Source organism: Symplocastrum torsivum (assembly GCF_059505465.1).
In genome coordinates this window covers 66,571-113,680 of sequence record NZ_JCACKQ010000012.1, presented here as the reverse complement: position 1 = coordinate 113,680, position 47,110 = coordinate 66,571, and the positions used below count along the sequence as shown (strand labels likewise).

33 protein-coding genes are annotated in these 47,110 nt (G+C 45.8%); 16 read left to right on the top strand and 17 right to left on the bottom strand.

Annotation, left to right across the window (positions count from 1 at the left end; genetic code table 11):
* Positions 1 to 113 precede the first annotated feature (113 nt).
* Together AC5JL3_RS04245 and AC5JL3_RS04240 are read right to left on the bottom strand one after the other, a co-directional pair.
* The gene (locus AC5JL3_RS04245; RefSeq protein WP_496073286.1) at positions 114 to 1,247 is read right to left on the bottom strand and encodes a carboxylate-amine ligase; all 1,134 of its coding nucleotides are present in this window, start codon (positions 1,245 to 1,247) and stop codon (positions 114 to 116) included.
* A 42-nt stretch (positions 1,248 to 1,289) separates the two neighbouring features.
* The gene (locus AC5JL3_RS04240; protein ID WP_496073285.1) at positions 1,290 to 1,433 is read right to left on the bottom strand and encodes a hypothetical protein; all 144 of its coding nucleotides are present in this window, start codon (positions 1,431 to 1,433) and stop codon (positions 1,290 to 1,292) included.
* A gap of 31 nt (positions 1,434 to 1,464) precedes the next feature.
* Here AC5JL3_RS04240 and AC5JL3_RS04235 point away from each other — a divergent pair, with 31 nt between their 5' ends.
* Positions 1,465 to 3,321 (top strand): WD40 domain-containing protein, encoded by a 1,857-nt coding sequence (locus tag AC5JL3_RS04235; RefSeq protein WP_496073284.1) that lies wholly within the window; start codon positions 1,465 to 1,467, stop codon positions 3,319 to 3,321.
* A 412-nt stretch (positions 3,322 to 3,733) separates the two neighbouring features.
* Here the strand turns inward: AC5JL3_RS04235 and AC5JL3_RS04230 are convergent, their stop codons facing one another.
* The 5 genes from AC5JL3_RS04230 to AC5JL3_RS04210 form a co-directional block, all read right to left on the bottom strand.
* On the bottom strand, positions 3,734 to 5,923 hold the full coding sequence (locus AC5JL3_RS04230) for a tetratricopeptide repeat protein (protein WP_496073283.1): 2,190 nt from the start codon (positions 5,921 to 5,923) through the stop codon (positions 3,734 to 3,736).
* A 331-nt stretch (positions 5,924 to 6,254) separates the two neighbouring features.
* On the bottom strand, positions 6,255 to 6,446 hold the full coding sequence (locus tag AC5JL3_RS04225; protein WP_496073282.1) for a hypothetical protein: 192 nt from the start codon (positions 6,444 to 6,446) through the stop codon (positions 6,255 to 6,257).
* A gap of 36 nt (positions 6,447 to 6,482) precedes the next feature.
* On the bottom strand, positions 6,483 to 9,668 hold the full coding sequence (locus AC5JL3_RS04220) for an efflux RND transporter permease subunit (protein ID WP_496073281.1): 3,186 nt from the start codon (positions 9,666 to 9,668) through the stop codon (positions 6,483 to 6,485).
* Positions 9,669 to 9,967: 299 nt separating this feature from the next.
* Positions 9,968 to 11,269 (bottom strand): efflux RND transporter periplasmic adaptor subunit, encoded by a 1,302-nt coding sequence (locus AC5JL3_RS04215; RefSeq protein ID WP_496073280.1) that lies wholly within the window; start codon positions 11,267 to 11,269, stop codon positions 9,968 to 9,970.
* A gap of 155 nt (positions 11,270 to 11,424) precedes the next feature.
* Positions 11,425 to 11,679 (bottom strand): hypothetical protein, encoded by a 255-nt coding sequence (locus AC5JL3_RS04210; RefSeq protein ID WP_496073279.1) that lies wholly within the window; start codon positions 11,677 to 11,679, stop codon positions 11,425 to 11,427.
* 48 nt (positions 11,680 to 11,727) lie between these two features.
* On the opposite strand from AC5JL3_RS04210, the gene AC5JL3_RS04205 reads away from it, so the two are divergent.
* Both AC5JL3_RS04205 and AC5JL3_RS04200 read left to right on the top strand, forming a co-directional pair.
* On the top strand, positions 11,728 to 12,414 hold the full coding sequence (locus AC5JL3_RS04205) for a helix-turn-helix transcriptional regulator (RefSeq protein WP_496073278.1): 687 nt from the start codon (positions 11,728 to 11,730) through the stop codon (positions 12,412 to 12,414).
* A 145-nt stretch (positions 12,415 to 12,559) separates the two neighbouring features.
* On the top strand, positions 12,560 to 14,305 hold the full coding sequence (locus tag AC5JL3_RS04200) for an NAD+ synthase (protein ID WP_496073277.1): 1,746 nt from the start codon (positions 12,560 to 12,562) through the stop codon (positions 14,303 to 14,305).
* Between the two features lie 146 nt (positions 14,306 to 14,451).
* Here the strand turns inward: AC5JL3_RS04200 and AC5JL3_RS04195 are convergent, their stop codons facing one another.
* Positions 14,452 to 15,315 (bottom strand): arginase family protein, encoded by an 864-nt coding sequence (locus AC5JL3_RS04195; RefSeq protein WP_496073276.1) that lies wholly within the window; start codon positions 15,313 to 15,315, stop codon positions 14,452 to 14,454.
* 296 nt (positions 15,316 to 15,611) lie between these two features.
* On the opposite strand from AC5JL3_RS04195, the gene AC5JL3_RS04190 reads away from it, so the two are divergent.
* Together AC5JL3_RS04190 and AC5JL3_RS04185 are read left to right on the top strand one after the other, a co-directional pair.
* A complete protein-coding gene (locus AC5JL3_RS04190) occupies positions 15,612 to 18,470 on the top strand; it encodes a PAS domain S-box protein (RefSeq protein ID WP_496073275.1) in 2,859 nt (952 codons plus the stop codon).
* Positions 18,471 to 18,579: 109 nt separating this feature from the next.
* The gene (locus AC5JL3_RS04185; protein WP_496073274.1) at positions 18,580 to 20,451 is read left to right on the top strand and encodes a sensor histidine kinase; all 1,872 of its coding nucleotides are present in this window, start codon (positions 18,580 to 18,582) and stop codon (positions 20,449 to 20,451) included.
* Positions 20,452 to 20,521: 70 nt separating this feature from the next.
* Here AC5JL3_RS04185 and AC5JL3_RS04180 read toward each other — a convergent pair whose 3' ends face one another.
* Positions 20,522 to 21,313, bottom strand: coding sequence for a DUF928 domain-containing protein (locus AC5JL3_RS04180; RefSeq protein ID WP_496073273.1), 792 nt, complete (start codon positions 21,311 to 21,313; stop codon positions 20,522 to 20,524).
* Between the two features lie 474 nt (positions 21,314 to 21,787).
* Here AC5JL3_RS04180 and AC5JL3_RS04175 point away from each other — a divergent pair, with 474 nt between their 5' ends.
* Positions 21,788 to 24,892 (top strand): CHAT domain-containing protein, encoded by a 3,105-nt coding sequence (locus tag AC5JL3_RS04175; protein ID WP_496073272.1) that lies wholly within the window; start codon positions 21,788 to 21,790, stop codon positions 24,890 to 24,892.
* 92 nt (positions 24,893 to 24,984) lie between these two features.
* On the opposite strand, the gene AC5JL3_RS04170 is transcribed toward AC5JL3_RS04175, so the two are convergent.
* Entirely contained in the window at positions 24,985 to 28,341 is a 3,357-nt protein-coding gene (locus AC5JL3_RS04170; protein ID WP_496073271.1) for a PAS domain S-box protein, read from the bottom strand.
* 680 nt (positions 28,342 to 29,021) lie between these two features.
* Here AC5JL3_RS04170 and AC5JL3_RS04165 point away from each other — a divergent pair.
* Positions 29,022 to 29,942 carry a carbohydrate ABC transporter permease gene (locus tag AC5JL3_RS04165; RefSeq protein WP_496073270.1) on the top strand — a complete coding sequence of 307 codons (921 nt, stop codon included), beginning with the start codon at positions 29,022 to 29,024 and terminating at the stop codon, positions 29,940 to 29,942.
* A 68-nt stretch (positions 29,943 to 30,010) separates the two neighbouring features.
* Here AC5JL3_RS04165 and AC5JL3_RS04160 read toward each other — a convergent pair whose 3' ends face one another.
* Together AC5JL3_RS04160 and eno are read right to left on the bottom strand one after the other, a co-directional pair.
* Complete coding sequence (locus AC5JL3_RS04160; protein ID WP_496073269.1) at positions 30,011 to 30,355, bottom strand: hypothetical protein; 345 nt, start codon at positions 30,353 to 30,355, stop codon at positions 30,011 to 30,013.
* 227 nt (positions 30,356 to 30,582) lie between these two features.
* The gene (gene eno, locus AC5JL3_RS04155; protein ID WP_496073268.1) at positions 30,583 to 31,872 is read right to left on the bottom strand and encodes a phosphopyruvate hydratase; all 1,290 of its coding nucleotides are present in this window, start codon (positions 31,870 to 31,872) and stop codon (positions 30,583 to 30,585) included.
* Between the two features lie 307 nt (positions 31,873 to 32,179).
* Between eno and gloA the strand changes: the two genes are divergently transcribed.
* Together gloA and AC5JL3_RS04145 are read left to right on the top strand one after the other, a co-directional pair.
* Entirely contained in the window at positions 32,180 to 32,611 is a 432-nt protein-coding gene (gene gloA / locus AC5JL3_RS04150) for a lactoylglutathione lyase (protein WP_192218311.1), read from the top strand.
* A 436-nt stretch (positions 32,612 to 33,047) separates the two neighbouring features.
* Positions 33,048 to 34,481 (top strand): carotenoid oxygenase family protein, encoded by a 1,434-nt coding sequence (locus AC5JL3_RS04145; RefSeq protein WP_496073267.1) that lies wholly within the window; start codon positions 33,048 to 33,050, stop codon positions 34,479 to 34,481.
* Positions 34,482 to 34,614: 133 nt separating this feature from the next.
* On the opposite strand, the gene AC5JL3_RS04140 is transcribed toward AC5JL3_RS04145, so the two are convergent.
* Entirely contained in the window at positions 34,615 to 34,821 is a 207-nt protein-coding gene (locus AC5JL3_RS04140; protein WP_192218287.1) for a hypothetical protein, read from the bottom strand.
* A 475-nt stretch (positions 34,822 to 35,296) separates the two neighbouring features.
* On the opposite strand from AC5JL3_RS04140, the gene AC5JL3_RS04135 reads away from it, so the two are divergent.
* Together AC5JL3_RS04135 and AC5JL3_RS04130 are read left to right on the top strand one after the other, a co-directional pair.
* Positions 35,297 to 36,082, top strand: coding sequence for a gamma-glutamyl-gamma-aminobutyrate hydrolase family protein (locus tag AC5JL3_RS04135; RefSeq protein WP_496073266.1), 786 nt, complete (start codon positions 35,297 to 35,299; stop codon positions 36,080 to 36,082).
* 274 nt (positions 36,083 to 36,356) lie between these two features.
* Positions 36,357 to 36,902 (top strand): hypothetical protein, encoded by a 546-nt coding sequence (locus AC5JL3_RS04130; RefSeq protein WP_496073265.1) that lies wholly within the window; start codon positions 36,357 to 36,359, stop codon positions 36,900 to 36,902.
* A 130-nt stretch (positions 36,903 to 37,032) separates the two neighbouring features.
* Here the strand turns inward: AC5JL3_RS04130 and AC5JL3_RS04125 are convergent, their stop codons facing one another.
* The gene (locus AC5JL3_RS04125; RefSeq protein ID WP_496073264.1) at positions 37,033 to 37,557 is read right to left on the bottom strand and encodes a VUT family protein; all 525 of its coding nucleotides are present in this window, start codon (positions 37,555 to 37,557) and stop codon (positions 37,033 to 37,035) included.
* Between the two features lie 191 nt (positions 37,558 to 37,748).
* Here AC5JL3_RS04125 and gcvT point away from each other — a divergent pair, with 191 nt between their 5' ends.
* The 3 genes from gcvT to AC5JL3_RS04110 all read left to right on the top strand — a co-directional run bounded on the left by gcvT (position 37,749) and on the right by AC5JL3_RS04110 (position 41,247).
* Positions 37,749 to 38,894 carry a glycine cleavage system aminomethyltransferase GcvT gene (gene gcvT / locus AC5JL3_RS04120; RefSeq protein WP_496073263.1) on the top strand — a complete coding sequence of 382 codons (1,146 nt, stop codon included), beginning with the start codon at positions 37,749 to 37,751 and terminating at the stop codon, positions 38,892 to 38,894.
* A 206-nt stretch (positions 38,895 to 39,100) separates the two neighbouring features.
* The gene (locus AC5JL3_RS04115; RefSeq protein ID WP_496073289.1) at positions 39,101 to 39,763 is read left to right on the top strand and encodes a type II restriction-modification system restriction endonuclease; all 663 of its coding nucleotides are present in this window, start codon (positions 39,101 to 39,103) and stop codon (positions 39,761 to 39,763) included.
* Positions 39,760 to 41,247 carry a class I SAM-dependent methyltransferase gene (locus AC5JL3_RS04110; protein WP_496073262.1) on the top strand — a complete coding sequence of 496 codons (1,488 nt, stop codon included), beginning with the start codon at positions 39,760 to 39,762 and terminating at the stop codon, positions 41,245 to 41,247. The genes AC5JL3_RS04115 and AC5JL3_RS04110 overlap by 4 nt, the downstream gene beginning before the upstream one ends.
* A gap of 107 nt (positions 41,248 to 41,354) precedes the next feature.
* On the opposite strand, the gene AC5JL3_RS04105 is transcribed toward AC5JL3_RS04110, so the two are convergent.
* Entirely contained in the window at positions 41,355 to 42,194 is an 840-nt protein-coding gene (locus tag AC5JL3_RS04105; protein WP_496073261.1) for an alpha/beta hydrolase, read from the bottom strand.
* Positions 42,195 to 42,326: 132 nt separating this feature from the next.
* On the opposite strand from AC5JL3_RS04105, the gene gcvH reads away from it, so the two are divergent.
* Together gcvH and gcvP are read left to right on the top strand one after the other, a co-directional pair.
* Positions 42,327 to 42,716, top strand: coding sequence for a glycine cleavage system protein GcvH (gene gcvH / locus AC5JL3_RS04100; RefSeq protein ID WP_192218281.1), 390 nt, complete (start codon positions 42,327 to 42,329; stop codon positions 42,714 to 42,716).
* Positions 42,717 to 43,064: 348 nt separating this feature from the next.
* Positions 43,065 to 46,019, top strand: a complete 2,955-nt coding sequence (gene gcvP / locus AC5JL3_RS04095) for an aminomethyl-transferring glycine dehydrogenase (protein ID WP_496073288.1) — start codon at positions 43,065 to 43,067, stop codon at positions 46,017 to 46,019.
* A gap of 95 nt (positions 46,020 to 46,114) precedes the next feature.
* On the opposite strand, the gene AC5JL3_RS04090 is transcribed toward gcvP, so the two are convergent.
* On the bottom strand, positions 46,115 to 46,633 hold the full coding sequence (locus AC5JL3_RS04090; RefSeq protein ID WP_496073260.1) for a L,D-transpeptidase: 519 nt from the start codon (positions 46,631 to 46,633) through the stop codon (positions 46,115 to 46,117).
* Between the two features lie 259 nt (positions 46,634 to 46,892).
* Positions 46,893 to 47,110, bottom strand: a 218-nt coding sequence (locus AC5JL3_RS04085) for a hypothetical protein (RefSeq protein ID WP_496073259.1), incomplete at its 5' end; no start/stop codon positions are given.

Genomic DNA, 47,110 nt, shown 5'->3' with positions numbered 1-47,110 from the left:
ATTGGGAATTGGGAATTGGGAATTGGGAATTGGGAATTGGGAATTGGGAATTGGGGCTTACACTACTTGCCCTGGCTTCCCCTAACGCTTGTGCTCTTTATCTGCTGCGAAATTTAATAAGAGAATGAACCTGATGCAGTTCCTTTCTCCGTCTCCTCGATGATTAAATCAACGACATCCTCCAAGCGCCCCGCACGTTTGTAAGCTTTTCGCTGTCGGGTTGCGCCTGTGCCACACTGCATGGTTTCATGTACGATTGATGAAATTTCATCCCACTCTCCAGCATCTTCAAGTGCTGGGCGTAGGAATGTCAGAAATGTCTCAACCATTTCAGGCGCTGGTACGGCAGTAAGGGCGTTAATGTCCATCAACTCCCCTTCCAAGCCATAACGTGCGGCACGCCAATGAGCAGCCCGCAGGAGTTCAGGGCGTGCGGTGACAAAGGGTTCATCACGTTGCGCTTTTTCATAACAAGTCCGCGCTAAGGCACTCACCAGTCCTGCCACCATAACCGCTTCGTCTATCGTCAGGCACACATCCGTAACGCGAAACTCGACGGTTGGATAGCGCTCGGAGAGGCGCACATCCCAGTAAATCTTCGTTGCTTCCTCTACACTTTTAGTGGCAACCAAGGCTTCTACAAGTGTTTTGTATTCGGCATGGGATTGGAATATAGATGGAACGCCTGATAGGGGCCACCTACTCCAAATCTCGGTGCGATAACTTGCATATCCTGTATCTGTACCCAACCAGAACGGTGAATTGGCGGATAGGGCGAGTAAGGGTGCAAGCCATACCCTGGCGCGGTTCATGACTTGAATTGCCATCTCGCGATCGCTAATTCCGATATGTACGTGACAACCGCAGATCAGTAGTTCGCGTGTGAGTTGTTGATAATCTCGTTCCAGGCTTTTGTAGCGATCTTTGGGTGTAATTTGCTGATCTTCCCAGTGAGAGAATGGGTGCGTTCCAGCAGCAGCGATGCGATTACCATCTTTTGCGGCGGCGGCAATGACTTCACGGCGACTGTGTACAAGCTCTCGACGCACATCTGCAAGTGTTCGACAGATGGGGGTTCCAATCTCGATTTGGGAAAGTTGAGCTTCCGGCTGTACCTCTTCACCAAGTGCTTTCCGTGCGATTGGTAGTATCTGCTTAACACGCGAATTCAGCTCACGGGTTACAGGGTCGATAATCTGATATTCCTCTTCGACACCGATAGTGAAATCGTCTGATTCGGGTGCCATGATGGGAGTTCCAAGATGCGCTCAGGTGTTAACTTTAGCGTTTTAATTAATGCGATCGCATCTCTCTGAAGGTTGGTTGAAGATGATCATAAGCTTTAGCCGCGTGATGCGATCGGGTTTATGTCTTAGTTGGCGAGACGGATAGTGCGATCGCGTTTTGAACAGGACACTTCTGGGAACACTCACGATAGACTCTTTTGCCGATTACTAACCTGTTATGAGCTACTGCCTGAACCCGGATTGTCAGAAGCCCCAGAACCCTCATGGGTCAAACTTTTGCCAAAAGTGCGGTACAAAACTTTTACTGGCACAGCGATATCGTGCCATCAAACCTCTTGCTCAAGGGGGCTTTGGCAGAACGCTTTTAGCAGAGGATGAGTACAAGCCATCAAAACCCCAATGTGTGATAAAGCAGTTTTATCCTCAAGGGCAAAATAATTTTGGTAAAGCCGCCGAGTTATTTCAGCAGGAAGCGGTGCGCTTGGAACAGTTGAGCAAACATCCCCAGATTCCTGAACTATTTGCACATTTCGAGCAAGATAATCGCCAGTACATCGTGCAGGAATTCATCGACGGGCAAAACTTAGCCGAGGAGTTGGCACAAACGGGCGTTTTCCGAGAAAAACAGATTTGCAACCTGTTAAGTGACTTACTGCCTGTGCTGCAATTTATCCATGAAGGGCAGGTGATTCATCGGGATATCAAGCCAGAGAATATCATCCGTCGTCGCTCGGATGGCAGACTGGTGCTGGTGGATTTTGGGGCAGCTAAGTATGCAACGGGGACAGCTTTAGGCAAAGCTGGGACATATATCGGCGCAGCGGGTTATGCAGCCCCGGAACAGCTATTTGGGAAAGCGGTGTTTGCCAGCGATATCTACAGTTTGGGTGTCACCTGCATTCATCTGTTGACTGACATTGAGACGCCTGAGCTGTATGACGCGATAGAGAATGCCTTTGTGTGGCGCAATTACCTACCCAACAATCCGGTGAGCGATAAACTGGGTCGCATTCTGGACAAAATGACTCATAGCATGGTTAAGCAACGGTATCAATCAGCATCAGAAGTAATGCAAGACTTGGAGATTTCGGAAGCAACAAGCGTCGATGTTGTAGCACTCTCACCTACTGTACAGACACCCCCTAAAATTGCAGATCAAAACATTTCCTTAGTTGCTACTCTCCAAGGGCATTCAGCCCAAGTTCTTTCTGTAGCTTTTAGTCCCGATGGCAAAACTTTAGCTAGTGGCAGTGGATACAAGGACAAAAACAACTGCCTCAAACTATGGGATGTTGATGTCAGACAGGAGATTTGCACTATTAAGGAACATTCTGGTGGGGTTAATTCCATTGCTTTTAGCCCCGATGGCAGGACTTTAGCTTTTGGTAAGAGCGACACTATCAAACTATGGAACGTTAGCACCGGACAGGAGATTAGCCACCTCAAAGGGCATTCAACGCAGAGTTTATATATTGAGTTAATTTTTTCCCTTGCTTTCAGTCCCGATGGCAAGATTTTAGCCAGTGGCAGTAAAGACTGCACTATTAAATTGTGGGAGGTTAGCACGGGACGAGAAATTAGCACCCTCAAGGGGCATCGCAAATATATTAATTCTGTAGCTTTTAGTCCCGATGGCAAGATTTTAGCCAGTGGCAGTAAGGACAAAACTACTAAGCTGTGGAACGTCAGTACCGGACGAGAGATTATGACACTCAAAGAGCATTCATACGGGGTTAGTTCTGTCGCATTTAGCCCTGATGGTAAAACTTTAGCCACTGGAGGTGGAGACAGCACTATCAAGATGTGGGACGTTCGCACCGGACAAGAAATTAGCACCATCAAGGGGCATTCAGCATTTATTACGTCTGTCGCTTTTAGCGCAGATGGCAAAACTTTAGCCAGTGGCAGTGGGGATCAGACTATCAAAGTATGGGATGTTTCTACTAAACAGGAGATTGTTACTCTAGAGGGGCATTCAGATGTCGTTGATTCTGTTGCTTTTAGCCCGAATGGACAGATACTTGCCAGTGGGAGTTGGGACAAAACCATCAAAATTTGGCGAATCACCCGTTAGGGATTGTTCTAGAAGCGATCACTGTTTTAACTTGAATGTCACTGACTTAATTAAATTCAGATCCCCCCCAGCCCCCCTTAAAAAGGCTATGCATTACTCACATCCTTTTTAACAATCTTGAAAGCCTTGTTTCACAAGGCTTTCAAGATTCCTAAACACCAGTACCCTTGACAAAATACCGCTCATTCTTCTTGGGAAAAACTGAGTTTTATTGAGAATTAGTCATGAAGGAATGGGCATTTGATAGGGGGAGAGCGATCACTCTCCCAAATGTTAAGAAAGATGCGAGTAATGCATAGCTTAAAAAGGGGGGAGAATCTTCTCAAAGTCCCCCTTTTTAAGGGGGATTTAGGGGGATCTGCACTACATAAACGAAGCCAATTAAGTTTGAAAACACGCTCTAGCCCTTCGTCTACAACCGTGGCAAAATTTCCGGTAACAACTGCCCCGGAACTTTCGACAGAGCCATGTTTTGTCCCGCAATGCCACCTTCACGGTAGAAAGCACGAATGGTTTTGACAATGTAGCTGAGGGTCGTTTGATAAGAATCCGATTGCGGAGATACACCTGTACAAGCTTGTACGTGTTGGTTTAGAGCCGCTTCAAGATGAGCGGATTTAGACGCTTGATCTAAGGAAAAATGTGCTTCTGTGGCTAGTTGGTAATATGCGAGTCCTAGATTGTTATAAGTTGAAAGGACATCGAAGTTTATCGGTATTGGTGGGGTGTTGCGCGAAAGTTGCTGGACAAGCGCGATCGCACTTTCATAAGTGGCAATACAAGACTTTAAGTATCGTTCCTGTGCGTCTGGTTCATCTTGAAATCGATCGGCTAGGTGCCAGTAAGCTGTGCCTAGGTTATTTTGTGTAGCAGCACAAGCCGCAGGAGTAACGTCTGGTTTACGGTACATCAAAGCATCTTGATACGCTGAGGTTGCCAACTCTAACCAGTGTTCTGGTTTTTCGTATTGGGCAAGATTCCAGTAGGCAGTACCCAGGTTATTGTGAATCATTGCCCAACTCAACGGCTCGGTTTTCGTGTTGTAATACGACAGGGCTTCGGCATAAGATGCGATCGCAGCTCGTAAATTGGCAACGGGTGATTGATGTTGAGCGAGATTCCAGTAAGCTGTCCCTAAATTGTTCTGTGTAGAAGCATACTTGAGTGGTTCGCTTTCCGCACGGCGATAGCGCAAGGCTTCTTCATAAGCGCGAATCGACTGCTCTAAGTTCTCTGCTGAGTCTTGATGACGAGCTAAGTCTCCGTAGGCGGCTCCCAAATTATTCTGAATCATTGCATAGGTTTGGGGAACCTCTTCGGCAACCAGCCTTGTTAATGCCAGTTGGTAAGATTGAATCGCTTGCTCTAGGTAGGAAAGGCTATGCTCAACGCTGCTAGGAGAACGAGAGAGTATCCAGTAGAGATTGCCAACATCATTGAGGATATCTGATAAGTGAGGCGAGTCCTCTTCTAAGTATTGCAGCGCTTGCTCATACGCCTGAATTGCGATCTCTAAATTCTCCTCAGACGCATCTCCCTGTTCAATCACTTGGCGATAGTAGTTACCCAGTTGCAGATAAGAGTCAGCTTGCAACGCTGTTGGGTTAGCTGAGGGCTGTTGGACGTTTGGCTGAGAGGGTGCCGCTGATTCGCCTAACTTGATATCTGGAATTTGGTACTGATCATCATTAGCTTGCTCATCAGATTGAGTAGGCTCATTCTGAACACTATCACCCACTCTCAAATCAGGCTGAAGCGGCGCTACTCGATTCTCTGTTGGCTCCTTTGGAACGGATAAGGGGGAACTAGGAGTAGAGTAAGGAAATGTTGGGTAATTTGTTACAGGAGGAAACCCCCCACCTAAGGCGTTGAATGGTACTTCTGAACCGGATTGAGGATATTTGAAATCGCCGTCGTGCTGTTTTTCCTGACCAATGTCAGCTAGCTTGACCAAATCTTGAGTCAGCAGCGTTCGCAAGTCTTCCTTGAACGAACCCGTTGCTTCCTCAGATGGTGGTGAAGGCTTAGATGCTTCTGGTTTGGAAGCGCCAACTGGGGGTAGTGGTGTTGGTTCTCCTTCAAATTCAAAGATAGCCGTATGCAACTGCCAAAATTCTGGGACAGATTGCTGAATGGTATGAAACCAAGGTCTTGGTAACCAAATTAACAGTGTCGATTCCAGGCGTGAGAGATTGTGTTCAATCGCTTGTAAACGCCGAAGGAACAATCGTTGCACTGTTGGCGATTGCCGTGTTAAACGCTCAACACCCAAAATCTGAAATCCAGGGGTTGGTGCAGGACTTCGGGATGGTCGGTTCTTTGCTAACCATTGCGCCATCTGCCCTAGAGGATTGGGGTCGCTCAAGCTTAAGTTCAAGCTCACCAATTTTGGGTGGTTTTGAGCATTCAATAGCTCTTTTGCTGAAGTTGCACCCATCTCAGCGTTCAACTTACCTGCCAATCGATTACGCAAACTTAGGTCATCACACACCGCCACAAAAAGTTGGCGGCGCAATCCCAGACTCAAGGCAAGTTTTAACCGTTGATAGGTTTGCCGATTCCAATTTGAAACTTTATGTGAGGCAATATCCGTTGCTGTCATGCTGGTAACTCGTCAGGGCGCAAGTGCGTAACACTTTTGTGCTGGCGCAAGAAGACAAAAGCGTTGCAGGAGTGGGTGTCTATATAGTTCTTCCTCGGATTTTTACCTGAGTCAGGATTAGCTGAGAGACTCTTAGAAAAAGAGCTAAGGGCGTTGATTGGGTTGAATCAGGACAGTTGTTCTAAATTGCTCAACATCCTCTATTCTCTTGTAGAACAAAATTAGATTGACGCTTTGGGTATCAATAACAATCCAACGCGGCTTAATTACAAAAAACAGACACTGCTGAGGAAATATCTCTAGAGGAAAAGCCTGGGTATTCTTGCATCTCTTAGACTATGCGATCGCCTTCATCAGGTAAGTAGTCGGATTTGAAAGAACGCTTAAAATTCTCGGATTGTTCAATCAAGTAGGGAGTTGAGCCAGTCACGCACTTCTCCTTGGTTGATGCGAGACTGTAAAACCTGTAAGCAGGAGGACACACAGGACCATATCGCCATGCTTGAATTTCTTCATCAAACAATGGCTCATCATACAATTGCTATAGATGAGCAATAACTTACTTCCCAACAGGGGATTTAGGTTTTCCTCCATTGCTAGTCGGTTGCGATTCTTCAAGGATGTTTTGCGATCGCTTTTCTCCACCCTTCTTTTTCCCACCTTTCTTACCCAAGTTGGTAATCGATCGCTGTAAGTTATCCACATAGGTGAACAACACAGGTACTACCAGCAATGTTAGTAGTGTTGAGGTAGTGAAGCCTCCCATCAAAGCAAGGCCCATTGGACTGCGTACTTCAGCGCCTGCACCAAGTCCCAACGCTAAGGGAATTGTCCCCGCAATCGTAGCGAGAGAGGTCATCAAGATTGGTCGTAAGCGATCAGTTCCAGCGTTGATTAATGCCTGGTATTGTGACTTGCCTTCTTCCTGGTTGATTAACGTATAGTCCACCAGTAGGATTGAGTTCTTGGTCACAATTCCCATCAACAGGACAATTCCAATCAGCGCATATAGTCCTAACGCCTTTTGAGCAATCATTAAGCCGAGTAGTGCGCCTCCCAAGGAGAGGGGTAACGCCACCATGATTGTCACAGGATGAAGGAAGTTGTTGTACAGCAGAACGAGGATGGCGTAGATGCACATGATGGCTAACGCGATCGCACCGCCGAAGCGACCAAAAATCTCTTGCATAATCTCCGCATCCCCAGCCGATTGTTGCACGACTTCTGGAGGTAGCGGATTCAGTGCTGGTAGCTTATTTACTGCTGCAACCGCATCTCCCAAGGCAATTCCTTGTAAGTTTGCTTCCACTGAAACCTGACGAGAGCGATCATAGCGATCAATGGTTGCAGGGCCACTACCGAAACGGATATCAGCGACTGAGACTAAGGGAACCAGTGTATTATTTGAACCTGGCACCCAGAGATTTCTGAGTGTATCAAGGTCGTCTCGTGCCTCTGGGTTAATTTGCACTCGAATCGGAATTTGGCGATCGGGGAGATTAAACTTAGCCAAGTTTGCTTCGTTGTCACCGATAGTTGCAAGCGAAGCTGTTCGTGCGATCGCTTGTACCGTCACGCCCAAGTCAGCAGCACGCGCTGGGTCAGGAATTACCAAAATCTCTGGCTTTACTAAACTTGCAGTGGAACTTACTTCCACTAATCCAGGCACCGTTCGCATCTGCTGTTCTAAGGCATTAGCCGCAGTTGATAAAGCTTCAGGGTTTTCACTCTTGAGGAGAAGGGATACGTCCTTGCTACTTCCTGCTGCACCTTGACTCTGGAAGCTGATTCTTGCTCCTGGAATTTGGGACAATTGTGGACGCAATTGCTGCTCAAACTCTACTTGAGAGAGGTCACGCTCCTCTTTATCTTTGAGCTGAACAAAGACAGTGGCATTATTCACACCTCCCCCATCATTACCGCCACCACTTGAGCCGATGGTTCCCAGCACACTGCTAACAGCGGGTGAACGTCGGATTAACCCGCTTGCTTGCTGCACAACATTGTTGGTGTCCTCCAGGGTAGAACCGGGAGGCAGTTCAACGCTAAGTGTGGAAATACCCAGGTCGCCATTGTCGATGAATCCCTTGGGAATCAAGGGGATGAGCATTACACTGCCGATGAAAAACGCGATCGCAACTGCCATCGTGGTCATTCGATGCCGCAGCGCCCATTTCAACACACTGCGATACGGCTGAAATCGTCTACGGAAGGTAGAAGGAAAACCGTAGAAGGGAAACGAGTCTTTCTTCTTATTCTGTTTTTTCTCCTTGAGTAAGTAAGCGCCCATCATTGGAGTTACAGTACGCGCTACCAAGGTTGAGAAGAGAGTAGAAACAGCAACCGTTACCCCAAATGGTTGGAAAAACTGACCCGGAATGCCGCCCATAAAGGCAACGGGCAAAAACACAGCAATAATCGTCGCGGCACTAGCAAGTACAGCTAAACCAACTTCCGCTGAAGAATCAAAAGCCGCTTGCCGCGACGTTTTCCCCATTGCCATGTGCCGTTCCATGTTTTCAATTTCCACAACGGCATCATCAACCAAGTTTCCCACTGCCAACGCTAAGGCAAGCAAGGTCATATTGTTGAGGGTGTAACCCAGCAAATACTGAACACCAAATGTGGGAAGAATGGATAGCGGCAATGCAACAGCGGTAATCAAGGTTGCTCGCCAGTCTCGTAAAAAGACTAGAATTGTCACCACTGCCAAGCTACCCGCTTGAATCAGGTCATCAATAGTGCCTTCATAGGATTCGCGAATGAAGTCGGCTCGTGTAAAAATCAGTTGCAGCTTGACATCACGGGGAAGAGTCTTTTGCAGTTTCTCGACTTCTTTTCTGACCCCTTCTTCCACTGTTACGAGAGTACTGCCTGTGCTACGCAACACCTGGAACGCTACGACAGGTTTCCCATCTAGCAGGGCTTGCTGCCGTATCTCGGCATAGCCGTTAATCACTTCTCCTAAGTTCGAGAGGGGAGTTGAACTACCATTCGGCAGCACAATTTCATAAGTTTTCAAGACATCCACATTGGCTGCACTACCTAATGTCCGGATGCTTTGTTCGCTTCCTCCAATTTCCCCTCGTCCCCCTGGTAGGTTGACGTTGAAGGCACGAATTTGGTCATTAACCTGAGTAGCGGTAATCCCAAGGGATTGTAATCGACTTGGGTCGAGGTTGACTCGAATCTCACGATCAACACCACCAACCCGCTTGATTTGAGAAACGCCCTTGACTGCCAGCAAAGCACGGCTAATTGTCTGGTCAACCAAGTAGCTTAAGTCTTCAACTGACCGACTCTCAGAGACAACCGCGTAGGTCATAATCGGACCACCCGCAAATTCCAGTCGCTGAACAATCGGTTCGTTAACGTCTTGCGGTAAGTCTTGCCGGATTTGGGCGACGGCATTACGCACGTCGTTGGTAGCGCGATCGCTATCTGTACCTAGGATAAAGTTAACAACGGTACTGGAAACCCCATCATTAACCGTGGAAATAATGTGATCAATGTTCCCTAAGCCCGCGATGGCATCTTCAACTTTCTTTGTTACCTGAGATTCGAGTTCAGAGGGTCCCGCCCCAGGCTGGGTTACGGTTATTGAAACTGTTGGAATATCAATATTGGGACTGGCATCAATCCCCAACCGAGTAAAGGAAAACCACCCTACTACAGTCAAGACTAAGAACAGAACCAGTGTCGGAACTGGCTTACGAATTGACCATGCGGAGATGTTGAACGACATAAAAATTTTGGATTTTAACCTTTAGATGTGACCTCAGCGGGAAAAGAGTCATAAATTGTTGCTTCTATTTCTAAAATAATTGTTAAAAAGGAAGCTAGCCTTGATCCTGATAAAATTCTCGTAAATTTCCTGAAGCATTCCATCAATTCCTGCTATTCCTTTCCAGCCAAAATTAGAGTGCCTTTTTCAAGGCTCCCTCTCGTTTCATCACTTGAGCGATGAAACGTTTACTCTGATCAAACTGGCTAATTTTAGGCTTGTGCTTGTCTTACCTCTCGGTAGTTACAGGGCAACTACCCTTATTGATTCGCTACCCTGACTGTATCGCCATCTTTGAGAAAACCTGCTCCGGCTACCACCACGCGATCGCCTGGTTGCAAACCGCTTCTAATCTCCACATTTCCATCATTGACAACTTCCCCTACTTCTACCTTTCTCGCTTGTACTTTGCCTTCACCCGATAGTAGGAATACTGTTGAACTGCCATCCGGTTGGGGGAGAACTGCCTTACTTGGTACTGTTACACCAGTTGCTGTTGTTGTTGTAATTGCAGCACGGGCGAACATCCCAGGACGCAGTAAGTTCGTTTGCGGTATGTCAATACTGACTGTTGCTTCACGGCTTTCGGCATTGACTAAAGGCGCAATTTCTCTAACTTGTCCCGACAGGCGAACACGGTTATCAGTATCGGAGGTAATTGTGGCAGGCGCACCAATCCGAACTTGCGGTAGTTGCGTAGCGGGAACCAACGCCTCAAGTTCCAAAGCACCGTTGCCGATAATAGAAAATAGTTTTTGCGTTCCGTTACTGACATCCCCAATCTGAGCCGTTTTTTCAGCAACCACACCACTAGCAGGGGCGCGAACAACCGTTTGTCCTAGCTGTGTTTGCAGTTGTTGAACGGTTGCTACACTGCTACGGACATCAGCTTCAGCGCTACCAATTTGTGCTTCGGCACTGGCAACAGCTTCTCTGGCAGTCGCCGCCGTTGTAGCACGGGTTTCCAGTTCCTGACGACTAATTGCACCGTTTCTTGCTAAAGTTTGATACCGTTGGAGATTGCTTTGTGCTTCTGCGAGTGTTGCACGGGCTTGCTGCAATGCCGCTTGTCTTTGCTTTACAACGGCTTGATTTGAGGCAACATTCGCTTGTCCGCCAGCCAGTTGCGCCCGCAACACCGAATCATCAAGAACTGCCATCACTTGTCCGGCTTTGACAGCTTGTCCCTCTTCCACCAAAATTAGCTTAACTTGTAAGCCTGTTGCCTGAGGGAGAACAGGAATCAAGTTACGAGCGGCAACTGTACCCGTAGTTGCTAAGGTACGGGCAATAGGACTCGTTTGTGCTTGGGCAACAGTGACAGTTGAACTGGGTTGTGCTGCTTGCTGTGTATTATTTTCCGTCTTACCCGTTGAGGGTTGGCGAGACAGCAGTGTTCCCGCGCCAGCCGTAAGCGCAATGCCGACACCGATGCCAATTGCCACACCTTGCCATGCTGTGAGCTTTCCCCTCTTCCGGCGAGGCGGTAAGGATTCATCTAGCTCATCCCACGTTTCATCGAGCTGATCGGCTGGTATATCTTCTGAGGATTTATTGGTCATGGCGTTCCTACCACGTTCTGACCTAGTGGTGTCAGGTGCAATGCAAAGAAATGCAAATAGCTTCTTTAACTATGATGCATCATCGGGAGAAAACGTTAACATTCTGTACCTCTGATAACGAATTGGCGAAGTAGTTTAGAACGCAGGAGTTAATGTCACAAGGCGTCCTCTTCTTTAGGAAACAGGAAACGGCTAACGCGATGTACCAATGTGGTGGATACCGAAAACAGCGTGAAACCAATTAGCGGATGTGCGATCGCTAGTGGAATCGGAGTTTTGAGATGAATCGTCAGAAATTGCAATCCCAACAGGACTGGTAGACTGGCTGTGAGGCTTTGCACTCGGCGAGGAAGGGTAATCCGATATGCCCATACCAACAGAATCAGGGACAAGCCACTGTCTTTTGACAAAATCCTCTGTTCAACGCCATTCTATTGATTAGGATTGGGCAAACCATCATGGCAAATTCGCTGCAATTTCTGTTTCAAGCGATCGCTCAGGCGCAGGATGAGAGAGAACTGCGTCAGTCTGTGATGGTAACGGTCGGCGAGTATTTCACCGCGACCCGTTGGGGACTCAGTTTCCTGGATGAATTTCCTGCGATCGATGCCAATACTCCAGGCATGATCAGATTGGCGTTATCGCTCGACCACAACCCTGTCTTGCGTTATCTAGTGGAACGTCACGCCCCAGTGCATGAAGAAGTGATTTTGCCGCCCGGAGTCTGGAAAACCATATGTCCCCGTGCAGATCATGGGCATGTGATGATTGGACCAATTGTCCACAGTGGTAAACTTGTGGGCGGCATTGCCTTCACCCGCCATCGAGACTATCCCGCATTTGATGCTCAGAATCTGGCAGATTTAAGTGCCCTCTGTCTGCATCTCTCGTCTCGATTAGCAGATTTGAGATCTCAACCCGTTGCAATGACTTCATTGAATTGCAAGCGGTTAACACCCCGCGAAGCTCAAATTGCAGAACTCGTAGCGCAAGGGTTAACCAGTGCAGAGATTGGTGCGGTGCTGTGGATTACAGAGAACACGGTGAAGCAAGCGTTGAAGCGAATGTTTCGGAAGTTGCAGGTTTCCTCTCGTGCTGAAATGGTAGCTCAACTGTCTGGCAGTCAATTAGCGCGATCATGCTGAGCGATCGCACTCAAGGCTGCTAGCAATTAGGTTCTTGGCTCATTAATTACACTGGCAACAATGGGCTTAAGGTAATTTCTAAATTACTAGAATTTCCTGTGAATTTGATTTGACGCTATAAAAGAACCTTAGCAACTAAACCCATATGAAACTTGCGATCGCACAACTCAATCCGACAATAGGTGACCTTACGGGCAACGCTCAACAGATTCTGGAGACGGCAAGACTTGCGGCAAATCAGGGGGTACGCCTCTTACTCACACCAGAAATATCCTTGTGTGGCTATCCACCACGCGACTTACTGCTAAATCCAGCTTTGGTGGAAGCAATGGCAACTACCCTGCAACAACTGGCAGAACAACTGCCGTCATCCCTTGCTGTTTTAGTGGGGACAGTGACACCAAATCCAAACGCTCATGTCGCTGGTGGCAAGCCACTCTTTAACAGCATCGCCTTGCTAGAACAGGGCGTAGTGCAGCAGATGTTTCACAAACGACTGTTGCCCACCTACGATGTCTTTGACGACAATCGCTACTTTGAACCAGGGCTTCAGGCTAATTCTTTTACCCTTGATGGTGTCCGTATTGGTGTCACCATCTGCGAAGATTTGTGGAATGATGAAGAGTTTTGGGGCAAGCGGAATTATGCCGTTAATCCGATTGCAGACTTAGCCCACGAGGGTGTAGATATCATCGTTAATCTATCAGGTTCACCTTATAGTGCTGGTAAGCAGCAACTCCGGGAGTCGATGTTGCGACATGGTGCTGTCCGTTACCAGCAACCTATCGTTTACGCCAATCAGGTAGGGGGTAATGATGATTTGCTGTTTGATGGCAATAGTGTCGCCTTTAACCGTGCCGGTGAGATAGTCTGTCATGCCCGTGCTTTCGAGACAGACTTAGTAATTTTGGAATTTGATGAGCAAGAGCGAGATTTGCTACCGACAACAATAGCACCCGCACCTACCAGTCTTGATGAGGAAATTTGGTCAGCATTGGTACTGGGCGTGCATGACTATACTCGTAAGTGCCGCTTTAGTAAGGTTGTGATGGGCTTAAGTGGTGGGATAGATTCGGCATTGGTTGCTGCGATCGCATCTGTTGCATTGGGACGAGAGAATGTATTGGGTGTCCTGATGCCTTCTCCTTACAGTTCCGACCATTCGGTTAAAGATGCCCTTACCCTCGCCGCTAATTTAGGCATCAAGACGCACACTCTGCCGATTGGCGAGTTGATGCAAGGATATGACCATACCTTAGAATCGCTATTTGCTGGGACTGAGTTTGGCATTGCAGAGGAGAATATTCAGTCACGAATTCGAGGTAACTTGTTAATGGCGATCGCCAATAAGTTTGGCTATCTCCTCCTCTCCACAGGTAACAAGTCAGAAATGGCAGTCGGTTACTGCACCCTCTACGGCGATATGAATGGTGGCTTAGCTGTAATTGCCGATGTTCCCAAAACTCGCGTTTACTCCCTGTGCAAATGGCTCAATACTAGCGGAGTGGTGAAAATTCATTCAAATCAGCAACAAGAAATTATCCCAAGCAACATCCTCACCAAGCCTCCGAGTGCAGAACTTAAGCCGGGGCAAGTTGACCAAGACTCTCTCCCGTCCTACGACGTTCTAGATGATATCCTGGATCGGCTGCTTCACAACCATCAAACACCTACTCAAATTGTTGATGCGGGTCACGACCCTAATATTGTTAACAAAGTACTGCGGTTAGTTGCTGGGGCTGAATTTAAGCGTAGACAAGCCCCTCCGGGACTAAAAGTTACTGACCGTGCCTTTGGTACTGGTTGGCGGATGCCAATTGCGAGTCGCCCTTTACCTGTAAGTAGTGAGCAATCAGAAACTACTAAAAGCCTTCCTCAAACACTTGCTTAATGGGTACAGGGGGAAGGGGAAAAGAGAGATTAATCCTTTCCCCTTTACCGAATCAGTATAATTAAGCAATTTTCCTATTCAAAGCTAGCGAAATTAAGCTAGCTGTCACGGTTTAACGACTAAGAGGAGTGGCGGCATTGTAACTATTATGTAACTGACAGAGACATCAAATTAACGCTTTCAAGGAGCTTGACAACTTCTAAAGCAGCTGAGTTTATAAGATTAGTCGGCAAAAATTCCAGCACACTAAAGCCAACTATATCAAAACTGTCTTTTAAAGAAACTAACAGATTTTTGAGTCTGTCTATATGTATTCCACCTGGTATCGGGCAAGCCACATAAGGAAACTCTTCAGGCTCGATAACATCTAAGTCAAGATGGATGTACAGTTTATCAAAACCAGCTTTCTCCAACGTTGAGAATAGCGGCTCATACTCCCTATCATTAATTACCTTGGCTGAGAACACAGATAAATCGCTTTGCTGAATAAAACTTCTTTCAGGTAAATCGAAATCTCTCGATCCAATAAGAAATACTTGATTTGAACGTAATGTTGAAAAAGCTTGCTCCACAATATCCGTTTTACCTTCCCCTAGTAAAACGCGCAATGGCATTCCATGAAAATGAGAACTAGGGGATGAACTTGGCGTGTTTAAATCTCCGTGAGCATCTAACCATAGGACAGCTAAGGCTTTGTCGTATCTCTTGTTGAGGAAAGAAACGGGGGCAATTTCAACACCGCAATCTCCTCCAACTGTTAGGATACGTTCTGGATTATGAGTTTGTATAACTCTACAAGCCTCTAAAAGTTGGGAAAAAATTTGGCTGTATCCAAGAATGCTCTCATCAATGGTTAGTGAATAAGTTAGAGACGTAGAAATCTCAGTAAAGGAAATTCTATGGTGCAGAGATTCGTAAAGAAGCTTGGCACCCTCATACAGCTCAAACTTTCCTGAACCCTGCCACTGTGGGAAGAAGAGGTTCAAGGTTTCATGTAAAAGCTCTGACATGGATGGCTCACTTGATGCTAAATACTACTTCACCTTGCCCACCTAACGAATAAAAAATGTATTTATTTCTCTTTTTGTAGCTTGCTAATCATAGCGGTATTCCTTTTGAAGAATATTTTTATAAAAACCATAAGGTATTTCTATATTCAATAAACTTATTATTTTAAATAATTAAACATAAAATTAAATAATAATTTAATATTTTTGGCAGTAGTGGGCTTGACAGAAAGGCAGATTAGCTTGCCCCACCGCAGGGTGTTTATAAAACCATGTATATCTAAGCAAATTTTCCACAAGTGACTCACTCCCCGACTGGTCAAGAGGTACAGGCATTGCTGAAACACAGCGAAGAACGCTTTAGCGCTTTAGTCGCTAATATTCCGGGGGCTGTGTACCACTGTGCTTACGACGAAGCTTTAGGGCGATCGCCTTTACGAACGATGGCTTTCTTTAGCGAAGCGATTGAAGAGATTTCTGGCTATCCGCCGAGTGATTTTATCAATAATCGTGTGCGATCTTTTACCAGTATTATCTACCCCCAAGATCGGGCGCGAGTTGAGCAGGCTGTTCGACAGGGTATGCAGGCTAAACAGCCTTATGTTATTGAGTACCGGATTGTTCGAGCTGATGGCAGTTTAGCTTGGGTTTATGACAAAGGACAAGGCATTTTCAGTGAGAAGGGGGAGGGAGAACCACAAGAGTTGCCTCTACAGCTCAATGGGGTCATTTTGGATATTACTGATCGCAAACAAGCTGAAGCCGATTTGCGGTGTACCCAAACGTTCCTGAACTCTGTTGTTGAAAATCTACCCCTCGGAATATTTATTAAAGATGCCGTTGATTTGCGATTCATGTACTGGAACAAAGCCAGTGAGGAAGTATTTGGCTATTCCAGAGAAGACGTGCTGGGCAAGAACGACTATGATTTTTTACCACAAGAGCAAGCGCGATACTTACGTGCTAAAGACCGACAAGTGCTAACCGGAGGCAAGCTGGTAGAAAGCCGAGATGTCCCCCTGATGACACCCCATCATGGAGAACGGCGCATACATACAAAGAAAATCCCCTTGCTGGACGACAGTGGTACTCCCCGGTATCTGTTAGGGATTTGCGAAGACATCACCGAGAGTAAGAAAGCTGAGGAGGGACTGCGGGAATCAGAAAATCATTACCGCCGCATCTTGGAAACGGCATCAGAAGGCATCTGGATGTTCGATGTGGATAGCAAGACAACCTTTGCTAACAGCCGCATTGCCGAGATGCTGGGCTATACCGTGGAGGAAATGGTGGGGCGATCGCTTTTTGAATTCATGGATGAAGACAGTCGAATTCTAGCGCAAGCTTATGTAGAGCGCCGCCGTCAAGGCATCCACGAACGACATGATTTCAAATTCCGCCGCAAGGATGGCTCTGATTTGTGGGCAATTGTTTCGGCTACGCCAATTTTAGATGCGGCGGGTGAGTTTGTTGGTGTCTTGCGGATGATTACAGACATTTGCGATCGCAAGCAAGTCGAGGAGGCACTACAAGCCTCGCACCAGCAATTAGTCCACATCCTAGAACGAATCACCGATGCCTTTTTTGCCCTCGATCATCAGTGGCAGTTCACGTATCTCAATGGAGAAGCCGAACGGATTTTTGGACGAAATCGGGAAGAATTGCGAGGGGTAAATATTTGGCAAGCATTGCCAGAAACGGCAGATACGATCGTTGAACAGCAGTACCATAAAGCCAAGCGAGAGCAAATTCCTGTCATTTTTGAAACGTTCTGTTCGCAGTGGAATAGCTGGTTTGAAGTGCGTGTCTATCCCTGTGCAGAAGGGCTTTCCGTTTTCTGGCGTGACATTAGCGATCGTAAACAAGCAGAGAAAGCACTCCAAGACAGCGAACAGAGATTCCGTGCCACCTTCAATCAAGCGGCGGTTGGCATTGCTCATGCAAATTTAAAGGGTGAATTTCTCCGCATTAACCAAAAGTATTGTGACCTCTTAGGGTATACCCAGGAGGAAATGTTGACACAAACTTTCCAGGATATTACCCACCCAGACGACGAAGATGCCGATGTCTCCCAAATTTCTCAGCTATTAGCCGGGAAGATTCAGATGTACTCTATGGAGAAACGCTACATCACTCGAAGTGGTGCGTTTATTTGGGTTAACCTCACTGTCTCGTTGCGGCGTAGTTCATTCGGCATCCCGAAGTATTTTATTGCAGTGGTGCAGGATATTAGCAATAAGAAACAAGCAGAGGAAGCCTTGCGGCGATCTGAGGGCGAGTTGAGAACCAAAAATCAACAGCTTCAGCAAACCTTGCACCAACTCAAACAAACCCAAGCCCAGCTAATTCAGAATGAAAAAATGATCGGTCTTGGTCAAATGGTTGCGGGTATTGCCCACGAAATCAACAATCCCATTAGCTTCATCTACGGGAATATCGCCTACGCCCGTGAATATGCCTCTGACTTGCTGCACCTAGTACAACTTTATGGCAAATACTATCCGGAACCTATACCACAAATCCAGCAACAGATTGCTGCACTTGACTTGGAGTTCATAAAAGCAGACTTCCCCAAACTGCTTGAGTCAATCAAAAAGGGAGCGAAGCGCATTCGTACAATTGTCCTTTCTCTACGCAACTTCTCCCGTCTGGATGAAGCAGACATGAAGGAGGTTGATATTCATGAAGGCATCAGTAGTACCCTGCTAATCTTGCAGCATCGACTGAAAAAAGACCCTTCATCGCCTGAAATTCAGGTAATCCAAGAGTATGGTCAATTGCCTCTGGTTGAGTGTTATCCCAGTCAGCTCAATCAGGTGTTTATGAATCTCCTGAATAATGCTATTGATGCCCTAGAAACACAGCCTTGTTCGCCAATGATTGTAATCCGTACCGCAGTCAAGCATGAAGGCGGAGCCATTCATCCTTCCCATGTAATGATTAGAATTTCTGACAATGGTTCTGGTATCCCAGAAGATGTGAAACAACGTATTTTTGACCCCTTCTTCACCACTAAACCTGTCGGTGTCGGCACGGGTTTGGGACTATCGATCGCTCACTCAATTATTGTTGAAAAACACGGTGGCCAGCTAACTTGTATTTCAACACCAGGGCAAGGAACAGAATTTGCGATCGAGTTGCCCATACAGCCAATATAGTATCTACAACCACCAAGCTAACCTTAAATTGCCACAATGATAGCTGTGCGCCCCTACGGGGGATATGGGAAGACTAAGATTATGGCTTACGGAATGGAGATAGAAATCCGTGCGAACCAGTGATCAAATTAAGGCAGAAATCGAGGAAAAATTTGGTTTCTTCCCTCCTTTCTTTGCACCAGCACTAGAAACTCCACAGGTGATGGAAAACTTATGGCAACAAACACTTTCGGCTTACGTTGGTAATCCTCTATCGCCTCTTTTCAAGGAAAAGATCTCTGCGTACCTCTCACGTTATTGTCCTGTTCCTTACTGCATGATTTGCCATAGTTGTTCTTTACGCCCTCTAGGAGTCAGGGCACGGGAGGTACTGCAACTGTTGGAATCACCACCGCCAACGGAGGCTGAAATTGATGAACACCTCAGTCGGTTAGCTGCCTATCCGGATGGCTTGGCGATTTTACCAGAAGCGAACTCAGCACTAGAAGAAAGTCTCCTCTACTGTTCAATCTTTATTGCTATGGAACGAGAGGAGGCTGAGTACTGCCGGAGTCAACTTCGCCGCATTCTGGGACAAGTCAATTACCAGCACTTAATTTCGTTTATCGCTTATGTGAGGACTTGTCATGCGTGGATGGAAGCCCACCCGGAAATTGCCTATCAATACGAATCTGACAAGCGAGTGCAGGAGCATTTAGGACTACTACTGGCAGACGAACCTACTTTAATTGACTTTTTTGATAACTACACCGAGACAGTCAAGCGTGAACGCCAAACCAGGGCAGAACGAATGGCGACAATCGCAGAACGCAAGCGGAATGAAGAAGCCTTGCGCCAGAGTGAGAGGAGGTATCGCTCTGTCGTTGATGGCATCAAAGAGGTAATTTTCCAAACCGACATGACGGGTAGATGGACGTTTCTCAATCCAGCGTGGAGTGAAATTACCGGATTTTCTCTTGAACAAAGCTTAGGTAAAGCGTTGATAGACTACGTTCACCCAGATGATTGTCAACTTAGTCGGGAGCAATTCTACTCCTTAGTTTCAGGTCAAAAAGACTACTGTCGCTTTGAAGTTCGTTATCTAACAGTAAACGGTGGTTTTCGCTGGCTCGAAGTTGAGGCGCGGTTAACTCTCAATCCTGACAGTACCCTTCTTGGTACGTCCGGTATCCTTTATGACATCACTGAGCGTAAACAGGCAGAAGAAGAAATTCGTAACGCGCTTCAAAAAGAAAAGGAACTGAATGAACTCAAATCTTGCTTCGTCTCTACCACATCCCACGAGTTCCGCACTCCACTCACAACAATTTTAAGTTCGGCCCAATTGCTGGAACACTATAGCCAGAAATGGAGTGAGGACAAAAAACGCAGCCATCTCCAGCGTATTCAAAATATGGTTCAACACATGACTCAATTGTTGAACGATGTCTTACTCATTGGCAAAGCCGAAGCAGGTAAATTGGAGTTTAATCCAACTCCCCTTGATTTGGAACAGTTTTGTCTGAATTTGGTGGAAGAGTTCCAATTGGGAAAAGCCAGCACCCAAGATGCCACCACGAGAGCTTCTGTTGTCTTTGTGTCTGGGCAAAACCTCAATAGCGGTGCTTCAGGAGAGCTAGCGTTGCTTAGTAAGCCAGTATCCACTTGTATGGATGAAAAATTGCTGCGGCACATCTTTAGCAATTTGCTCTCAAACGCCATCAAATACTCACCAAGTGGCGGTACTGTACGGTGGGAACTGAATCTAACCGATACAGAGGCAATCTTCCAGATTCAAGATCAGGGTATTGGTATTCCCCCAGAAGACCAAGCACGATTGTTTGAATCGTTTCATCGAGCAAGCAATGTCGGTCAAATCCCTGGTACGGGATTAGGACTGGCAATTGTTAAAAAGGCAGTAGATTTACACAAGGGAACGATTCAGGTTAGGAGTGAAGTTGGAGACGGCACTACGTTTATAGTCACTTTGCCGTTGCCGTAAAACTATCGACCTCCAAATTTTCAACGGTTTTGAGTGCCGAATGAGTGACGAAGCTAGCCTATTCGTTGCTTTAATTGACTTGTTGAGAAGGAAGTCCTTGCAATCCGACTGAAGTCAGTAGTTTATTAAAAGCATTTGTCAGATCATAGCTATTTGGGCGATCACGTTGTAATTCAACTAAAGTAGCCAGCGTCTCATACCATAGCCGCTTGTTTGCATAGAGAGCGATACGCTCTTGGGGTGTTGCTTGTTGGACTCGACGTGCAAGAGTTGGGTCAGGTTGAACTCGCTTAATTCCACCACCAGCAAAAACATCTAGAGAACGGTCTGTCGGATTACAAACTAAAGCTACTGTCCAGAAGTACTCCTGATTTAACTTCAATGGAGGTAAGTTAGCAAAAGCAGGAAGACTAAGACTCATGATGCCGGGAGTACCGATAACTGTGTTATCAGTAGACTTCGCCAACGTATAGGTAGTCGAGTAAATCTCCTCTTGATTGGCATCTTGCAACATAAACTCTAGCTGGCTTGCTACTGTTTTGGGCATATACCAGAAAACGGTTGGATACTCAGCGATAGTTTCTCCTATCAAAGAAGCTGGAACTAAAGCAATGAGTGAATCATTACCTTGGATACACTTGGCACCCCGTGTACCTCCACCCTCCCTATTCACCGGAAGAGAACCACTAGTTGGTGGGGTGAAAGTATTTTCCCAGTCAGTTGGCAACTTGCCACTGATTGAGTCAGTTCTCAATTGAGGTTGCATTTGTGCAGGAGTATTGACTGCAATCCCTATTGCTAAACTCACCGCTAGCAGTGTCGTTAGAATTATGAACCGTGATGAGCGTTTAAACCAAGCCATAAGCTATGCGTTCTCTAGAAAGCAGGGTCTTTTTATTAAGATGGCAGAACAAAAGCCTAATGACAAAGTTTGTATGTAATTTAAGTCACACAACTTTAAATTATCCTCTCTATAGGGTTATTGAAAATTAACACTTTTCTTAATTTATAAAGCTTAATCTTCAATGACTAGGAAGAAAATTAATATCAAGGTAGTAATTTCAACTGAAATGCCAAAATTTGCTAAAAATTAGGCAATCTACTGGCATCTATCGTTTCCTAAATAGTCATAATACTGAACTTTCTTATGTATATTTTTTAAGTAACTAGGCTAAATCTACGTATGTCTACCCCCCAAGTTGTAGCCTTTAGACAACAGCGTAGAAGCTGACAATAGATAATTCTTGCTCTAGGTAGATTCAAGAATGTTTTGTGGAGCCTATATACTACTCAAGCCCGCCATACTTCCATGTTGGCTTGTAATAGGACTCATTATATGCCTTCCCCTCTAAAGTATCTTAGCTTTGCAGTAGCTACCTTGATTTTGACCTTCATTTCTGAGCGATCGCTCATTGGCGCGACTGTTAACAACGTTGCTTATCGCTCACTCGCACTTTCCGAGCAAACTAATTCTAGGTTGCCCGTACAAACGTCTGACTCGGAGGCAGAGCGACTATTTCGAGAAGGTGTTGAGCAGTTAGGTAGAGAGCAAAGGCTAGAAGCAAGACAGAGTTTCGAGCAAGCTCTGGACATAGAGCGGAAATTGGGTGAACCCGAAATCGAGGATGAGGCTAGTAGGATACAGGCTATTGAAGAACTCCGAAGCTGGGTATCAATTTATACTCCCCTCAAAGACGCAAACGACACTGTTGAATTTTCTAAAACAACTCTAGCGCTAGCACGGGAACAAAAAGACCGTGATAAAGAATTAGAAGCCTTAATCACGCTAGGGGATGCTTACATTTCTTTAGGCGAATATGAGCAAGCTGTAGAGTCTGCCAGAGCTAGCGTGACTCTTGCCCAAGAACTGCAAAATCTTCAAGCTAAGGCATCCGCTTTCATTACGTTAGCCAGCGCTTATGAGTCCCTCGCTTCAAGTAAGAGTGAGTATCAAAAAGCCACAAAGGCAGCAATCTCAGGCTTGACAACAGCGTGGAAAATCAAAGACCACTTTTCAGAAATGAAAGCACTAGCCATTCTTAGTAGTGTTTATAGCTCAATCAGTGAGGAGCAGAACGCTATTATTTTTGCCAAACAAGCTTTAAAGGTTGCGAAGCTAAACAATATTTCTAATCCGGTTGCACCTCCGTTATTAACACTTGCAGGTGTTTACCTCAAGGAACAAAACTACCAAAACGTAATTGCATCAACCGAGAAAGGAATTATTTCTTTACAAGATCTGCAACAGCCTGAGACAGAAGGTGCCGCTTCAGTAATGCAGAGTTTGGCTTATTTCGCAACAGAAAACTATCAACAATCTCTTGACTTGGCAGAACGTGGACTCGCGATCGCACAAGACGTTGAAAGTCCATTAGTTGAAGCCTTAGCTCTGATTGGTTTGAGCTTAAATTACTCCGAAGGCAGAGATTTAGAAAAAGCGCTTGAGCTGATTAATGAAAGTCGGAGTATTGCCCAAGAAAAAGATAACCCTGAGTTAGAAGCATTAACGCTGGAAGTTCGCGCCGAAATCTACAGAAATGCACAACAAAAAGAATCTGCGATCGCATCTTATCAAGAAGCCCTTTCAATTACAGATAGCTTTAGTGCTTTAGCAGGTATCGCTCGCCTTTACCAGGAATCCAACCTGTTAGCAACCGCTATTACTTATTACAAGCAAGCCGTTAACAAGAATGAAGCACAAGAACGTCGGGTGATTCCTGGATTACCCAGTTGGCTAGAAGAATCGTTTGGGCAAGGAATTCAAAATATCAATGGATTGCAAAGTACCGAAGTCTATCGCTCCTTAACCAGCTTACTGCTACTAGAAAACCGCAGGCTAGAAGCTCAGCAAGTCTTAGAACTCCTCAAAGGGCAGGAGTTACGCGAATATACAGGTGACCCTAAAGTCAACTTTACAGAAAGCGGTGAACCTGCCAGTTTGACCATCACACCTGCCGAAGAGCAGATTATTAGGGAATATGGTAGCTTAATCAGCTTTGGGTATCAGCTCAATGAATGTCAGCAAACTGATTGCTCCCAACTGGAGGAACTGCTGGAACAACGGGAGAGTTTAACAAAGCAATATTATCAAGCAATTGGGCGGCTAGAAACAGTTATTCAGGATAACAAAGAAACGGATGAAGCCTTCGTTGACCCTAGCCAGTTTGCTCTCAAAGCCCAAAGCATTGTTGAAGCTCAACCGAATACGGTACTGATTTATCCTTTGGTAATGGAAGATAAACTCTGGCTTTTGTGGGCATCCAAAGGCGGTATTCTCAAAAGTGTGGAAGTTTCGGGTGTCAGTCAAGCAGAGTTGGAAGTTACAGCTTTAAGGTTTCGCCAGTTATTGCAAAATCGTCTTTCCAATCTTGAAGAGGTGCAAGCGACAGGAAAGCAATTGTATGACTGGCTGGTCAAACCGTTGGAACAGGAACTACAAGCGAATAATATTAAAAATCTTGTGTTCTCGCTAGATCGCTCAGCTCGTTATATACCAATGGCAACGCTGTTTGACGGGGAAAAGTACCTAATTGAAACCTACAGCATTTCAACCCTGGTATCAGCCAATTTGACCAAGACACAATTGCCCATACAAGAGCAAAAGCTAGCAGGACGTCCCTTCAACTTTCAGCGTGTTAATGCTAGCGCAGGAGAACGCATTCCAGCGATTCCAGATCAGCAAGAGATGCGGCTGCTTGCAATGGGAGTATCGGAAGCGGTGGGAGGATTTCAAGCCCTGCCCAGTGTGATAGACGAGTTAGATGTGATCGTGCGGCGAGATAGTCTTGATCCCAAGGGAATTTATCCAGGTCAAGAATTCCTCAATCAGGACTTTAACTTTTTTACTTTACGAGACAACTTACTGAATCACGAGTTGCTACATATCGCGACTCATAGCGAATTTGTACCTGGACGAGCGAATCAGTCCTATCTACTACTGGGTACAGGTGAGAAGCTGGCAATTCCTACTATTAAAACTTGGCTCGATTTGCGTAATATCAATACCGTGGTGCTATCGGCTTGTGAAACCGCATTGGGCGGCCCCGGATTGGATGGTAGAGAGATTGCTGCCATTGGCTACTACTTTCTCAAAAGCGGAGCAAGCAATGTAGTTGCCTCGTTATGGAACGTGGATGATCAAAGTACGCGCATTTTGATGGAGCAATTTTATGAAAACTTATCCAAAGGAACGCCAGACTCACCTGTAATGAAAGCCAAAGCCCTCCGTCAAGCCCAACTGCGACTACTCAATGGCGGCAATCCAACCGATCCAGGTTTATCTCGATTGGGTCAAGCACCAAGGGTGAATGCCCCGCAGCGATCGCAATCTGCTGAGCAAGAGGAAGAAAATCTCCCACCCACTTCTAACACCTCTAACAGGAGTCCGTTTCGCCATCCTTACTATTGGTCTCCCTTCATTCTCATGGGGAGTGGGATGTAGGATAGCAGAAAGCCGTCAGCTACCAGCTATCAGCTATCGGCTTTTTTGTTTTCCCTGCTATGTCTCTTGTTTCACACACCTCCCGCTGTACCTCATCTCTCCAGGAAACCGCTATAACGCTCTTCGTGCCGGGTTGTCTCAAAAACCTCGTAGCGTCCCTTCCCTAATGCCTTTGCACGATACAACGCTGTGTCTGCATAACGCAGAAAGTCTTCTGGTTTTTCGTAATCAGTTGTACAGGCACCTTGAGGCACTTCTTGACTAAGGACGATGCCAACACTCGCTGCTGCGAAAACCTCGTGTCCATCCAAATGAAATGGTGCGCTTAACTCGTGATGAATCCGCTCAGCGACACAGATTGCGGGGTTAATATCTTCAATACTTTCAAGCAGGATGGTGAACTCATCTCCCCCTAAGCGGGCTACAGTATCTTCTGTACGCAGACAGGCTTCTAAGCGACGTGCGATCGCAACTAGCAACTGATCTCCTACCAAATGCCCCAAGCTATCGTTAACTATTTTGAAGCGGTCTAGATCTAAAAATAAAACAGCAAATCGATACTCAGGGTGTCGTTTAGCTCGCTCTACAGCATGGCTCAAGCGATCCATAAACAATGCACGGTTTGGCAATCCTGTCAATAAGTCATGAAACGCTCGTTCATGCAGCTGTTCTTTCGCCAGCTTTCGCTCTGTGATATCTTCAACCGTGCCTTCGTAGTACAGCAGCTCACCCGTGTGAAGGTCGCGAACTGCACGGGCATTTTCTGCAATCCAAATCACACTACCATCTTTGCGATAAACCTGAGCTTCAAAACCGGAGACAGCATCGTTTTCTTGCAGCAGACGAGTAAACTCAGCGCGTCGGCACGGCTCGACATAAAGCTGATGCCCAATATCCGTCAAACGTGCCATCAGTTCGGCAGGAGATGAATAGCCATACAACCGTGCCAGCGCCGGATTGGTACAGAGGTAGTATCCATTAACCGTCGATTGGAAAATCCCTTCCAAGGCATTCTCAAAAATACTGCGATATTTTGCTTCAGCTTGTTGTAAGGCTTCTTCAGAACGTTTGCGCTCCGTGATGTCGGTGATGAAGCCTTCAATACTTAGAGCCTTACCCGTACTATCAAATACTCCATGCCCTTTTTCCCACACCCACTTCTCGTGACCGGATTTTGTGCGGATACGATACTCCACTACATACGGTTGTTTTTGAGCCACACCTGTCTTAATCGCTGCCAAGACGTTTGGTAAGTCTTCCTCGTGAGTAATGCTATTGAAGGAAACTGCCCGATTTCCCATCAATTCTTCACTTTTGTAACCAGTAAGCATCAGGCAGCCTTCACTCAGGTAGGTCATCGAGCCATTAGGGTCGCTTGTACAGGAGAAGACTATTCCCGGCAGAGCATCAATCAAACTTGCAAGGCGGCGCTGACTCTCCCGCAAGGCTACCTCGATTTGCTTACGCTGAAGTACAGCGCCTAACTGAGCAGCTACGGCTGTAATTAGCTCTACCAATCGTCGGTCTTCTTGACGGGATTCAAACATGAAAAAGGTCAGCACTGCCAACACTTGGTCATCCGCCAGAATCGGCACACCAAACCCTGCTTTCAGTCCATAGCCTTTTGCCACACGGGAGCGAACAAAAAAGGTATCTGGCTCAAGAGAAACATCTTGAATCCACACAGGTTGCTGCAATGACCAAACTTGTCCTGGCAATCCTGCATTCGGTGCAAACGTAAAGTCTTCACTGTAGTGCTGAAAATCACTCAAGGGATTAGGAAGTGGGTGAGGCTGATTCTCAGAGGTTACCTCCAAAAAGCTCTGATCTCTATTCCCTTGCCTACTGCACCAAGCTGTTGAAAATTCTAAAACTGTGCCGTCAGCACTTTTTACCCAAGCTTCCCCAAAATCCCAGCGAGTTGCTTCACAAACCTTATTCAGAGCAACAGAGAGCGCCGATTGAAAATCAGGGGCTTCACTAATCGCTTGGGTCATAGTTTGCAACAGTTGAATTTCTTCTTCTGCCCGCTTGCGCTCTGTGATATCTAACATAACCCCTTGAAGGAAAAGAGGTTGACCCGCATCGTCAGTTATCACGACAGCCTCATCTCGGAGCCATACGACTGCGCCTGTATGAGTTAGGAGACGATATTCCCGGACAAAGGATTCACTTGGAGTATGGCTATGAGCCAACTGCGCTAATGCGTGGTGCCTGATAGCGGCTTCACTTTTGCGATCGCTAGGGTGGAGTCGTTGATACCATAAGTCAGAATTCGCCCACCACTCCATCTGGGAATATCCCAGCAGGGCTTCGATTTGGGGGCTGATGTAGAGTGTGGCACTCGTTTCATCAAGCGCCGCAATATAGGTAACGGCTGGAATTCGCTCTACTAGCTCGCGATATTTGGTTTCTGATGCCCAGAGCACCTCTTGTGCTTCGAGTTCGGTAATGTTGGTCAAGATACCCATTGAGCCAACAGGCTTTCCTTCGGCATCAAAAATTGGAGTACCACTGATCAAGATTGATAGGACTGCTCCTGACTTTCGCCGCATCTGGATTTCGTATTTGTCGTAAAGCCCTTGCTTGCATTGTTCACTTTTTGTTTGCAAGAGGTTATGGTCAGCTTCAGTAGCGGCAAGGTCTTGTTCGTATCTCCCAATCAACTCGTCCTTGGTGTAGCCCAAGATTTCGCAATAACGGTCATTTACAAACTGAATCCGGTTGTTGTTATCGACAATTACTACTCCCTCATTCATCCGTTCGATGAGGGTGCGGTATTTCAATTCACTTGCCCGTAGTTCTTCCTCTGCACGTTCACGATCTTCGCTTTGCTGCTGTGGTTCGCTGTTGTTTGTGGGATCAAAGGCAGTGACGAGGTTCACTGGTCGCTGCTGGAGTACCTCAGTTGTTTGCTTGTAGTCAGTAACATTATGAAAGAGTCCCAAGAGTGCAGGTTCGCCGTCAAAATCTAGCAATTGTAGTGAGACAGAACACCACAGGGGTGTACCGTCTGTATGCTGCATTCTGAGTTCGTAATTGCGGAGGTTTCCTTGAGTAGCGAGAATGTCTAGTATTCTCTGTCGGTCTGTTGGGTTGTGGTAGAAGTCTAAGGGTTGCTGAGAATTTCGCGATCGCCAAATATAAGCGTCAGCGCCTTCACTCATTAGTTCGACAGCCAGACCAAAAGTAGTGCAATAATCCTCGTTGGCGTACAAAATAACACCGTCTGCTAACCGGGAAACAACTAAGGGCGCTGGTATTAGCTTAAATAGGGCTGAAATCTCACCCCCTATAGTTGATGTCTTGGGTGTATCTGAAAAAAGTTCCAGCCTAGTCGTCGCTGGTTCCACTACTATCATTTGCTCAAGTAAGCTATTGTGCCTTCTCTTTAAACGCTCCACGGCTTTTCGCTTTTCAATGTGTTGTGGATTAATGCCATCTTCCAATTACTGAGATTTTGCTGCAGTCTCAAATCGCCAATCTTGATAAATTTGGCAGCATTCCTAACGATAGATAGCACAGTGAAGTAATGAAGTTTTTGACGTAAACCGTAGGAGGCAAGGTGTCTCTAACGCTTAGGGAGCAATCCTGCAAAATCTGTGTATGCTGAGCTAGCCTCAAGAGGTTTCGCTTGATTGTTGACGGTTAGGAGTTGGTACGGACTAGACATCGCCTTGACTCTGAATTCATTGATTCAGAAGCTAAAACGGTCAATTCCTTCCCTGGCTACGTTTCACTTCTCCCGTTTGGATGCAGAATCCTGTATTCTAACTCCCTGACTCAACCCGTGTTTATTAACGCGCACCCAGTTATTAGACGTAGTTGCATTCAGTCGTAGTATCTGACAATGGGAAAACGGAGAATAGGGTGCTATGCTCTCGTGCATCGCCGCATTTCTCCATCTGGAGCGTCGAGTACTACCTTTTAGTGCAACTTGATATAACTGATCAAACAATAATTACACTATGTCAACCCTTGGTAAACAGTTAAATAGATTACAGTTTTTGCCAACACTGATGAGCTGCACTTCAATTTAGACCTAGGCATTACTAGAAGATACAAGTAAGCTTTAACTCACGGCTGTTCTATGTGATTTAATAATTTTTTTAACAAGTTATTTGGTTGAATGCAAAAAGATTTAATTCTTAACAAACGACACCTGACTCCTTACCTATTTTTATTGCCTGCCCTGTTGGTGCTGGGGCTAAGTGTCTTTTGGCCGGCTTTACAAGCTTTCTATTTGAGTTTTACGCAATACGAATACGATCTCACCCAGGCACCGACGTGGATAGGTTTAGCCAACTTCCAACGCCTCTGGGCAGATGCCGTTTTTTGGCGAACCTTGGGAAACACATTGCTGTATCTGCTAGGTGTTGTGCCAATTTTAGTGGTCGTTCCTCTATTTTTAGCCGTTTTGGTAAACCAGAAGCTACGAGGAATTAGCTGGTTTCGGGCTTCTTTTTATACACCTGTAGTGATTTCTATGGTTGTAGCGGGGATTGCCTGGAAGTGGCTTTATGCAGAAACAGGTCTTTTTAATCAACTGCTCAAACAACTGGGTTTCGGCACAGGTATTCCTTGGTTAACGAGTCCCGATTGGGCGATTTTTAGTGTGATGGCAGTAACCGTGTGGAAGGGATTGGGCTACTACATGGTGATTTACCTGGCTGGCTTGCAGTCAATTCCGGCTGAACTGTATGAAGCGGCTGCAATTGATGGTTCCGATGGCTACTTGAAGCACTGGGACATCACAGTGCCATTGATGCGACCTTATTTGGTATTGGTGGCAGTGATTTCTGCAATTTCTGCGACAAAGGTGTTTGAAGAAGTCTACATCATGACTCAGGGGGGGCCACGTAATAGTTCTAAGACGGTTGTTTACTATCTATATGAGCAAGCATTCTCCGATTTAGAGATGAGTTATGCTTGCACGATTGGATTAGTTTTGTTTTTGGTGATTTTGGGCTTGTCGATTTTGAACCTGAAGCTTTCCCAAGAACGCGATCGCCAAACCTCTACGTTGAGTACAGTCACTAAGGGAGGTTAGGGGGGATCGCCACATAAGGCAGCTCGGCAAGCTCTTAATATTTACTCGATGAATCACCTCCAACTCGACTACTTGCGATCGCTTTTCATCACTGCCTGAGTTTTCCCTTGCCAATTAGTGTGATCCGAGCTAGCAATCATCTCTAAATTAGCAATGCGCTCTTTGAACTCCTTAACCCGATCAGAGGCTTCATTGCGAGTCTGAGATTTTTTGTCAGAGGATTGCCAAACTGCCACTGTACTCACAGCCGCCGCAGAAACTATAGCGATAGAAATAACGGTTCCATGGTTAGTGTCATTTGAAAGCGGAAGACAAAGCGCCAACATCCCAGTAGCGAATCCCCAAATTATTGAGGTTGCAGGTAGACGGATATCCATAGAGCTTTTTGAGGCTTTTTCAGATGGCAGTGTCATGGATTTGTCCTCATATTGGCGGTTTGGCTAGCAATTTATCAAACAATACTATTTAGGGGAGTCTACCAAAGACAGACTTAGGAAGCTGTCACCGGAGGCAGTAGCACCACAATTATGTAGGTTGGGTTGAGTTTACGAAAAACTATCACTGAGTAAGCCTTTTTTAGGCAAGGCTGACGCTCTCCCAACCTACAATCTCTTCTAACTGAGAAGTCTTGGACTGAATTCTACTTCGGCCCCATGCCGATTTTCCCGGCATAGACAGCGCGATCGCCTAATTCATCTTCAATTCTCAACAAGCGGTTATACTTGGCAACTCGTTCGCTACGGCACAATGAACCGGTCTTAATTTGACCGGCACGGGTAGCTACTGCTAAATCTGCGATCGTTGTATCTTCCGTTTCTCCAGAACGGTGGCTAATCACTGAGCGGAAGCCATTACGGGTTGCCAGATCAATCGTTTCTAGGGTTTCCGTCAAAGAACCGATTTGATTGAGTTTAATCAAGATCGAGTTAGCCGCATTTAACTCAATTCCTTTTTGCAACCTTGTCGGGTTCGTAACAAAAAGGTCATCACCAACTAACTGAATCCGTGAACCTAATTTCTGAGTCAGTAGCTGCCAATTCTCCCAATCCTCTTCATGCAACCCGTCTTCAATCGAAATAATCGGGAACTGTCCTACCAGTCCATCCAGATAATCAATAAATTCCTGTGGTGAGTGAGATGCCCCATCGTAGACATACTGACCTTCTTTATAGAACTCACTCGCCGCGACATCCATTGCTAAGGCAATTTCTTCCCCTGGCTTGTACCCAGCCTTTTCAATCGCCGCAATCAGCAATTCCAACGCTGCTTTATTGGATTCCAGGTTAGGAGCAAAGCCACCTTCATCACCAACACCTGTCAGCAACTTCTTATCCTTCAAAACCTTGGCTAGTGATGCAAATACCTCAGCCCCCCAACGTAATGCCTCCCGAAATGTCTCGGCACCCACAGGCACAATCATGAACTCCTGAAAATCCACATTATTATCCGCATGGGCACCACCATTGATGACATTCATCAACGGCACGGGCAATACATTAGAAAGTGGCCCACCCAAATAGCGATAGAGGGGAAGTGCTAAGTCATCAGCCGCCGCCTTAGCTGTTGCTAGCGAGACAGCGAGTATTGCATTTGCGCCCAAGTTCTTTTTGTTTGGGGAACCATCTCGATGAATCATTTTCAGGTCAACCGAGGCTTGGTCAAGTGCATCCATCCCCAATAATTCAGGAATAATTTTCTCCTTAATATTCCGTACCGCAATCAGTACCCCTTTACCGCCGTAGCGCCGTGAGTCATCATCCCGCAATTCGTGAGCTTCAAAGGTACCCGTCGAGGCTCCACTAGGAACTTGAGCTAATCCTACTGCACCTGTCGCCAAGCGCACTTCTGCTTCAACAGTGGGGCGTCCCCGTGAGTCTAAAATCTCTCTGGCATCAATCGCCTCAATGGCAGTTTCTGGCTTGTCTAACATATATCCTCCTGTACTTAGCGCTGATGGCAACAGTGCTTAACTAACTAGCGACAATCGAGAATAGATTATCCCGGTACGGTATTTTGTCAAATAGCTTTGCCCAAAACACCTGAAAAAAACATTATTGCCGCGTTTAGGATATACCGTGAATTGGCAACCCCGAACCATCTTTAATGATGTTTAGCGATCACAACTGTTGCATTCCCTACCAATTAGTAGGGATTTCCCCTGATAACGTTCTCGGATGGTAGCTCTCTTTACAATGGGCAGTAGAGTGAGAAATCTAATAAGGAGTTGAGAACAGCTCATGCGAATGCTACATACAATGCTGCGAGTCGGCAATCTTGATGAATCTCTCAAGTTTTACTGTGATGTCTTGGGGATGAAGCTGCTTCGCAAAAAAGACTATCCAGGCGGCGAGTTTACCTTAGCATTTGTTGGTTATGGGGATGAGTCTGACCACACTGTCCTCGAACTAACCTACAACTGGGGTACGGATAAGTACGATCTAGGTAATGCTTATGGTCACATTGCCCTTGGTGTTGATGATATTTACGGCACCTGTGCCCAAATTCGATTAAAGGGTGGAAAAGTAGTCCGTGAGCCAGGGCCAATGAAGCATGGTTCAACGGTAATTGCTTTTGTTGAAGACCCAAATGGCTACAAGATTGAGCTAATCCAGCTAGGAACTCAAGGTTCTGCCAAACAGCAAGAAGCTGCTGGTGCAGCAAGCAGTTAGTCCCTTTCTAGGAGTTGGAGGCTGGCAATTGGGGATTGGGATTAGGTAAAGCTATTCTCAATTGTTAACGCAACAGTGCTTATTCACGGTTCCTGCTACACTATCTAAAGAAAAAAAGAGCCACGAGGTGACTCTCTCAATTATCAGGGTGCATCTACTAAGCACAGTATAGCAGTAATGGGATGAAGGGTGTCACCCCCTATTTAGAGAAATAGTTCACTCAAAAGTGTATTTGAGTAGAAATAACTGGAGACGTGCTACGGTGCGTCTTTTTGTTGAACATGAGCATTGACGAGCAAAGAACCAAAGTCCATCTTTTGACAGTGGTCAGGTAAGCTAAACCTTACTGTAATAAAAGTAATAAAACTTATAAATATGCCTGAGTAGCAGGACTCTGATCAAAAACCTGCTGCGCTGTAGATAGTTCTCTTTAAACATGATTACAACCAGCAAGCCAGTAACCCGTAGAGCTTGGGCAAATGCGATCGCCCAACCAGCAAAAGAATTTTTACCAACTCCCTTACCTATCCTTTCCGGCAAGATTCCAGAAGGCTTAAAGGGTTCCCTTTATCGCAATGGGCCCGGACGCTTAGAGCGTGGTGGGGTACGAGTGGGACACTGGTTTGATGGCGATGGCGCGATTTTGGGTGTGCATTTCATTGAGGGAGGTGCTACTGGACTCTATCGCTACGTGCAAACGTCTGGCTACCAAGAAGAAGCGGCTGTGGATAACTTCCTCTACGGCAACTATGGCATGACGGCACCGGGACCGATTTGGAATCAATGGCTCAAACCCATTAAGAATGCCGCGAATACCTCAGTGCTGGTATTACCAGATAAATTGTTAGCACTGTGGGAAGGTGGAAATCCTCATGCCCTTGACCTTCAGACATTGGAAACGAGGGGAACTGATGATTTAGGTCAGTTGAAGGAGGAATCGCCTTTTTCTGCTCATCCAAAGGTTGACCCGAAAACAGGCGAGATTTTTAACTTTGGTGTTGCCCCTGGGCTGAATGCAACTCTGAAAGTTTACAAAAGCGACTATACAGGCAAAATTATCCAACAAAACTCAATCCCGCTCGATGGTTTGCCTTTGGTGCATGATTTTGTCATGGCAGGGCAGTATCTAGTGTTTTTTGTGCCGCCAGTACGGGTGAATCTCCTACCAGTGGGAGTTGGGTTGAGTAACTATAGTGATGCGCTAAAGTGGCAACCACACAAAGCCACTCAAGTTATTATCTTTGACCGTGAAAGCTTATCCCTAGTGAGTCGCAGTGAAGCCGAGAGTTGGTTCCAGTGGCACTTTAGCAACGGCTATGTAGACAATGATGGCTCAGTTGTTATTGATTTTGTGCGTTACCCAGACTTTCAAACGAACCAGCGTTTGAAAGAAGTCGCAACAGGGAAAACCCACACTGAGGGGAAAGGAACACTGTGGCGATCGCGTTTGAATCCACAAACGGGTAAAGTAACGCAGTTGCAGGAATTGTTAGATAGAGGTTGTGAGTTTCCGGTTGTGCCGGAGACGCTGGTGGGACAAGCTTCGCCCTATACCTACTTAACGGTACATCGGGATGGGGTTGATATGACTCAAGAAGTCTTCGGTGCGATCGCACGCTTCGACAACAAAACCGACAGCTTAGTTATGGCTGATTTGGGTGAGAATCGCTATCCTTCAGAACCCCTTTATGCTGCTGATGCCATAAATCCTGAGCAGGGTTGGATACTAACAGTTGTGTACGACGGTAATTCTGACACCAGTGAGGTGATGGTGTTTGATAGCAATGCTTTGGATGACGAACCAGTCTGCCGATTGGGATTACCTAATGTAATTCCCCATAGTTTTCATGGCAAGTGGAAACCAGCCTAGTTTTCCAATCACCTTTATCTCTCTCTTGAAAGTTTATCAAGAGATAGGTTGTAGCGATTCAAAAATAATGGTTGGCTGAAACAAGTTCGTAGTATCTAGTCAAAAAAAAGTGGCTTGCAATTTCCTGAAGCCACTATGTATCTCTTCTTGGACAACCAGGTGGAGGACTTTGTGTGCGGTCGCTACAGTCAACCTTTCCCTGCAATTCCTGTGTCAATGTTTGTTGTTGTCCAGAATCAGAGCGGTAGCTACTTGCTGAGTAAGCGTTAGCGCTTTGTAAATTAATGGCTATCCCAGTAAGTGCCAGACTGACTAATAGGGAAGAAGAGTAAATACGCATTGGAGGATGTCCTTTTCAGAAGGTTTGATTTCTGATTCGGGCTTCCCAAAGCGGTATCAGGATAAAAATCCAGAAAATAAAAATAATTACGCTGTTCAGCTTAGCGTAGATACGCCGATATGCTTAATGTGAACTTTGAGCCTTTAGTATTGAATGGCAAAAGGACTCAGAATTGGATACTACGCTCGCCTTTGCTCAATGTGTGAGTTGATTTAAGCCGAGAAAATGAAATTAATTCCACAGGCTTTTAGCGAAACTCCACTTAAGTGAACTAGACAACTGCTGTGCAAAAAATTCAGTCCATTGTAATGGACTTTTGCTACTCGCTGTGGGGTTTGAACCCTTGGCGGGTGATGCAACTTACGCTAAGCCACAAGCGCTGGAAGTAGTGGGAATGTAACCTCTGATTCCTTGAGCAGGTTAAAGAATGATTACTATCAATAGATAGCTACAACTTGAAAGGGTGTCCGTAATCTTGAATTCGTCTAGAAACTTCAAAACAACAACGGCTGGAACAGCCCTAGCAACCCAGAAGTCCCCTTTAGTGTGCCCAATAATTGGAATTACAGCCTACAAGCAGCAGGAAACTGGGAACTTCTATGCGCCAGTAGGTTATGTCAATGCAGTACGACGTGCTGGGGGTGTGCCAATTCTCCTGCCACCAGGCGAACCTGACCCTGCTGTTCTTATGGAAGCTGTGGATGGTTTGGTTTTCACAGGTGGAGGTGACCTAGACCCAGTAACCTACAACGGTGCGCCGCATCCGAAGGTTTACGGCGTAGACTCAGAACGAGACGCTTCGGAACTCGCACTCGCTAAGCTTGCACTCATGGCTGATAAACCTGTATTGGGTATCTGTCGAGGCTTAGAGGTGTTGATGGTGGCAAGTGGTGGTGACTTGGTGCAACACGTCCCCGATGAGTTTGGCGAAACGATTCTGCACCGACAGGAATTGCTAATTCCAGCAGAACATCGCGTGCATATCCTGCCAGACAGTCAACTCGCTAGCATGATTGGAACAACAGAGATATCTGTGGTTTCCTGGCATCATCAAGCGGTACGCACTGCACCACTCGGTTGGCGTGTCGTTGCAAAAGCACCTGATGGTGTGATTGAAGCACTGGAACATGAAGACCATCCGTGGGGATTTGCTCTCCAGTGGCATCCAGAACTTTCCCCGGCTGACCCTTTACATTTGCGTATTTTTGAGGCGTTCATTGTAGCTGCACATGAGCGGAAGCTTGAGGGATTAAGAGTTTAGTTGCTGATTTTCAAGGTTTTACTGGCGACTCGGCAGTGATGGGGGAACACAGTTGGGTGTTTCTCTCGCTATGCCACGCCTACTGTACTGTGCGGTAAGTTTTTCTGGTTAAGCGATCGCTTTTTCAGCCTTACTTTACAATCTTGCTTTACAATTCCTGACCACCTGCCCTCATTAGGGAATACGGATATAGGTAGATGTAATTAAAACTAATGACATTATCCTTATTTTTGGTGGTCTGTCACCGTATCTTGGGTGACACCGGAACCGATTCATGATTTTCCTCAAAAAGCTTAAGCTCCAACAACAAAATCAACCGCTCAGTGTTTTAGTTTTTAGTGTCGTTATTTACATCACTGGGCTAACATTTATGGGATTTGGGGGAGTCTCAACCTTGAGTTGCCAGCGTCAAGGAACGTCATCAACAACACTCAAGATACAAAACACCTGTAAGCTTGATAATTCGAGCTTTGTTACACCCCACCAACAAGATATTGCCTTGGCAGACCTGCTGAGTGCAGAATTGAAGCGTCACTCGCGAAGTTACCATGTTGCCTATCAGGTAGTGTTGCTCACTCAAACCGATGAAATTCCCTTAATGAATTCTTCGCCAACTGACCGAAACGCGAAAGTTGCAATGGTTGATGAAATTAATCAATTTTTGCAAAATCCTGAGCAGCAACAATTACACCTACAGCTAGAAGACTCTCGCTACAGCAGTATTTTTGGTTTTCTCTTAATTGCTACAGGGATTGGCTCAAGGCTTTTTGCTCGACAGATTATTAGTTGTCTTTCGGCTATTAGCAATGAAGCTGGGTAAGGGGTTGAAGGATTTTTCCTGGCTGTAGCAAAAGGCAGAGGGCAGAGGGCAGAAGGGAAATGATTGACGGGTCTTGGTTTCAGTATTTGGCAAGACTCATAATTTTCCAATCTCAAACAAAACAAACCTCTCACCTCAAACCTTGTTGAGGGTTTTGGCGTTGTCTTGCCGTAATCAGTCCCACCACAACTCCTGTGAGAGTCTTTACGACAATTTCTCCCCACATGATGCCTAGCAGTTGCAGGGGTGGAAATACACCCAAGAAGGCTATTAGGTTAAAAATTAGCGTGTCTATGGGGATACTTACCGCGTTAGAACTAACGACTTTCAGCATCCAAGAGCGATTGAGGAGTCGTTGGTAAACCTCTGTGTCTGCTGTTTCCGAAATTAGGATGGCAGTGAAGGAGGCAATGATGATGCGGTAGGGTACTCCCAGAACCACTGATTCAATAACACTAAGAACAGCAGCCAGGAAAATGACCTGGTACACTCGCCTTCTACCGAATTGGTGTAAAAGGTCTCGTTGTGTAAAGGTAATGCCAAAGATAAATGTCCCGACTGCCACTTGACCAAAAATTGGCAGGGGAAGAAACCAGGTGGCTGTATAGTTAGCCGCTAAAACAGCCGTGATGTAAATGAGGGCGGGAATTAGCAAGTCGTTCTTATAGAGTGCAGGTAAATGATTCTAGTCTATTTAATTGGAATTAGTTGGGTAGCTCAAGAGATAGTCAATATATAGGCTGGCTAAATAAGCTGTGGGAGACTTTGTGCGATCGCATCTTGGAACAGCGATGTCAGCGTTGCTCGGTAGAATAGAAAGATTCACTGCAACTGAATAACTTTCTTGTGGCTAAGTCAGACGAATTAAACCCGAAAACTGCGATTGCTCTTGCTCGTACTCCCCTTTACTCGCTTGCTCTAGAACAAAAAGCGCGACTAACTGCTTTTTCAGGTTGGGAGATGCCTGTGCAATACCTGGGTATAGGGCAGGAACACGAGTCGGTGAGAACTTCAGCCGGAATGTTTGATATTTCCCACATGGGAAAGTTTGCCTTTCAGGGGAAACAGCTAGTTGAACAACTCCAACCCCTAGTCCCTTCAGATTTGCGGCGGTTGCAACCCGGACAAGCACAATACACTGTCTTGCTTAATCCCAAAGGTGGTATCCTCGACGACATCATCTTTTATTACCAGGGTGAGGATGCTGCTGGTGTGCAACGAGGTGTGATAATTGTGAATGCTTCTACCAGAGTGAGAGATAAAGCCTGGATACTTGCTCAGATAGAATCAGCGGAAATTGATTTTCTCGACCTCTCGGCGGAAAAAGTGCTAGTTGCGATTCAGGGGCCTCATGCCTACTCACATTTCCAGCGCTTGGTTGAGGAAGATTTGACACCAGTAAAAGCCTTTGAACACCTAGAGGCAACCTTGCTGGGTAAATCCGCGTTTATCGCGAGGACTGGCTACACTGGCGAGGATGGGTTTGAGGTGATGGTAGACCCTGATGTTGGGATAGAACTGTGGCAAACTCTCGATAAGGCTGGTGTTACTCCCTGCGGTTTGGGTGCTAGAGATACGCTACGGCTAGAAGCGGCAATGGCACTTTATGGGCAAGACATTGATGAAACAACAACCCCTCTCGAAGCAGGTTTGGGTTGGGTTGTACACCTAGACAGCAAAGGCGACTTTATTGGACGCTCAGTGTTAGAACAGCAAAAAGCGACTGGGGTAGAAAAACGCTTAGTAGGGATAGAAATGCAAGGGCGTCACATTGCACGTCATGGTTATCCTGTCTTATCCCAAGGGCAAGTAGTTGGAGAAGTGACTAGTGGAACCCAATCACCAACACTCGGAAAAGCGATCGCACTTGCTTATGTTCCCACGCCTCTTTCTAAAATTGGTCAATCTTTAGACGTGGAAATTCGAGGCAAAACTTATCCAGCCGTTGTTGTCAAAAAACCGTTTTATCGCTCACCCTATCGAGCTAAATAAGCAGAAAGCCGTCAGCTATCAGCTATCAGCTTTTTTGTTTTCCTTGCTCTGTCTCTTGTTTCACATACTTGAGCTGTACCTCATCCTATTGAAAACCGCTATAACTGCGCCTAAACCTGCTTTGAGAATGAGTCGCTGTCAGTAGCGGTAGCGGTACACAGACAATTCAGGGTTACGATATGATACTTGCGACTTTTGCTGTAACCATGTCAACCTTGACCGTAGAAATCCTTTGCACTGAAGCAGCACTATTTTCAGCCGCCGAATCTCGACACCCAGAACCCTTACTTTACGGTGTCACGGACGGCAAAGCTGTGGGCACCTATTTGGAACAAAAGTTCAGACTTCATCTCAGGGGACGATACGAGTTTGTGGAGGGTAATTCAGCAAGTGGCATAGATTTTCCAGGACTACTTGTTGATGTCAAGGTAACAAGCATCAAGCAACCTCAATCATCATGCCCTTTCAAATCTGCACGACAAAAAATTTTTGGGCTTGGGTATTCACTTATTATTTTTGTCTATAACAAGACAGATAACAGTGAAGCTCGCTCTGCAAATCTCAATATTCTGCACACAATTTATGTGAGTGCTGAGAGAACAGCAGACTTCCAAATGACTCGTGGGATTCGTAATGTTCTAGAGAATGAAGGTAATAAAGATGACTTAATGGCTTTCATGCTTGATCGAAATCTACCTGTTGATGAAATTGAGGCATCCAATATCGCGGATGAAATACTTGAAAATCCTCCTATACAAGGTTTTCTTACTATCTCCAATGCTCTGCAATGGCGACTCCAGTATGGAAGAGTAATTGAGCGTGCTAGTCAAGAAGAAGGTGTGATCGCTGTTTATAGGGCTAACCGATGATTCGTACTGTACACAGAGCAAAAGTAGAATATGGAGATTTTCAAACGCCGTTAGAGCTAGCTGAGAGGGTATGTCAACAGTTGATAAAACTTGGCATCAGTCCTGATGTCATAATTGAGCCGACATGCGGAGTGGGTAATTTTGTTGAAGCTGCTTCACGTTTATTTCAATCACCAGACAAGATTATCGGAGTTGAAGTAAACCAAAACTACTTACAAGAATTTAGAACGAATAAGCAGTTATTAGAAGATGAAAGAATAGAGATTAAACACGGAGATTTTTTTCAGTTTGATTGGTTGCCACTGGTAAATCAGCTAGAGGGTAAGCTGCTAGTACTCGGTAATTTCCCTTGGGTTACGAACTCACAACTAGGAAGCATTGGTGGTGAGAACTTACCTAAAAAGAATAATTTTCAAAACCATAATGGATTTGATGCAATCACGGGCAAGAGCAACTTTGATATCTCAGAATGGATGCTAATTCAGGTTGTTCACTGGCTACAAAATCGTGACGCTTATCTGGCAATGCTTTGTAAAGCTCCCGTTTCAAGAAAACTATTGAGCTATCTTCATTCTAAAAAACTTAATTTAGCTTACTGTGCAACTTATAAAATAGATGCTAAGAAGTATTTTGATGCAGATGTTGAAGCCTGTTTATTGTTTTGCAAGTTTGACACAAATTCACAAAATTACTTTTGTGATGTATTTAGTAGTCTTGAAGGCTTAGAGCATCACCAAATAGGATATCGAAATAATATTCTTATCAGAGACACAGCTTCTTTTGATAATCTGAGTAGATTGTACGATGTAGGTACTGGAACGAAATGGCGCTCTGGTATCAAGCACGATTGCTCAAAGGTGATGGAGTTTCGCAAGGTCGATAATACTTTTATCAATGGGCTAGGCGAAAGTGTTGAGATTGAAGAAAGTTATCTTTTTCCTTTAATTAAAGGCTCTGATGTTGCTCAAGATCGAACCAAGGCTACTGATAGATATGTTTTAGTTACTCAAAGATTTGTTGGCGAACCAACTGAACCTATAAGAGATTTAGCTCCCAAAACTTGGAAATATCTAGAGGCTCATGCAAACTACCTAGATAACAGAAAGAGCAAGATCTACCAGAAAAATCCCCGATTTTCTATTTTTGGAGTTGGTTCATACACTTTTACATCTTGGAAAATTGCGATTTGTGGGCTTTACAAGAAGTTAGACTTCAGATTAGTAGGAAAGATAACTGACAAGCCCGCTGTTTTTGATGATACTGTTTACTTTCTCAGCTTTAATGATGAGGAAGTTGCATACAGGACTTTTGATCTTTTGACCTCTCCATCAGCAATAGAATTCTATTCGTCTCTAATCTTTTGGGATGAAAAACGCCCTATTAAGTCCAGCATCTTGAATAGATTGAACCTCAGAGCATTGCTGGAGGCAAAAGCTTTGGTAGGGGATGAAGATTTTGGCTGTAGGGTGAACAAATATCGCTAATTGAGGCGCTTACACTCTTGCTGCAACTCCGCAACCTCACAGGGGGAAATTTTATTTAGTTGATTCAGTCAGAGCAACAAACACTCATCACGTATGATTCATACTCATTAGATGCGTTTGCCCTGATGCGATCGCACAATCAACTCAACAAATTCCTGCAAGGTTTTCCCATATTGCTCCGCTGCCGCCCACATAAAATCATTGTGACTCGCATCATCTACCCATAACGCCAACTTGGGTTCAGAAGCCGCAGCGAAAAGTCGTTGTCCATGGTGGAAGGAAACAACCTCATCAACTCTCCCATGCATCACCAACACTGGGCAATTCAATCTTTTAATCTTGTCAATATTGCGGAATTTATCAAACGGTAGAATCGGAATCGGCACCACCACGCGAAACGCCGAAGTAAATGCACTTTCCATAATTAAACCAGCTACTGGTTTTCGAGCGGCTAAATCCACTGCCGAACCTGCACCAACTGAGCGTCCGTAAACAATAATTCTCTCTGGTAACACACCCAATTTCTGAGTTAAATACTCATAGGCTGTGTCCACATCTCGATAAGCATTGCGTTCTGAGGGCTTACCTTGGCTAGTGCCATAGCCGCGATAATCGTAAGCAAACACACTAAACCCAATTGTTTGCAATTGTTGCAGCACTGGCTGGATGTCGCCCAAATCCTCAGCATTACCGTGAATATAGAGAATTGTGTAAGTAGATGCCGGATTGGGTCGATAAATCGCTGAAAGCTGAATCTGATCAGCCGTCTTCAGTTTAAGAATTTCACGAGTATCTTGATAGCTAGAGGGTTGAGGCAAAAAAATCTTTCCATCTGCAACGAAGAAGATGTATAAGCAAAAGAAAGCGTAGATAAAAATTACAGAACGCACAAGCCGTTTGATAGTAAATTCACCCAATAGTAGTCGTCTGAGAGTTGATTTATCCATAGTGTGAAGTCAAAATAGCTCTACCGTATTTCAGTTAACCACTACGGTTTGTCACAATCAGTTAGCTTAAATTTGAATATCGGGCTTCTTGGAAGTTGTAAACTTAGCTCTGCTGTGTAATGAGGACGTGACATGGGCTTCGAGTATCCAGAGGATTTGAAATACCTAGATACCCACGAGTATGTACGACTCGATGGTGAGATTGCGACACTTGGCATCAGCGAGTTTGCTGTTGACCAACTAGGGGACATTGTATTTCTGGAATTGCCAGAGGTGGGTGATGCTTTAGAAAAAGGTGAAACCTTCGGCAGCATTGAATCAGTCAAAGCCGTTGAGGATATGTATGCTCCCCTTTCGGGGACTGTAATTGAGCGTAATGAGGCGATGATAAACTCTCCCGAACTGATATCAGAAGACCCTTACGGCGAAGGTTGGTTCTTGAAGCTGCGAATCAACGACGCGGATGACTTAAATGATGCGTTATCTGCTACAGAATATCGCGCACAGGTGGAAGGAGAGTAGAAAGTTATAGCAGAAAGCCGTCAGCTATCAGCTATCAGCTTTTTTATTTTCCTTGCTCTCTACGCAAGTTTCACACACCTTCCGCTGTACCTCATCCCTCCAGAAAACCGCTATAAGGTTAGGACATCTAACGGCTGAAACGACCACGTGCCAGTAATAAACCTTCTGCCTTCTGCCTTCTGCCTTTTGCTATAACTTCAGTTTTGGCTTTTCTACGCCGACGCTTGTCCTGTACAGCAAGTAAGCGGCACTGAAAGCTATTTTTGAGGGTATGTTACAGAATAATAAGTGGTTGCGCCGGTCAAAAAACTCGTGACGCACCATAGCCCTTCAACGAATCGGTTTGATATGCGTAATTTGGATGTCACAGTTAATGACGAGGTGAAAGCTCATCCGTTGATTCTTGACTCTCAACCATCTTCTGACAAGCTACCTGCTCTTAGTGATTCTTTTGCAAGACGGCACATTGGTCCAAGTACCGAGGACGTGCAGCAGATGCTGGATGTCTTGGGACTCGCAACCCTTGAGGACTTGATCGATCAAACAGTTCCGCAAGCAATTCGGCTCACTCGACCGTTGCAATTGCCAGCACAACAGAGTGAGTATGCTGCTTTGCGGCAATTAAAAGAAATTGCCTCCAAAAATCAGGTGTCCCGGTCGTTTATCGGTACGGGATACCACGACTGCATTACCCCACCTGTGATTCAGCGCAATATTTTAGAAAATCCAGGCTGGTACACTGCCTATACACCTTATCAAGCTGAGATTGCCCAAGGACGTCTAGAAGCACTGCTCAATTTCCAAACCATGATCATTGACTTAACAGGTTTAGAAATTGCCAATGCATCTTTGCTGGATGAAGGCACAGCAGCAGCAGAAGCAATGAGTATGAGTTATGGCTTGTGTAAAACAAAGCGCAATGCCTTCTTCGTCTCCCAAGCTTGCCATCCCCAAACCATTGAAGTCGTGCAAACCCGTGCAAAACCCTTGGGAATTGATGTGATAGTAGGCGACCATCAAAGCTTTGGCTTTGAACAAGAGATTTTTGGCGCACTGCTACAGTATCCAGCGACGGAGGGCACGATTTATGACTATCGAGAATTTATTAATAAGGCTCATGAGGCTGGTGCATTAGTAACCGTTGCCGCAGACCCCTTGAGTCTTGCCCTCTTGACACCCCCCGGAGAATTTGGGGCTGATATTGCTGTTGGAAGTACCCAGCGCTTTGGAGTTCCCTTGGGATATGGGGGGCCTCATGCGGCATACTTTGCCACGCGAGAAGCCTACAAGCGGAACGTTCCAGGGCGTATTGTTGGTGTCTCTAAAGATGCTCAGGGCAAGCCAGCACTGCGTCTTGCCCTCCAAACTCGTGAGCAACATATCCGGCGAGATAAGGCAACTAGCAATATTTGTACGGCTCAAGTGTTGCTGGCGGTTATGAGTAGTATGTATGCCGTCTACCACGGTTCAGAGGGAATCAAGCGAATTGCTCAGAATGTCCATCAGTTGACTTTGGTTCTGGCAGAAGGGTTGAAGCGTCTTGGCTATAGCATTGGGTCAGAAGCATTTTTTGATACCCTACGGGTGGAATTGGGGTCAAAATCTCTGCAAGAGATTGTAGAAGCTGCCCAAGCGCGACAAATTAACTTGCGTAGCTTTGATGAAACGGCTGTTGGAATTACTCTAGATGAGACAACAACTGTCGCAGATTTAATCGACCTACTTGAGATTTTTGCGGGTGTAGGCGAACAAGGCGCTACGCCTCTACTGTTCACGTTGGAGGAGTTAGCAAGTCAGGTCAATACTGATTTTGACGAACCCTTTGCTCGTACAAGTAGCTACCTAAGCCATCCTGTTTTTAACCGTTACCACTCGGAAACTGAGCTATTGCGATATCTAAATCGCCTGCAAGCGAAAGATTTGTCGCTCACAACATCAATGATTCCCTTAGGTTCCTGCACAATGAAGCTGAATGCAACGGCCCAGATGATGCCAGTAACTTGGGCAGAATTTGGCAAGCTTCATCCCTTTGCCCCTGTGTCACAAACACGAGGGTATCAAGTTCTGTTTCAGCAGCTAGAAGAATGGTTGGCTGAAATCACTGGTTTTGCGGCAATTTCTCTTCAACCGAATGCGGGTTCTCAAGGCGAGTACACGGGATTACTCACGATTCGTCAGTATCATGAAAGCCGAGGTGAAGCGCACCGGAATATCTGTCTGATTCCCCAGTCTGCACATGGGACAAATCCTGCTAGTGCAGTGATGTGTGGGATGAAGGTGGTGGCAGTTGCCTGTGATGAGATGGGCAATGTTGATGTGGAGGACTTAAAAGCGAAAGCCCAGAAGCATGGTAATGAACTCGCGGCTTTAATGGTTACCTATCCCTCTACTCACGGTGTTTTTGAGGAGCAAATTCGAGAAATCTGTGAGATTGTCCATACTCATGGTGGGCAGGTTTACATGGATGGAGCAAATATGAATGCCCAAGTTGGGTTATGCCGTCCAGGAGACTTCGGGGCAGATGTCTGTCACTTGAATCTACACAAGACATTTTGTATTCCCCACGGGGGCGGTGGCCCTGGGATGGGACCAATTGGCGTGATGCCCCATTTGGTGCAATTCTTACCAGGGCATTCGGTTATCCCAACTGGTGGTAAGCAAGGCATTGGTGCTGTGTCGGCTGCGCCTTGGGGTAGTGCGAGTATTCTACCGATTTCTTGGATGTACATCGCGCTGATGGGTGGCGCTGGTTTGACGGAAGCGACTAAGGTGGCAATTCTCAATGCCAATTACATTGCTTCTCGATTAGCGCCTTACTACCCGATTTTGTATAAAGGGAAGACGGGTTTGGTGGCGCATGAGTGTATTTTGGATTTGCGATCGCTCAAAAAATCTGCTGGCATTGAAGTGGATGATATTGCCAAGCGCCTGATGGACTATGGTTTCCACGCCCCAACCGTCTCTTGGCCTGTAGCGGGGACAATGATGGTGGAACCCACAGAAAGCGAATCCAAGGAAGAACTCGATCGCTTTTGTGAGGCAATGATTGCAATTCGCAAGGAAATTGAGGAAATCGAAGCGGGTAAGGTAGATGATCAAGATAATGTCTTGAAGAATGCACCTCATACAGCAGAAGCTTTGCTTACTTCAGAATGGACACATCCCTATTCTCGTGAACAGGCTGCCTATCCGGCACCGTGGACTCGTGAATCTAAGTTCTGGCCTGTCGTGGGGCGAATTGATAATGCGTTTGGCGATCGCAATTTAGTCTGTTCCTGCTTGCCGATGGAAGCCTATACATAAGTTAGGATAGAGCGATCGCATCTTTCGAGGGTTGCCGTAAGTGCAGTTGATGAGAAAATGCGATCGCCTAGCCTTTCAACAAAACACCAGACTTACTACGGCACCACTGTTACAGGTGTTCCCAAACTAACCAGAGGATACAGTTCCTCAATATCCTTGTTGTACATCCGAATGCAACCATGAGATGCGGCTGTCCCTACTGAACTAGGGTTAGGCGTACCATGAAAGCCAATCCATTCTCTCCCATTTGTCCAAAACCCAATCCAGTAACGCCCCAGAGGGTTTCCTGGAGTACCCCCTGCAATAGCCTCACCTGTAGTAGGGTGTATCCACTTAGGATTTTCAAGCATCTGAGCTACTTGGAAATTACCCGTTGGCGTTTCCCAACCTGCGCGACCGACTGCAACCGGATAAGTTTTAATTAGCGTATTTTCGTGATAAAGGGTTACTTGGCGCCGACTGAGACTGATTTCTAAACGTATAGGTTGAGTAACTACATCTGAAGAGATGTTTGTTGTTGTTTCAGGCTGTTCTGCTGCTAATAAAACTTGAGGGCTATAAGCTAAGCCAATTGTCAATACCAAACCAACCCAAGTTACTGATCGTTTTAGCATCTTTATTTTATGCACCAAGACAATCCATTTTATGCAGTAACACAACCTATTCTAAACTTATAAAACAAATATCACTTCCGCTTAAACTTCTTTTATCCCTTATTAATCCACCTTATTTTCAAAAGTAGAAAGCACTAGCCTAGGGATTATTAGTGAAGTGACTAAACGGAAGCGATATTCAACATTTAAACCAATGGAGACAGCAAAATCATCAAGTCAGGCAGTCCTCATATAAGTAGAAGACTGCCTGAAAAACTAACTACCAAAGCGCTCTAACACCATCAGTATCTGCTCCAGTATTTGTGTTGAAAGTATCATTATTCATTTGTTGACCACTGGTAGCGCCACCAGTATTAGAACCATCAGTGTTCATTGGCTGAGTCTGAGTGGTAGTGCCAGTGGTGGTTCGTCGCTGTATTTGGGTTTCTTCCGTCAAAGTACGACCAGTGCCAGTTGTGCCAGTTGTACCCGTCGTAC

Bases quoted from the DNA above. Each gene is read 5' to 3' on its own strand.
- AC5JL3_RS04245 (WP_496073286.1), bottom strand. From the start codon at position 1,247: ATGGCACCCGAATCAGACGATTTCACTATCGGTGTCGAAGAGGAATAT.
- AC5JL3_RS04235 (WP_496073284.1), top strand. From the start codon at position 1,465: ATGAGCTACTGCCTGAACCCGGATTGTCAGAAGCCCCAGAACCCTCAT.
- AC5JL3_RS04230 (WP_496073283.1), bottom strand. From the start codon at position 5,923: ATGACAGCAACGGATATTGCCTCACATAAAGTTTCAAATTGGAATCGG.
- AC5JL3_RS04220 (WP_496073281.1), bottom strand. From the start codon at position 9,668: ATGTCGTTCAACATCTCCGCATGGTCAATTCGTAAGCCAGTTCCGACA.
- AC5JL3_RS04215 (WP_496073280.1), bottom strand. From the start codon at position 11,269: ATGACCAATAAATCCTCAGAAGATATACCAGCCGATCAGCTCGATGAA.
- AC5JL3_RS04205 (WP_496073278.1), top strand. From the start codon at position 11,728: ATGGCAAATTCGCTGCAATTTCTGTTTCAAGCGATCGCTCAGGCGCAG.
- AC5JL3_RS04200 (WP_496073277.1), top strand. From the start codon at position 12,560: ATGAAACTTGCGATCGCACAACTCAATCCGACAATAGGTGACCTTACG.
- AC5JL3_RS04195 (WP_496073276.1), bottom strand. From the start codon at position 15,315: ATGTCAGAGCTTTTACATGAAACCTTGAACCTCTTCTTCCCACAGTGG.
- AC5JL3_RS04180 (WP_496073273.1), bottom strand. From the start codon at position 21,313: ATGGCTTGGTTTAAACGCTCATCACGGTTCATAATTCTAACGACACTG.
- AC5JL3_RS04175 (WP_496073272.1), top strand. From the start codon at position 21,788: ATGCCTTCCCCTCTAAAGTATCTTAGCTTTGCAGTAGCTACCTTGATT.
- AC5JL3_RS04165 (WP_496073270.1), top strand. From the start codon at position 29,022: ATGCAAAAAGATTTAATTCTTAACAAACGACACCTGACTCCTTACCTA.
- AC5JL3_RS04160 (WP_496073269.1), bottom strand. From the start codon at position 30,355: ATGACACTGCCATCTGAAAAAGCCTCAAAAAGCTCTATGGATATCCGT.
- eno (WP_496073268.1), bottom strand. From the start codon at position 31,872: ATGTTAGACAAGCCAGAAACTGCCATTGAGGCGATTGATGCCAGAGAG.
- gloA (WP_192218311.1), top strand. From the start codon at position 32,180: ATGCGAATGCTACATACAATGCTGCGAGTCGGCAATCTTGATGAATCT.
- AC5JL3_RS04145 (WP_496073267.1), top strand. From the start codon at position 33,048: ATGATTACAACCAGCAAGCCAGTAACCCGTAGAGCTTGGGCAAATGCG.
- AC5JL3_RS04140 (WP_192218287.1), bottom strand. From the start codon at position 34,821: ATGCGTATTTACTCTTCTTCCCTATTAGTCAGTCTGGCACTTACTGGG.
- AC5JL3_RS04130 (WP_496073265.1), top strand. From the start codon at position 36,357: ATGATTTTCCTCAAAAAGCTTAAGCTCCAACAACAAAATCAACCGCTC.
- AC5JL3_RS04115 (WP_496073289.1), top strand. From the start codon at position 39,101: ATGTCAACCTTGACCGTAGAAATCCTTTGCACTGAAGCAGCACTATTT.
- AC5JL3_RS04110 (WP_496073262.1), top strand. From the start codon at position 39,760: ATGATTCGTACTGTACACAGAGCAAAAGTAGAATATGGAGATTTTCAA.
- AC5JL3_RS04105 (WP_496073261.1), bottom strand. From the start codon at position 42,194: ATGGATAAATCAACTCTCAGACGACTACTATTGGGTGAATTTACTATC.
- gcvH (WP_192218281.1), top strand. From the start codon at position 42,327: ATGGGCTTCGAGTATCCAGAGGATTTGAAATACCTAGATACCCACGAG.
- gcvP (WP_496073288.1), top strand. From the start codon at position 43,065: ATGCGTAATTTGGATGTCACAGTTAATGACGAGGTGAAAGCTCATCCG.
- AC5JL3_RS04090 (WP_496073260.1), bottom strand. From the start codon at position 46,633: ATGCTAAAACGATCAGTAACTTGGGTTGGTTTGGTATTGACAATTGGC.